Origin of the sequence: Paenibacillus sp. PL91 (assembly GCF_012935325.2) — a bacterium.
Lineage (GTDB): Bacteria > Bacillota > Bacilli > Paenibacillales > Paenibacillaceae > Pristimantibacillus.
Window position 1 is genome coordinate 173,015 of sequence record NZ_JABBYG020000006.1, and the last position, 57,671, is coordinate 230,685.

Below are 57,671 nucleotides of genomic sequence, written 5' to 3' on the forward strand. Positions count from 1 at the left end.
TTTTACTATGGAAATGCAAAGGGGAGCTAAGGCAAATCATGCTGAATATAAATCAACGCTTGCTGCAGATGGAACAGGAAGAGCAGGAGCTTCGCTTTGAGACCTTTACGAATGATACAGCATTGGAGTTAGGCTTGGAGATTGTGGAGGAGGCGCGTCGCAGCGGCAAGCGCATCACGGTTGATATTACCCGGTCAGGCCAGCGATTATTTCTGCATGCAATGGAAGGTACAACGGTGGAGAACGAGGACTGGATTCGCCGCAAAAATAATGCAGTAAAACATTTTGGCACAAGCTCTTGGCATGTGGCCTGCAGGCTTCGCAATGAAGGAACGACGATGGAGGAGAAGCATGGGCTACCTCTTGCCGATTATGTAGGAGCTGGAGGGGCGTTCCCGCTTATCGTTGAGGGTGAAGGGCAGATCGGCACGATTACCGTATCCGGCTTGCCGGACCAGGAGGATCATGATCTGCTTATTTCCGTGCTGCGCCGCTACTTATCGAAGTAACTAATGACGCATTTTAAAAGCCAAGTATTGATTTTAACTAATATAAGCGACATAAGTGGGCTTGGAAGGCGGGAATTGCAGTGGACGCTGCTGGCTTGAGAACATTTTGGAAATCGTATTTGACCGGTTTGCAATTGCATGTGGCCGTTGTGGAGTATACGAAGGTACCGCTCTCGTGGAATGACGACAATTACACGCCTGACGTGAATAAGCTTTATTATATTCAAGAGGGCGAGGGATACATAAAAATTGGGGATCGCATCTATTATCCGAAAGCTGGCGATCTATGTTTGCTGCCAGCGGATGTGACCCAATCCTATGGCACGATCAATACGAATACGTTCGGCAAATATTGGTGCCATTTTACGGCGAAGCTGGGCAATTTCAATCTTTTTCAAGTGCTTGAGCTGCCAGTCATACTGACGGTAACCGATCATCCGGCATTAAAAGATAAATTCGATCGTCTTAGGTATCATCATAAGAGCGAGGAGTGGACGGCTGACCTGCACGTGCAAGCGATCTTCCTCGAAATGATGGCGATGTTTCTGGAGCAGACCGATCGGGTTACGATTAACACGCCGACAACAAGCTCGTTTGAGAAGATGAACGTTGTGCTTTCCTATATCGAGGAGCATCTTTCCGAAAATATTTCGGTCGATACGCTGGCGCAGCTGGTTCATTTTCACCCCAATTATTTCATACGCATGTTCAAAAATACGACCGGGCTCTCGCCGATTCAATATGTGAACCGCAAGCGTATGGACAAGGCAAGGGAGCTGCTTAGCTTTACCTCTCTAAGCATCTCTGCCGTAGCTGAAGCGCTGGGGATGGATGCGACATACTTCTCGCGGCTCTTTAAGGAGTACACGGCGCTTTCGCCAAGCGAGTACAGAGAGCTTTTGCTCAAATAGAGCTTATCGGCCAGACCAATAAACAAAGAACCGCGGCAGAAATGCCATGGTTCTTTGTTTATTGCAGATCAAGGATAAAAGGCGTTCGCGCTCGTCGTAGTCGTACACCAGCGCGCGTTAAAGAGCGACTTGATTAGAATATCTTTTGCTTCCTCCGTGCCGATATAGCGGAGCGCTTCGAGCGCATGCGCCCGTACGTAGCGGTTCTCGTCATCGAGCGCTGCCTCCAAAGCGGGAACGGCAGCAGCAGCAGCGGGGCCAAGCTTTGCCAATGAAAGGCCAGCTGTAAAGCGAACCTGAGCATCCTCATCCGTTAGGCAAATGATTAAGCCTTCAACCGCTACAGCGCAGGTTGACTCGATCATCCCCAGTGCTTCAGCGACCGCGCTGCGTAATGCTGCGGAAGGGTGGGACAGCAAGCGAGCAAGCCTTGGAAGCGCAGAGTCCGCGAATTGACGCAGCTCGCCAAGCGCGAATGCAGCATGAATGATGGTTTCTTCGCGATCCTGATCCAGCGCGGCAATTAATCCGTCGACAGCGTCCGAGCCAGCCGCCGACAGTCCATAAGCAGATATGCGTGATATGTCCACACTCTCATGGTGGAGTCCAGCGAGCAAGGCAGCTACGCCTTTAGGGCCATACCTCGCCAGCTCATAAGCTGCGTTCAGCGCAGTTGGCTCGAACTTATTTTCTAAACCGCTTGTGAGCGCTGCAAGCCGTGCAGCATCCCCATCCCGAGAATTCGCTATGCTGCCGACGCTGCCCGACAGCCAGTTCCACGTTTCTTCCCATAACGTTTCATGGCTTGCAATGGGCAGCGCAAGATCGGAGGGCTCTTGCCACTCTGCTGCCTGATTGTTCCAAGAAGGCGCGGTTGGAGCTGCCGTGCGCATAAATTCGAACTTCAGCATATAGCGGGCGCTGCCTAACACATTTGGCGTTGAGCGATGCCAAATATCGTAATGAATGAGCGCGAAAGTGCCTGCTTCACCGTTAGCGTATGCTTCTCCTGCGGCCTCATCGGAGGCGAAGGTGCGCGATTCGTAGTTTTGCGTGCCGGGGAGAACGCTAGTGGGCCCAAGCTCAAGCGGCGTGTTTTGCGGAAAATACATAATCATCGCCCACCATGGGTGGTGGTTGCGCATCCGCGAGTAGCCCCAGTAGCTGTCCTTATGCCAGCCGCCGGCAACGGGCTGCGCGTTGTAATGGCCATGCCTATGGGCATGCAGCATATAGTTCGGCCCCAGCACGCTTGTTAATGCGCCCGTAATGACGGGGCTTTCGAATACCTGCTGAACTTCCCGGATTCGCGGCAGCAGGTTATTGCCAGGATTTCCTTCCTCGTTGTAAACCCTAGTAAGCTCCTCGGTCATCGCAAGGTGAAACGATTCAGGGAAGTCTGTTTTTAAGATCAGAAATCCTTCCGTAATAAACTTTCTCATTTGCTCATCCGTCAGCAACAGCGGTGATTGATTCATGTGATCGATATCCTCCTATGAAATGAATTTATACACCGATTATAGGAGATGCCGCGCAATTGCTACATACACGAAACTAAGTGAAGCTTGCATAAAACTAACTTCCTGCCTCAAGGCCGACAAAAAAAGCTTGAAATGAAACGCAGGTCAATTGGACATAAATGAGAGTGTATAGTCATGCAAGTGGAATATCGATATAATAGCCTTATTCAAGGTTTAGGAGGATACGGGTCATGGACTTGAACTACTATAATACCTTTATTACGGTGTCTTCAGACTGTCCGGTGGAGATCGGTACGGTGCCGCCTGACAAGAAGAGCGGGCGGACGAAGCCGAGCCTCGAATATGAGCTGGCAGCCAATCAGCCTTACAGATATACGCAGGAAGAGCTGTTGTACGAGGTGCATATTCGGCATAAGGGGCTTGCTGCAGAGGAGCCTGAAGCAAGAGGGGGCGAGCATTGGGATGAGTTTTTCTCGAAGCCGATGGCTTGCTTAAGGGCCTCTATGCTGCCGAAGAAATATGGCTGGGGCATCCATTTTAATGAAGCGGGCAAGCTGGCGCTCGTACCTAAGGAATCAGCTGAATACCATCAGTTTGCTGAAGGCGGACGCGACAATGTAAAGGTGCTGAAAGGGATGCGGAGCAGTAAAAAATAAAGCGGAACTGTAATTGCAGAATGATTGTTTACTGCTCCTATATGAAGTTCGATATCGTGACAAATAGAGTGCTTAAGCTGGCTGCATAAAGGGGTTACGTTGTACAAAGTGCAGCAGACATCTTCTTTCTGATGAGTGGCACTCGAGTAATTTCAACTTATAAGCATAGGGGACCACCTCACGCGTCAGTGAATCTCACTGTCACGTGATGTGGTCTTTTTTTTAGGCATGAATCACATTCGGTGCTGCAATTGCGCTTGCGATGAGGAAGCCAGCTAGCTGTGCAACAATTTGTGCAAACGTTGTCATTTGAGGTTGAAATGGTGCATAAACATGATGTAATGGGAAAAAAGTGAGAAAATAATTGACAGCGCTTTATTTTTAGGATTAATATGGAATTCAGCAAACGCTTTCATTTCTCGATTTTTGAAAATAAAGCTTCTGAATGAGGATTGAAGGTAAGATGCACATTTTTTATGCCTTTTATGCAAACGATTGCACAAAATCATGGCTGTTATTTTTGACTAGGCAGGAGGTGTCAATCAAGAAGCAAGCTGGCGTGGTGAGGCAACAAGTATTAGAGGCTTGAAAGCAACTTTAATGATAATTTGGGGAGGTTCATCCGAATGGGCTTTGCTTTAAAGCGAAAGAAAATGCTGTCCCTTATGCTAATTGCAGCGATGCTCTGGTCCATGGTCGGCGGTATACCGATCAATACGAGCGCTGCTGAGCCAGTACCAGTTTCAGTTCCGGTGGTGGTCGGACCCAATCTAGAACCTGTACCGGCGAACCATCTTCGCATTCACTATCAACGTGCCGATGGTCTTTATACGAATCTGGGGGTATGGGCGTGGGATCATGTTGCCGTGCCATCTACGAGCTGGCCGGTGGGTGCAACGGCTTTCCCGGATGATAAGCGGGACAGCTACGGCGCTTACGTCGACATCCCGCTTGCCGCAAATGCCAAAAAAGTGGGCTTCCTGATCGTCAATCGGTCCAATGAAGGGAAGGACGGCGGCGATAAAGCGGTAACTATAACGACTCCTGAAGTGAACGAGGTGTGGATACAGCAAGATTCCGATAAGGTTTCTTATTACGAGCCGGTAGAGCTTCCGGCCAATACGGTGCGTATTCACTACGTCAGAGCCGACAATAACCAAAGCGCATACGGATTGTGGCTATGGGATCAAGTAGCGTCGCCATCAACGAACTGGCCGGCGGGCGCATCCGCATTCACGGCAGAGAATGTCGATCGGTATGGGGGCTACGTAGATATTCCACTACAAGAGAACGCGCAAAAAATAAGCTTCCTAGTCGTGAACCGAACGTTGGGCGATGCCGATAAGGATGGCGGAGATCGCACCTTCAGCCTTCTTGATCGTTATAATCAGCTTTGGATCAGAGAAGCTGACAATCATGTGTACGTTTCTCCTTACTGGGAGCTGCCTACAGGGCTTGTATCCGCCGAAATACTGTCTGAGAGCAAGCTGCTTCTCGGGTTTACGATGACCGACGGTCTTGCTGCGGATGAATTGAAGCAAGCGATTACGATTAAGGATAAAGACGGCGCAGCTGTCGCGATTAATCAGGTGACTTTGCAGGCGGATAAGAAAAGCGTCCTCGTTTCAGCAGATATACAACTGGACAAATCTCCGCTTAGCATCACCTACCAAGGCAAAACGGTAACGGCTGCTGCAGGCTGGAGAATGCTTGACGAATTGTACAGCTACGAAGGAAATGACCTTGGTGCGAGCTATGACTCGGGCCATGTTATTTTGAAGCTGTGGGCGCCAAAAGCAAGCTCAGTCGTTGCCAACGTTTACGATAAAAGCGACTCCGCTCAGCTAGTCGGCAGCGTAGATTTGACGCAAGGCGACAAAGGCGTGTGGTCGGCTGCCATTGCGCCGGCTGATCTGGATGCCCAAGGCATAACCGATTTGAAAGGTTATTTCTATCAATATGAAGTAACGAATGACGGTGTAACAAAAAATGTCCTCGATCCGTACGCCAAATCGATGGCGCAGTTCAGAGTCAATACGAAAGGAGAAGCGGGGGAGGACGGCGATGCGGTCGGCAAGGCGGCAATTGTTGACCTCGTCGGGACTGACCCAGCGGCAGACTTTGATTTTGCCCAAATCGACGGCTATGAGAAGCGGGAGGATGCGATTATTTGGGAGGCGCATATTAGAGATTTTACGTCAGATCCTAGTATCGCAAATGACTTGCATGCAAGATGGGGCTCCTATAACGCATTCAAGGATAAGCTGGACTATATCAAATCGCTTGGCGTTACCCACATTCAGCTCCTTCCGGTCATGGCTTGGTACTATGGCGATGAGGCGAATATGGGCACCAGGGAAATGGGGTATTCGGCTATCAATAATGAGTACAACTGGGGTTATGATCCGCATAGCTACTTCTCGCCGGACGGCGCTTATTCCGAGAATGCAGCCGATCCCGAGCTTAGAGTCAAAGAATTAAAAGGTCTCATCGATGCGATTCATGATGCGGGCATGGGGGTCGTTCTCGATGTTGTGTATACCCACATGGCCAAAGCAAGCTTCCTTAACGATATCGTGCCTAACTACTACGCGTTCCAGGATGCGAACGGCAACAACATCGGCGGCTTCGGGAACAATCTGGCTACCTCTCACCTAATGGCGGAGAAACTAATGGTTGATTCCGTTAAGTATTGGTTCGATGAGTATAAAATCGACGGCATGCGCTGGGATATGATGGGCGATGCCACCTACGATGCGGTTCAACATGCTTATGATGCCGCAGCCAGCATTAACCCGAACGCCTTGTTCATCGGCGAGGGCTGGAAAACGTTCGGAGGAGCCGCATCCGATCCGTCATTAGCAGGCAAGGGGGCAGACCAAGCTTGGATGGACAAAACGGACAGCGTTGGCGTATTTTCTGATGAGATTCGCAACGAATTGAAATCAGGCTACGGCTCAGAGGGCGAGCCCAGATTTATAACGGGCGGTGCTAGAAGCATCGCAACGATTTTGGCTAATATCAAAGCGCAGCCGGGCAATACGCCTGCCGATGATCCAGGAGACATGGTGCAGTATATTGAAGCCCATGACAACCTGCCGCTCTATGACGTTATTGCGCAGTCCATCAAGAAGGACCCCGCGGTTGCGGCTAACGATCTGGAAATTCATAAGCGCGTGCGGCTGGGCAATCTGTTGATTTTGACGTCTCAAGGAACGGCGTTCCTGCACGCGGGGCAAGAATATGGCAGAACGAAGCAGTGGCTGGGAGAGGGCAAGCCGGAGCAAAAATATCATGAGCTTAAGGATGCACAGGATCAATCGTTTGGTTATTTTGTCCATGATTCCTATGATTCCTCTGACGCCATTAATAAGTTTGACTGGCAGAAGGCTGCGAGTGCCGAGCAATATCCGATCAACCATACGACCAAGGAATATACGGCAGGCTTGATCGAGCTTAGGAAGCATACGAATGCGTTCCGTCTGGGCGACAAGGCTTTAGTTGATTCCAACGTTACGCTTGTCGATGCCAAGGAGATGAAAGCAACCGATCTGGTTATCGGCTACAAGAACAAAGCAACGGACGGAACCGGCAATTATTACGTATTTATGAATGCGGACAGCTCGGCAAGAACGCTTACGCTTACGGAGGACTTAACCGCAGGCACGGTAGTTGTTGATAATGACGAGGCAGGAATCGAAGCCGTTTCCGACCCATCGGGCTTTGAGCTGACGGCGAGCACGATTAAGCTAGATCCTCTGACTGCGGTCATAATTAAAATGGATGCGGCAGCTGCTGTATTTACTGGCCTGGAGCTGGACAGCGCGAGCTATTCGCTGCAGGTCGGCACGAAGCACCAGACGGCGGTTTACGCGAAATACAGTGACGGCAGCAGAAAAAATGTAACGGGCCAAGCAGCGTATTCCTCTAATAAGCCAACGGTAGCTGCTGTAGCTTCAAGCGGTCAGGTAACCGCGATTGGTGCAGGAAATGCAGCGATCACGGTTACCTATAATGGCGCTTCCGCGAGCGCAACGGTTACGGTTACGACCGAATCGTTGAAGCGTTACGTGCAATTGAATTACATCCGGCCGGATAAAAACTATACGGACTGGAACTTGTGGATTTGGAACACTGGCGTAAAAAATGACCAAATCAACTTTGACAAAGTCGAAAACGGCATTGCATCCGTTATGCTCGAAATTGCTCAGGATGCAACAAGCGTAGGTTTTGTCCTTCGCAAAGGGACAGATTGGAACACCGCGAAGCAGGATATTCCGGATGACCGCGTCATTCCCATAGCGCCGGGCGCGGCATTCACGAAGGTGAACATTACGAGTATGGTGAGCCAGGTCGATATTTTGCCAAGCGTTAACGGACCTGTTCTGAAGGACGGCGGCATTAGCTTCCGATACCGGGATGATATCTTGTTCGCAAGTGGACATCTGGGCGATATAACAGACGTTAAAGTGAAGATAAACGACACAACGTATGATTTGGTGTATGATGCCGCGAAAGAGTGGTTTGCGTACACCCTTGCCAATGTAGAAGGCGGGATATACGAATATACCTTCCTTGTCACGAAGAAAGGTGAGGCAGAGGTTGAAATAACCGATCCCCATAACACGACAGATGGAAAATCGGTTATTGCGTATCGGAAGCCTGTCGTTACAATGACGTCATCCGTGCAGCCAGCCGCGATATCGTATAACGAAAATGCGGTTCTGACGATAAAGGCAAATGCTTCGGAAGAGGTAGCTTTTACAGAAGGCTATATGGATCTAACGGCGTTAGGCGGACCAGCAAAAGTTAATTTTGACACCAGCCTGCTTGCCCAAACGATTGCGGTAAAGGATACGGTAACAGCGGGCACAAAGGAAATACCGGTAACGCTCATTGATGAATTTGGCAATAAGCATACGCATACCGGTTCGGTAACGGTAAAAGCAAGAACGTCTGTGGGCAATCTCGACTTTGATTGGGATGAGGCACGTATTTATTTTGCGCTGACCGACCGCTTTGCAGATGGCGATGCGACAAATAATGCGGATGTGGATAAAGAGCATCTCGAAGCGTACCATGGCGGAGATTTCAGAGGGATGATCGACAAGCTGGGCTACTTGCAGGAGCTTGGCATCAATACGCTTTGGATTACCCCGATTGTCGACAATATTGATTTCAACAAAGGTGTCGACTTCAACAGCAAGCAATATGGCTATCACGGCTATTGGGCAAAAGATTTTACGAAGCTCGACGAGCATCTTGGCGACATGGATACGTTCAAGGAGCTTATCGACAAAGCCCATGACAAAGGCATCAAAATTATGGTCGATGTCGTGCTTAACCATACGGGCTATGGACTGAAGGCAGACGAGAATCGTCCTGGCATAACGCCGGAGGACAAAGCGCGCTTTGAGGGCATGCTGCGTACGAACGGCGTTCAAGCGAGCACGAACCCAATTGAGGGAGAACTCGATCATCTGCCAGATCTTAAGACAGAGGACCCCGCCGTGCGCGAGAAAATAATCGAATGGCAAGCCGGCTGGCTGGAGCGTGCCAAAACGGATCGCGGAGACATGATCGATTATTTCCGAGTAGACACGATTAAGCATGTGGAGAGCACGACATGGAAGGCGTTCAAAAATGCGCTGACCACTATCAATCCAGACTTCAAGCTGATCGGCGAATATTTTGGAGGCACGATTGACGGCGATGGCGGCATGCTTCGCAGCGGGCAAATGGATGGCTTGCTCGATTTCAGCTTTAATGACAGAGCAAAGGAATTTGCCAGCGGCAAAATTGAAGCAGTCGACGCTTATTTAGCTGATCGGGAAGCGAAGCTGGATAACGGCGCCACGATGGGGCAATTTCTAAGCAGCCATGACGAGAACGGATTCCTTTCTCATTTTGTCGATGGAGACAAAGGGAAGCTGAAAATCGCAGCGGCGCTTCAAATCACGGCAAAAGGGCAGCCTGTCATTTACTACGGCGAGGAGCTAGGCCGTTCGGGAGCAAATGCCATTGATATGGGTGCCGGGCTGTTCAGCGAAAATCGTACAGATATGCCGTGGGATCAACTGAACGCGGAGCAAGCGCTGCATGACCATTACGAGAAGCTGCTGAACATTCGGGCTAAGTTCTCGAAGGTCTACGCCAAGGGTGCGCGTACGACGCTTGCTGCCTCTGATTCGGCAGGGTACCTAGCTTTCAGCAAGCAATATAACGGCACAAATGTCGTAACGATCATTAATACCGCAGTGGAAAGCAAGTCCGTTACGCTAGCAGTTCCATTCGTGGCCGGTGCAGAGGTAAAAGACGAATATAGCGGCCAATTATACAAAGTAGCGGCAAATGGTCAATTGACCGTTGATGTGCCGGGCAGAAATGAAGGCGGAACGGTTATTTTGAGCGAGGTGTCAGTTGTGGTGCCGACACCGACACCGACTCCAACACCAACACCAACACCAACACCAACACCGGAGGAAACGCCGACACCAACGCCAACACCGGAGGAAACACCAACGGCGACACCATCGCCAACACCATCGCCAACGCCGGTGGAAACAACAGCACCAACCCCGGTTGCGACGCCAACTGTAACGTCGAGCACGCCGACAAACACGCCGCTGGCGGCTGACATTCAGGTCATTAACGATGACAGCTTGCGAGGCGGTAAGGACGGCAAAGCAACGGTACAACTTGCAGATGGGAAAAATACCGTTCTTCTGCCGCTAAATGCAGCCGCTGCGTTAGCAGGCAAAGCTTTGGAGCTGAAAGCTAGCGGCATTACGGTCATGGTACCTAACGATATACTAGCCTCGATGCAAGGTCTCGTACCGGCAGGCGAAGCGGGCAGCTCCCGTATCCAATTGGAAGCAAGAGCAGTGGCGACTGCTGAAGCTGACGCTTTGATTGACCGAATCGATGGCAATCAAGCAGATGTGAAAGCGGGCTCCTTGATTTATGAGTTCCACTTAAGCGTCCTTACCAAAGATGGCAAGAACGTAAGAGCTCCCAAGTTCGAGAAGCCAATCACACTCACGTTTAAGGTTAACGCAAGTGCAGATACAGACCTCGTCGGTGTTTATTATGTAAGTGACGATGGCAAGCTTGAATTTTTCGGAGGAGTGTTAAGCGGCGACACCATGACAGCGCAGGTAACCCATTTTAGCAAATACGCTGTTCTTGAGTACGATAAATCGTTCACAGACGTTCAAGCAAGCCACTGGGCATCGGCAGCGATTAAGTCACTGACTGCCAAGCATGTCGTAACGGGCATTAACGAGAAGCAGTTTGCGCCGCAAGCGAATGTAACCCGTGCAGAATTCGCGGCAATGCTCATTCGAGCACTTGGCTTAAAAGCGGAAGGCACAGCGAGCTTTGCAGATGTCGGGGCGGACAAATGGTATTCTGCGTATGTGGCGACAGCAAGCGAGCTTGGCATCGTGAATGGACGCAGCGGTCACGTTTTTGCTCCAAACGAAACGATCAGCCGTGAGGAAATGGCAGTTATGCTGATCCGAGCTTATATGCTGAAGAAAGGGGAAGCGTCGGCTTCGGCGGCGGCGGAATCAACATTCACTGATCGCAGCCAGATCAGCAAGTGGGCTACCGAATCCGTTGCTACCGCTAAAGAGCTAGGGCTAATACAAGGCAGAGCAAACGAAACCTTTGTACCGAAGGGGAAAATGACGCGTGCTGAAAGCGCGCAGGTAATCTACAACTTGCTAGGGAAATAACTATATGTAAGTAAATAGCAATCTATTGATTTTATATACAGAGCATTGTGGGGCGCTGCCTCCGGTGCTCTGTATTTCTTTTCTTCCCCGTTATAGCCAAGTTTTCGTTGTATTCTACATTCTGGTTATTAAGGATAACTCATTTTTGCGAAAAGAGTTACTTCGAGAAACATCGAGTTGTATGATATTGTGTCTGCTTTAATTGACAGAAGACCCGAATATGTATGGAAAAAGCCTCAAAACCCACGGTCAAAGCGGAGTTGGAGGCTTCTTATGGGAAAGGGCTATTCTTAAAATATGGTTATGCCTTTTTGTACATGGTTATAATGATTTTATCTTTTAGATATCTTTTAAATTTATAATTCATATAAGAATACTAGGAAAAAAGGGATTGACATAGCACCACATGCGATATAATATTCATGTAGTCGACCTGTCCATACATTACAGATAAGAATAGCGAGGGGTAATAACATGAAGAGAATAAGCACACTAACATTATTGATGGTACTTACCGTATTGCTGCTTGCAGCTTGCGGCGCCAAGAAAGATAATAACAATGAAGGCACTCAAGATCCAGCGGCAAGCCCAACTGAGGAGGCTTCCAATTTGCCTGGACAAGCGGCTTGGGATGCGATTAAAGCAAGCGGCAAGCTCCGCATCGGTACAGAGGGCACATACGCACCATTTACGTTTCATGATGAGTCAGGCAAGCTTACAGGCTTCGACGTTGAGATTGCAGAAGCGATTACGGAGCGACTTGGCTTAAAGGCTGAATTTATTGAGACTTCGTGGGATTCCATTATCGCTGGCCTTGATGCTGAGCGCTTTGATACTATTTTCAACCAAGTGGGCATTACGGATGAACGGAAAGAGAAATATGATTTCTCTGATGATTATATCGTTTCCAAAGCAGTTTTGATTGTTCCTGAAGATAATACGGACATTAAAACGTTCGCAGACCTTAAAGGCAAGAAAGCGGGACAATCGTTAACGAGCAACCTTGCTGAAATTGCCCGCGAGAATGGGGCAGAGATTGTGACGACGGATGGTTTCAACCAAGCGATCGATCTGCTTGCTTCGGGGCGTATCGATGCTACCGTAAATGATGGACTATCCTTCTTGGATTTAAAGAAACAAAAGCCTGACCTGCCGCTTAAAATTGTTGATGAAGCACCGGATGCAGCCAAGAACGCCGCTCTTTTCAGAAAAGGAAATGAAGCTTTGATTGAAGCGGTAAACGGCGCGCTTGCCGAGATCAAGAGCGATGGCACTTACCTTAAAATCTCCGAGAAATATTTTGGAGCTGACGTCTCTAAATAATGAATGCTGCCTTGCTGACTAACAGCCACAGGCGTAAAGGATGCTTATAATATGACTGATCGTCAAATAGAGATTCTTATAGATTCATTGCTGCCCCTGCTTAAAGCAGGGGTAGTTTTTACGATTCCGCTAGCATTAGTTTCCTTTATTTTAGGTCTTATATTAGCTGTTGCTACTGCACTTGCAAGACTGTCCACCATAAGAGTACTGCGGCTTGTCGCACGCTTCTATGTATGGATCATTCGCGGAACACCGCTGCTTGTCCAATTGTTTATTATCTTCTATGGTCTTCCTTATGTGGGAATTATATTAGATCCGTTTATTGCTTCTGTCATCGGCTTCACGCTCAGTGTAGGCGCCTACGGCTCCGAGATTGTACGTGCGGCGATTCAGTCGATCCAGAAAGGCCAATGGGAAGCCGCATATTCTTTAGGTATGACAAGGTGGCAGGCGCTTCGGCGGGTCATTTTACCGCAGGCTGCTCGCGTGTCGATTCCACCGCTTGGCAGCTCGTTCATAAGCCTGGTAAAGGATACGTCTCTTGCAGCTACCATTACTTATGTGGAGATGTTCCGTGTAGCGCAACAAATTAACGCAGCTAAGTACGAGCCTCTTCTGATTTATTGCGCGGCTGGGGCCATCTATCTGTTGTTCTGCTCTGTACTGTCATGGCTGCAGAATGTTACCGAGAAACGATTGGCACGGTATTCCGCAAGCTAAGGGAGAGAATATAGATGATTGAAATACGCAATTTGCATAAATCCTTCGGAACATTGGAAGTGCTGAAGGGAATTGATTTGACGTTGGAGAGGGGCAAAGTGCTCGCGATAATAGGACCCTCCGGTTCCGGCAAGACGACGCTGCTTCGCTGCTTCAATCTTCTAGAAGTGCCTGATCGAGGCATATTAACGGTCGGCAAGCAGAAGTTGGATTTTGAGACGGGGAAGAAAATTCGAGAGAATGAAGTAGTAGCCCTGCGTAAGCAAACGGGTATGGTGTTCCAGTCGTTTAACCTTTTTCCACACAAAACAGCTATTGAGAATATTATGGAAGCGCAAGTGACGGTGCAGAAGAAGAGCAAGTCAGACTCTCGGCAACGCGCCGCAGAGCTGCTGGCTAAGGTCGGCTTGGCCGACAAGGCTGAATTTTATCCGCATCAATTGTCAGGCGGACAACAACAGCGGATTGCCATAGCCAGAGCCATGGCTGTTGATCCGGAGGTGCTGTTGTTCGATGAGCCGACATCAGCGCTGGATCCTGAATTGGTTGGCGAGGTGCTCAAGGTTATTAAGCAGCTTGCTGCGGACGGAATGACGATGATCATCGTCACCCACGAGATGAAGTTCGCAGCTGATGTGGCCGATCGTGTCATTCTCATGGATGGCGGAGTTATTATTGAAGAAGGGCCGCCGGAGAACGTTTTAGAAAATCCTCAGAGCGCACGTGCCATTCAATTTTTGAATCGATTGGCCAGCTATGAAATTTAGTTGAAAAACATACGAAGAGGGGATGCTGCCCAGGCTGGCAGCATCCCCTTTATATTTATATCTTGAACCTGCCGATCAAAGCATGCCATTCTTGCGCCATCATGCTGAGCGATTCAGCGGACGACGTTACTTCTTCCATCGAGGCCAGCTGTTCTTCGGAGGCAGATGCTACGTTTTGCGGAGAGCAAGTGAAGAAGCCTCCAACTCCACGATGTACGTGGAGCTGGAGGCTTCTTATCATCCGCATTTCAATGCGGGGTGAGCCATATTCTTTGGGACTGTCTCATACGCTACTCTTCTTTGCCATGGCGGATGAAAAGCCACACGCCGAACAAAATTAATGCGCCGGCCGCTAGCTGATAGCCTGTTAACGCTTCTTTCAAAAGCGCCCACGCGAGAAGGGAAGCAATAACAGGCTCGCCAAGCACGGACATTGAAACTGCGGCAGCGCTCATATGCTTGAGCAGCCAGTTGAACAGATAGTGGCCAAATAGCGTCGGAACGATCGCCAGCAGCAGGAATATGCCCCATTCCTTCGGGCTGTAGCCAGTAAAGGAGTTGCCCCGTACGATATTGTAGAAGGCGAGTGCCGTTGCTGCCAGCGCGAATACCCAAAAGTTATAGGCAAATGCACTCATATCCTTCCGCAGTTGCTTGCCGATCAGCATATGAACGGCTACTGCCGCCGCGCCGAGCAAGGACAGAACATCGCCGAGCAACGCTTCTCTCGAGAGGGAAAGGTCGCCTGATCCGATGACGACGGAACCGATGAGCGCGATGCCCATGCCCCACAGCATCATGCGATTTGCCTTCGTGCGGAACAGCCAATAAGAGCCAAGCATGACCATGACCGGCTCCAGCGTCAAAATCACCGTAGAGCTAGCGACCGTCGTTAGCCGCAGCGACGCCATCCAAAGCAAAAAATGCAGCGCCAGCATAATGCCCGAGGCTGCTAACAGCCGCCACTGCCTTGCACTAAGATGAAATAATTCCGACCGATATTTCCAGACGAGCGGGAGCATAATAAGATTGGTTAAATATAGTCTGTACATGGCGATAACGGCTACGTCGGCATCAGACCAACGAACGAATATGGAAGAGAACGAGATGGCGATAATACCGACGATGTAAAGCAACTCATAAGTAGCAAATGATTTGGTGCCGCGATTCATAGTTGTAGATTCTCCCATACTTAAAAACCCCCTAACGTCCCATTCACAGCAGCATGCTGCTGTTGGTGTTGACGGGCAGGGGCTTATTTAATATTATTTGATCGCTTTAACGCATGGGAGAAGCTATCCAGCTTGTCCTGCTGAAGGCTTCGCTGCCTTCTCCAGCTCAGCGTCGAAATACTGCTGAAGCTCCGCTACTTTCCTTACATCCTCGAAGGAGGCTTTTCCGGCAAGATAACGTTCAGCGAAAACTTCCCATTGCGGCACGATTTTTTGCGCGTTCATCGATCGAATCGCATTTTTGACCATTCTGCGTTCCTTCGCGTTCGTGTACATATCCTTGAATTGCTGCTTGAGATCGAAATCCAGCTCGCCAAAAATTTTACGGAACACCTCAGCTGTCATACGTGCGTCGTCCAGTGCCCGGTGCGCCGAGCCTTCCGCTGTTATTTCGAGATCGATGAGAGCGGCTTCGACGCTGACATCATTCGTAACGTTCTTATAGCGAATATAGCCCTTGAGCAGGTCGAAATATTCGGCGGCCATCCAGAAGCCGTCATCGAGCTTATGCATCCGCGTATCGAACACAATTCGCTTTAAATCCTCGCCGCCCCATGTGAACAGCAGGAAGCTGTCGCTTTTTTTCAGCCAAGCAGTGAAATCGCCGATCACCTTCGGAAAACGGCTTGCGATATCGATGTCTTCCTGCGGAATTCCGGTTTTCTTCTTAATAAAGCTATTCAGCTTGGAAAAATAAATCGGTCTTATTAAAGCAGAAAATTCATCCGTCTGCTCAAGCGAGCTATTTAAACGAACCGCACCGATCTCAATCACTTCCATGGGCAATTCGCTTGCAAACTTGCGTCCATTAAATTCAATATCGAGTATAATATAGTCCAAAATCTTAACCTCCGATAGATAGCCTGTGTTCTCCATTCTATCAGAAAAAGTTATCCAGATGGGAACTACAATATGGTAGAACGCTTTTGCGCGTTTATTTTCTTAATTTTATGACATAAAAGATGACCGTTGCTAGCAAAATAACGAATGAGATAGGAATGCGCCGCCAAATGCCAATCCCAGAGGTGATTCCCAAAGCTTCTACATTTATAGGATTTAGTTCCCATAAAAAAGCCTTCAGCAACAGCCCGTAAGGCAAATGCTGAAGGCATGTTTCTGATCTAAGAGCGCTTTGTACGGCGGGAATTCAGCCAAAGCGGAATGCGGAACACTAAATTGATCAGTAACACGACAAACACGAGCACCGCTGCTGCTTTTTGGGCAATTTCCTGCGCATCGCCGACGATGGCTTCCGATTGCACATACCAGAGGTGAACGGCGAGCGTAGCGCCTGGCGAGAAGAGGCTGAAATCCCACATTTCGCCGGATGTCGTTACGCCTGCGGTCAGAATGATAACGGCACTTTCGCCAAATGCGCGGCCAGCAACAAGGCAGATGCCCGTTATGATGCCGTTAAGTGCGGCTGGGATAAGCGCGCGGGTTATCGTTTGGAGATGGGTGCCGCCGAGCGCGAACGATGCGCTCTTCAGCTCCTTCGGCACCGAACGGATCGATTCCTCGGTTACGCGGGTTAAAACAGGCAGATTAAGAAAGGCAAGGCTGACAGCACCGCCGAGAATGGTCAAGCCGATCTCGAAATATTCAACGAACAAGGCGATACCGAACAAGCCGAATATGATGGAAGGAACCGAAGCGAGGCCTTCTACGCAAATGCGCACGAAGCCGATCAGCTTGTTGTCAGGCGCGAATTCCGCCAAATAGATGCCTGCCGCCATTCCGAGCGGAATCGAAATAAGCAAAGAAATGAACAGGATATAGAAGGAATTCAGCAAGGTAGGGCCTATGCCGCCGCCCTCGTCAATTTCGCTTGGCAAGCCAAAGAGGAAGTCCCAAGTTAGCTTCGGGAGCCCATCTTGCAAAATAAGATAGAGAAGCCCGAATATAAACGCGATGATTAGTAGGCCAAGTGACCATACGATGCCTGTGAATAAACGGTCTTTTAACCGATTAAGTCCTTTTTTGCCGCTAAAGGGATTCGTTAAAGGGTTCATGTCTATGGCTTGCTTCATGCTTGCGTCCCCTTTCTTTGAAGCCAACGAATGGCAACGATCATAAGCAATGAAATAACGAGGAGCAAGAAGCCCATTAAATAAAGAGCGTAGTTCCAAGTCGAGTCAAACGGTACATTCGAAATTTGCATAACGATGTTGCTCGTTAGGACGGAGGTCGGTTTGAGCAGGCTGTCGGCCAGCTGCGGCGTATTGCCGATAACCATTACGACCGCCATCGTCTCGCCGACTGCGCGGGCCATGCCGAGAATGACTGCATACATAATACCGCTTTTGGCAGAAGGAATCAGAACTCTCCATACCGTTTGGAACCGAGTAGCGCCAAGCGCATAGGAAGCGTCGCTGAACTTGGCAGGGACCGCGCTAATCGCGTCATCGCTAATACGGCTTACGGTAGGCAAAACCATAATTGTAAGCACTAGCGCTGCTGCGAGCAGTCCGTCGCCCATGCCGCTGCCGGTCACCGTCCGAATTAAAGGAATTAGCACGGTCAAGCCCAGGTAGCCGTATACGACAGAAGGGATGCCGACGAGCAAGTCTAGGACCGGACGCAGCATGTTTTTCAGCCAAGGCGGTACGAATACGGACAAAAACACAGCGATGATTAGCGAGATCGGCACACAGATGAGGAGCGTCAGCGCAGTTAAAGCAAAGGTGCCGAAGATGAAGATAAGCGCGCCATATTGCTCGTTCTCTGGATTCCATTCTGTGGAGAAGAAGAAGTCTGCAAACGATATTTGACCGAAAGTCAGCACGCCGGTTCGGAACATAAGCAGCAGTATCAAAAAGAGAATAAGACATACAAAGCTTGCAGCAGCGATGCAAAGGTAACGAAAGAGACGGTTCGTAAAAAACAGGCGGGATCTGCGGTCAAATGGCTTACTGCTGCCAGCTAAAATCGCCTTGCCAAGCTCTGCTTTGATACGCGGCTGCGTGCCGGCATGAGTGGATTCCAACATAATAATAGGCTCCTCCAAGCGAAATCGGCGGTCGCCGGCCTATGGGCAGCTTCGCTCGTTTCGCGGTTAAATATTAACGGGACTAAAAAGTAATTACTATTGAAGGAAAGAACGGCCGGCTTAGGCGCTTATTTGCGCAAGCCGGCCGCTCCTTTATTCCAATCTATTTAATTGCCGAGATCGGAATGAATTTAAGCTTCTTCAGCGAACCGTTTTGGAACTTCGTGCTTTGTACGTATTTGATGAATTCTTTAGTCGCGCCAGTTGGCTCGCCTTTAGTCATGTAGTAGCCATAGCCCCAAACCTTGTACTTGCCGTTAATAACGTTAGCTTCAGTTGGTTCAACATCGTTGATAGTTACGGCTGTCATTTTGTCTGTTACGTAAGCAAGGTCCATATATCCAATCGCATTTGGTGTCGTTTCGATCGTGGACTTCATGTCGCCGCTAGTTTTTACTTCTTTGTAGTTGTCGCCTTTAGTCATGAAATCAGTACCGTCTAGCGCTTTATCTTGGAAGTTAACGCGAGTTCCGGATCCGAAAGTACGGTTTACGACGATGATTTGAGCGTCCTTGCCGCCAACTTCTTTCCAGTTTTTGATTTTGCCGGAGAAGATGCCTTGCAGATCTTTTGTCGTTAGTTTTGTTGCTGTTACGTTTTTGTTTACTACTGCTGCAAAAGGAATAACTGCAACTTTATGAGCGACTTGGCCTTCGAATTTTTTGAAGCCAGGCACATCCTTCGAAGCGTCCCAGTCTACAGCGCCGATGTTGGCAATGCCTTTGCGTACAGCTTGCGGTCCTGTGATCGAGCCGGCAGCGGATGCGGAAATTTTAACTTTTGGATTAAGCTTCTTGAATTCATTAGCCGCTTGAAGCGTCAATGGAAGAAGAGCGGAAGAACCGTTAATGACGATTTTACCGCTTAGTTTGCTTGCTGCTGTAGCAGTAGGGGTGGATGCTGGAACTGAGCTGAAGCCAACTACGGCGATAAGCGCCGCGATTGTTAATTGTTTAAACCATTTCATTAGGAATAACCTCCATTAATTAGTTTGTGATGTTTTTCCAATTGCCTTGTGCTGATACAGCGAGTTGACCATCAATAAGAGCTGCGATATCGGAGCTGCCCGAAACGATCAATTCCGATGCGCTGTCTGAAACGGACTGTACGAGTTTGCTAGTGCCAGTTGCGTTGTCGATCTCGTAAATCGCATTTGTGCTGATACCGTCAGCCGTAAGCAGATACAGCTTGCTTCCGCCTTGAACCAGTTCATATACGTCTTTGTCAGCGAACGAAGGCGTGCTTGCATGGCCTGTATTATCGATCGTAACCAGCTGACCAACGCTTGCTTCGTCTGCACTTACGCTTACGTAGCTAACTTTGGAGCCGTCTGCCGATAGCTCAAGGAATACTTTATCAGCCGTATCTTTGGTCAACTGAACAGCTTTATTGTTAGCAGTTGCCGTGTTATAGAAGTAGATCTGCGGCTCTGTGCCTGTTGCATCGATTGCTACATCATCAAGCTCAACATCCTTGCTGCTGTCAGCAGTAACTTTCGGTTGTTTAAAGACGTAATATGCAAATTGCTTGCCATCTGCGGATACGGTCAAGTTCGCTTTGTAATCAACTTTATCTTCAAGCACTTTGGATACTTTGCCGTCAGCTACAGTAAGCTTCGCGATAACAGAGCTTTTGTCGCCTTGAAGGAAGAAGAGGGACATGCCGTCGCTTGACCAAGTCAGCTCATTTTTGATCGAGCTGTCCGTGCTTACTTGATTCGCTTGTTTCGAGACCAGATCGATGGTGAATACAGCACCGCTTGGATCGGAGTAAGCTGCGCTTTTGCCATCAGGAGAAAGGACAAGCGCAGAAGCGCCTTCGGATTTGAGCAATAGCTCATATTTGCCAGTAGCTGCATCAACTAGGTAATCCTCGCGGCCTTCGCCTGTGGAATTCGATACGATAAGCTGGGAGGAGCTAACCCATACCGCTTGCTCTGCTCCTGCAAGAAGGTTAACCGTGCTGATCATGTTGTCTTCGTAGGTGCCGCCAAGCGCTTGAACGAATGCAGCAGGTTCGATAAAGGTAGAGTAAGCTACTTCTTTAGCTGGATGCTGAAGAGGAGTTGCTGCACCGTTAACCGTGATCGTTTTGGAAGCAGCTTTCAGCTTCAGCGTGGTTTCGCCAAGCTTCACAACAACCGTATGGTCGCTGTTAATGTGCAGCGTAGCACCAACCGCATTGACGATGTCGCGAACCGAAGCCAGTGTAACGCCGCCGTCTACAACCGTGCGAATGGAAACCGGATTTGCATTAACCATAAAGTTCGATTGGCTGATTTGTGCTGCTTGGATGCTTGCCGCCGTTTGTGCGAAAATCGGAGTAACTGCTGTTGCGCTAATTGCTGCTGCGATCATCGAAACTACCATTGCTTTTTTCATTTGCATGGAATAGGGTCACCTTTCTCAAATGGGGTTTTTTATTGTAAACCGAATTTCCGACGGCCTTGGTCGGTATGTATAATTGGCTTGATCCCTCCCAGGCGGCGTTAGTTCGTTACATTCCATATGTTGGGTTTCTAGTTCTACCTGATCATATCAGCGATTTATCATCCCATTATTTAGAAATTGTATGGAATTTGTAAATGATAGTAGGAATAGAGTACTAGAGTGGGACTTGTTTCTATGAAAGTAGATATTTCCCCCTTAATAAGAAAAAAGTGCACCATTGCCTCATTTGCACGAGGTTTATAATGGGAGGGACTGCAAATCTATTTGCCAATTGGAGGATTAATCGATGAACATATCAATCGGAGGCTATTCATTCAATAACACGTATTTGGAGGGGAAGATGGATGTATTCGGTTATTTGGAAACAGTCAAATACCGCTATCGCATGGATGTCGTCGATTTGTGGAATGGTTTTTTTATAGACAGGGGCAGCAAGCCAGTAATGAAGCTGGCCGATGAAAATTATATTCGGAAAATTCGCGAGGCGCTTGATGAGAAGGAAATGCGCGTTGTTAATTTTGCAATAGACGGAGCCCATTTATGGGACCCGGATGAAGAAATGCGCCAGCATCTATACGATAATGCGCTGCTGCATTTGCGGGCGTCTGTGATTTTAGGGGCAGAGACGGTTCGGATTGATACGGGCGGAAGTTATCAAGACTGGGAGGAAATGGGCGAGGCTCAGTTTGAATATACAGTAAAGCGTTACCAGCAATTTGCCGCTTATGCGGCAGACCACGGCTTTCTAATCGGACCAGAGAATCATATGGGTGCATCGCTTGATCCAAATGAACTGAAGCGGCTTGCAGAAGCAGTCGACCATCCATCCTTCGGCTTTCTCGTTCATTTAGGTCGTTGGAAGGAGAATCAAGCGGAAGGGGATAGGATCGTTTCGCCTTGGGCCTACCATACTCATTTCGATGAAAAGACGGTCGATGGCAGCCATGCCATTGAGACGATTCATATGCTGCAGGAATCAGGCTATAAGGGCTATTGGGGAGTCGAATATAACGCGCCGGGCAACCAGTATGTAGAGACGGAGCTGCTTATTTCCAAAGTGAAAAAGCTGCTAGTAGATGCAGGCCAACAACTCGGCAAAGGGGCTCAGCAAGATGAATAATATTCGAATTGGCATTATCGGAGTCGGACAGATCGGCAAGATGCATATCGAAAAGTACAAAAACATACCTGGCGCTGAGCTTGTGGCCGTGTGTGATGTGAATGAACTGGAGGCTAGGCGGGTTGCGGAGCAAAGCGGCATTCCACATGTCTATTCGGACTTTAGGGAGCTGCTGAAGCGAGAGGATTTGGACGCGGTTGACGTATGCTTGCACAACAATTTTCATGCGCCGGTCACGATAGCTGCGCTACAGGCAGGATTGCATGTTTATTGCGAGAAGCCTATAGCGGGAACCTATTTCGATGGGAAAGCGATGCTTGAAGCAGCCAAAACTTATGGAAAGCAATTGCACGTACAGCTCTTTACGTTATATGGTAAAGATACAAAGGCGGCGAAAACGTTAATTGACGGAGGCATGCTTGGAAAGCTCTACCATGCGCGCTCAACAGGCTTCCGCAGAAGGAATCGCCCGTTCGTCGACGGCTATGGCACGCCTTATTTTACTCGCAAGGAGACGGCGGCCGGAGGCGCTTTGCTCGATATGGGCGTGTATCATATTGCACAGCTGCTCTATTTGTTAGGAAATCCGCAGGTCGAGAGAATCTCAGGCAAGCTGTATCAGGAAATGGATATGCTGCAGGAGAGAAGGGGGCAGAGCGGATTCGACGTCGAGGAGCTGGCTGCGGGCTTTATTCGGTTTGCAGGCGGCTTGACGCTTGATATCGTTGAAGCGTGGGCCGTGCATATGGGCGGCTTTGAGGGCAGCAGCATCGCCGGCTCCAAGGGAGGCGTACGCTTGCCGAATGAGCAGACAGGAGCCGGCGCGCAGCCGTTTAGCTTTCATAGCACCGTATGCGATATGGATATGGACAGCACGCTGGATTTGGATATGATGGATTTGCGCAGGCACCGGCTGTACGAGAATGAGGATGCTTATAACTCCTCGCAGCATCACTGGGTAGCGGCGCTTCAAGGCAGAGTGCCGCTCCTGCCAACAGCGGAAGTTGCGCTGAATACTATGCTAATTAGCGAAGGCATCTACATGTCGGAGGAGCTAGGACGGGAAGTCAGCGCGGAGGAAGTGATAACGCGCTCGCGAACGTCCGCCGCTCAGCTATAACAATAGTAGCGGATAGCTAGCCGTCTGACAGCGGGATGAAGGACAAGGATATGAACCAGAAGCGATCGTTCCATTTCATTAAGGCGTTTAATTTCTTTGTATACGGCGCGATTGCCGTCTACAGCACTTTCTTTGCGATTTATTTGCAATCGATCGGAATGTCTACGATGGAGATCGGTACATTAATGGCTGGCGGGCCGGTTGTCTCTATTATCGCGAATCCGTTGTGGGGCTTTTTGAGCGATCGGCTTCGCAACATTAGACGTTCTCTGATCATTATGCTCATGGGCAGCATGCTCATCATGCAGCTCGTATTTTTGTTTGAATCCTATACGATTATTTATACGAGCATGCTGTTCTTTTTCTTTTTTCAGATGCCGCTATTCTCGCAAACCAACAGCTTGATTTTAAACAGCATTGAGGGAACCGGGCTAAATTTCGGCGCTTTCCGCTTATTCGGCTCGCTAGGCTGGGCGCTGATGGCGGTCTCGGCTGGACCAGTTATCGGACAAATCGGCATCGAGCGCCTGTGGATCATTTATACGGTAATGATGCTTATCTCGCTTGGGTTTGCCTTCACGCTGCCTAAGGGTGAGGTAAAAGGAGCTGCGCCTGCGGGCAAGGTCAATTATCGCTCCATGTTCGTTAATCGAACCTTCCTATTGTTCCTAATCATCGGGCTTGTCATCTCCATCCCAAATTCGATGAATACGACTTTCATTTCGCTTTATATTAAAGAAATGGGAGGAGAAGCCTCATTGATCGGCTGGTCTGCTTTTTGGTCATCGATCTTTGAAATTCCGATATTTTTGCTGCTTGATCGTTATTTGAAAAAAAATGCGAAAACGATGGTGCTGTGCCTGATCGTCATCAGTACCCTGTTCGCGCTGCGTTGGTTTCTTATGTCGCATGCGGACAGCGCCGAACAAATTATTTATATTCAAGTGCTCCACTGCTTAACGTTCGGCGGCTATTATTATATCGGCACGCAGCTTACCGTGCTGCTGGTGCCGGCTGAATTCAGAGCCTCGGGCCAAGCCGTCTATGCGCTGACATGGGGAGGTTTATCTGGCATCGCAGCAGGCCTTGTCGGAGGCTGGGTGTTCGAGCAATCCGGCCCTCAAACGATGTACCAACTAGGCTGCGTACTGGCAGCGGTCGGAATTGTCGGCTTCACACTGCTGTATGTAAAGCTGCGAAGATCGGTCAAGACGAATAAGGATATGAGCCTTAGTGCATGAAGCATGCAACCTTTTTCAACATAGGGTCGTTCATGTAAGTGAACAGACAAACACCAACCAAACAGAAGAGGTGAACGACCATGAAAAAACGTTGGAGCACTGCCATTGCGGCGGTCGCTGTCTTGCTTTCTGCATCAATTTCAACACAGGCCTTCGCGGCTGGACCTTTTAGCGATATCGCGAATATTGGCAGCAAAGCAAAGATTGAAGCTCTGCAGCAGCAGGGCATTGTAAAAGGGGTGAGCGATACGGCATTTCATCCAGAGGACAATCTGACTGCTGCGCAGGGCATTTCATTAATCGTGAGAGCGACGCAAATCAGCCTCGCGGCCATTAGCTTTCCAAGCGCGCCAACTGCTGACGGGTTCTATACAAAAATAAAAAATGACGCTTGGTATACCGAGGATTTCGTCATTGCTCACTATAATGGTCTGGATATCCCGGCGGATATTGATCCGCAGGCACCGCTTACTAAGGAGCAGTTCACGCATTATCTCGTGCAAGCCATCGAGCTAACGGGCCAATATCCGACAGTCAAAATGTTCATTCCGATTCAAGACGAGCAGGAGATCACGATTGCTTACCAAGGTACGATCCAGCGTGCGCTTCTGTACAAGATCGTTTCTTTGGATGAAGAAGGAAACTTTGATCCATCGCATACGCTGACGCGTGCTGAAGCGGCAGCAACCTTGTACGATGCGGTAAGCTTTATTGAAGCGCATAAGGATAATGTTGCTCAAGAGCCGGAAACAAACGGTTAATGTTTCAATGGCAAAAATAAAAAGCAGCGGATTGGACCTTGTAAGAGCGCCCAATTAGCTGCTTTTTAATTATTATTTATATCCATTTATTGTCCGAGCATCGCGATAATTCCAAGCGGAGTAATGAGAATTAAATGTGTAACCTTTATTTATATCATATATGCAATAAATAAATCAACAAAAAAATACAAAAAAACCTTGAATTATATTCCAGGCTGTAGTATCTTCAGTATAGTAAAGTTTAAGGGAGGTGAACGGGAATGGAGAAGATGGCAATGCAAATGATGATGAATATGTGCATGGATGAAATGATGTGCAAGATGAAATCCATGAAGATGATGATGGACATGATGATGGAAATGAACATGATGGACAGCATGGATATGAACATGATGATGATGAAAATGCAAGAGTGCGATGAAATGTCTACGATGATGATGAAAATGATGCGCGATATGGAGCAAGTATCGATGTAATTCTATCCATCTATGAATCTGGCCATTCATAGACTTTGGTAATGATGCTTCATCGGCAGAGCGGATCGCTGCATGCCATCGTTTATAGCTTTACCCTACATAGCTAAGCAGAGCAGATACCTGCATGCAGGCTTTTTTTTATTTGTAGTCCTTTTGTTATTCAACCTCGATCCCTTACTCTAAAGCGCGTAGTGGGCTTTCAGCTTGCTTGCGATCATCACGCGTTGCTGCTTAAACTCCCAAACCTTTTCTCTTAGCTGCTGTTGCTGCTGCTCCGAATGTTGTGCGCTGCGGAGCTGTTCATATATTTCAAGCATTTTACGATTAATGTTATCGAACCGAAGCCATAAATCGACGCGAATGCCATGCTCGATTTCAAGACGAATGTGGTTATCTTTATTATGAAGATTTTGAAGAATTTGCTGCTGCCAATCGGCATCTCCGATTTTCACGGCAAAGTTATATAGATCTAAATAATCATCAATCCATTTTGCTGCTATTTGTTTCTCGGAATACGTCATGCTGGTCAGCTCCAATCTCCGTAATGTTCATATACCTAGTATTATACTCGGAATTAACGGGAATGCAAGGGGTTGTTAAAAAGATTATTAAAAGATCAGACATACGGTTAGAAACTAGGTATGATAAGGTTTATGCTTGTGGTAGCTGACATTGAAAGGAAGGGCGGAATTAAACCCAACCTAAATGATTGGAATTAATCCCGCCACAGCGAGTCGGGTTTGAAATTCAGCAGGAGCCTTGGCTCTTAAGCGCGGCAAAAACAGCAAAGCCATGATACTTGTAAATGCAGTCAGAGTCGGCAAATCCAGCTTCGCGAAGCCATTCAAGCTGATCCTGAACGGTAGCGTTGATATCCACTTTCCGGCGCTCGATAGAGGCTTCAATCGCCTCACTCGATAGGCCGCTTTGCCTAATGGCTGCTTGCCACTGTGTCATGTAATAGTCATCCCAATGCGGTGTCGTGCCAGCCGCTTGATCGGCGTTAACGAAGCTGCCACCGTCCACTAACAGCTCATGAATGCTGCGCAGCAGCGCTCGTTTGGCTGGGTGTGTCAGGTGGTGAATGGACAGCGAAGAGATGACAGCGTCGTATTTTACTGTATACGGGTAGCTAGTATAATCGGCCGCAATATAGCTGACCAGTGGGTCATCACCGAAGCGCGTGCGCGCTTCTTTCAGCATTTCCTCGCTTAGATCGATTAAAGTTAGTGATGCGTTCGGGTATTTGCTGCGTATGAACGAGGAAAATAGCCCGGTTCCTGCTCCTAAGTCCAATATGCGGGGGGCGTCGCCCGCGCAGCTAAGCCAATCGGTTGCGACGCCGTAAAAATCATCAAAGCAGGGTATAAGCTGGCGGCGCTGACGGTCATATTGGGGGGCGACCGCATCAAAATGCTGTTTAACAATATCGCGCATGGAATTGCCTCCTCAAAGTGGATGGTTGAATGCAAGCTGCTGTTTTTCCGTGTTAGGTTAAGTTGTATATTATAGTCGCTTTATTCATAAGTGAAATATATAGAATGAATATACTTTATAGGTTTAAACTATTAAAATAAGGAGGACGGGCAACAAAAAACTGGGTATTGCGCTTCCTGTTCTTTGGTGTTATCATTGGTAAAAAATTTACGATTATCGATGATTTCATACAACAAGCTAAATAGCTTTTACATTCAATGACGAGAAAGAGTACGTTACGGGTCTGATCGAACAGAGAGTTGGGGCAGCTGAAAACCAACGTTCGGGCGCTAGCGGAAAGCCATCTCCGAGAAGCAGGCTGAACGAGAGTAAGCTCTGCCGCATTTCCAGCGTTAACGGGAACATGCATTGATTGATGCATGAGCAGAGTGTTGCGCTTTAAGCGCGAAACTAGGGTGGTAACACGGGTGGAGACTCGTCCCTTTACAGGGATGGGTCTCTTTTTTTGTTTTCTTAATAACCTTTAGGAGGAATATAGGTATGAAAACATGGTCGATGAACGAGATGATTTCCCCGGTAGTACAGCAAATTCCGCCTTCGGGCATCCGCAAGTTTTTTAGCATGGCAGAAGGAAATAAGGATATTATTTCGCTTGGCGTCGGGGAGCCTGACTTCGTAACGCCGGAGAATGTTAGGGCGGCTTGCGTCCGTGCGCTTGAGCTCGGCAAAACCTCCTATACGCCGAACGCAGGACTTCTTGAGCTAAGAGAAGAGATCGCAAGCTATTTGCACAATAGCTTTCAAGTGAAATACGAGCCATCAAATGAAGTGCTCGTTACGGTCGGCGGTAGCGAGGCGATCGATCTTGCGCTGCGGGCTTTAATTGGGCCTGGCGATGAAATCATTGTGCCCGTTCCGAGCTATATTGCCTACTCCCCGATTGCTCAGCTAAATGGCGGGAAAACCATCGAGGTCGAAACGTTCGCGAAGGATGATTTTAAGCTGAAGGCAGAAGCGCTGCAATCCGTGCTTACGCCGCGTTCGAAGGTGCTCATCATTAACTACCCTAACAATCCGACCGGCGGAATAATGACCCTTCAAGACTGGCTGCCGATCATCAAAATTGTGGAGGAAAATAACCTTATCGTCATTTCGGATGAGATCTACGCGGAGCTCACCTATGATGAGAAGCATATAAGCTTTGCTGCTCTGCCGGGAATGAGGGAGAGAACGCTGCTGATAAGCGGCTTCTCCAAAGCTTTTGCGATGACGGGCTGGAGAATCGGCTATGCGTGCGGCCATCGGGATCTGATCGCTGCCATGCTGAAAATTCACCAATACACCGTTATGTGCGCGCCTATCATTGGCCAGATCGCGGCGATTGAATCATTGCGGAACGGTTTAGAGGCGAAGGACATGATGATGGAATCCTATGCACAGCGTAGACGGATGTTCGTGAAGGGCCTTAGGGAAATCGGTCTGCCCTGCCATGAGCCGCGTGGTGCGTTTTATGCGTTTCCGTCGATTGCGCACACGGGTCTTAGTTCCGATGATTTTGCGCAAAAGCTGTTGTTCGATGCTGGAGTGGCTACTGTTCCCGGCCATGTGTTTGGTCTTGGGGGAGAAGGGTTCATTCGCTGCTCCTACGCATCCTCCGTATCCAGACTTACGGAAGCAATCGATCGAATCGATCGCTGCCTGAAGGCTTCCAGCCTGCTGCGGAAATGAAGAAAGGAGCCTGTGCAGGCTCCCTAGTCGTTAAAGTAATAATTATTCGCTTGGAAAATAAATGTGGATCGAGGTGCCCTCTCCCATAGCAGAGCACACCTCAATTCGGCCTTTATGCGCTTCTACGATCATTTTGGCGATGCTCATGCCGAGGCCGGAGCCGTCGCTTGATTCTTCAGTATTGGTGCCGCGGTAATACCTCTCGAACAGGTTGCGTATGGTCTCCTCATCCATGCCTCTTCCGTCGTCGCAGACGCGGATGAATGCTTCATCATTCAACATGCCGCTTGAAACCGTCACTGTGATGCCGGGCTCATTGTGCTTCACCGCGTTGGACAACAGATTATCCATGAGCCGCTGCAGCCATTTTTCATTTCCGTATATGACAATAGGGAGTTCATCTCCCTCGTAGTGGAAATCGACATCCGTGAGGGTGACGTCGTTCACATATTTTAGGATGGATCTTCTGACGAGCTCGCCGAGCTCGATTTCGTTCTTTTCCATGGGCATGGCTCCGCCGTGCTTTAGCTGATAAATATGCGAAAAGTCAGTTATCAGCTCCAGCATATAGTCGCTTTTTTCACGAATCATTTTGCCCATATCCTGAAGCTCCTCAGCGCTCCAGCTCGCAGGCGTGCTCTCCAAAATATAGCCGTAGCCTTGAATGGTGGAGAGAGGTGTACGCAGGTCATGGGAGATGCCGGCCATCCATTCCTCTCTTGTCTTCTCCAGCTGCAGCCGATCTTTCTCCGTTTGCGCCAGCCGTTCAGCCATTAGGTAGAAGGATTCGATAACCTCCCGATAGAGGCGGTAGCGGATGCGCAGCTTGCCGCTGCGGTGGAATACCTTTCGGCGGTCCTTGGGCGTAAGCACCTCTCCATAAAGTCCGCTGCCCATGCGCTCGAACCAGCCAGAGAACAGGATGAGCGGTTGACCGTAACGGTGGCCATGCCAAATGGAGATCGCGAGCGACAGCAGAAGAATCGAGCCTCCCACCAAAATGAAGACGCGTATGATCTCTTTAAAAACGGGCTGCTTGATGAACGTTCCTGGCTCGTTTGGCGTATGCATGATCCAAGTCATCCCGCTAGCAGACGGCTGATATACGGAAATATTGGTGTCGTAATAACCGGGGCTTTGCTGCATGGACAGCACTTCCAAAGGCTCATAAATATTGAAGGCAGAGGATTTATCGCCAATCGTCTGGACGCTGTTGCCTGCTTGATCGACGATCAGCAAATAGCTGTCTGTTTCAAGCAGCTTAGCTAGCAGGACTTCTCTATACTGCTCGTTTACGAGGCCATTTTGCTGATAAGCCGTATACCAAGCTGTTAGCTTCTCTAGCTGCGGGTTCTTGTAGCCGAGCAGATAGAATAGCGGAGTATCATAGGTTTGGTCGAGCTCGCTGTCGACAATATAGGCTCCGTATTTTCCGGTTTGCTGAATCGATAATAGCTGCGTAACCGAATAAGATGCGGGCTGATCGTCAGGCACATTGATGGCAAAAATGGCATTGCCCTTGGGGCCAACGACCTGCAGCCACATGTCGCGCTCTTTAATGAGCTTCGTCCAATGCGCAGGAAGCTTAATCTCGTCATTCTCATAGTAGCTTCCCGTTATGATCGAACTGAGCGCACCGGTATGGAAGTTGCGTTTGAGATCGTCATTCATTAGTTTGCTGATAAGGATAAGGAACAGCACCATCATCGCTATGAAGATAAGGATGGAATAGATAATGAGCTGGTAGGTAAAATGAAAAGCCATTCGGCGCTGGACCTTCATAGGCTTACTGGCTCCTTGGCTAATTTATAGCCTAGCCCGCGAACGGTAAGGAGATGCGTCGGCATGCTGGGATCGTATTCGATCCTCTCCCTTATTCTTCGGATATGAACCATGACCGTATTGTCATCACCCATTCCGTCAATGCCCCATACGGCTTCATAGAGTTGTCCCTTGGAGAAGACGATGCCTGGATTTTTGCAAAAATGCAGCAGCAGCTGAAAAACCTGGGCAGGGCAGGGGACAGATTTTTGATCCACCAATAGCTCGCCGGCTGCCTCATTCAGCTGGAAGCGGCCAAAGCTGTATACTTGCTGAGCGGTTAAAGCCGTTATTGATGGAGGGACATGGCTTGAGGCACCGTCCATTTCACCGATTCGGCGGAGCCGCGCTTTGATACGGGCAGCAATTTCCAAAGGATTAAACGGCTTCGTGACATAATCATCGCCGCCAAGCGCGAATCCGGTTAAAATATCCAGGTCCGATGCTTTGGCGGTCAAAAATATAATATGCGGTTTGCCGAGCTGCCTGATTTTGGAGCACAGCTCAAATCCGCTGCCGTCTGGCAGCATGACATCCAGCAGAACGATGTCTGCGCCGTATCGAGCAATCGTATCGAGTGCCTCTTGGCACGTTCCTGCTGTATAAATATGCTGGAAGCCTTCCTTCTGAAGGACAAGCTGCAGCATTTTGACAATAGACGGCTCATCGTCAACGATAACAATTTTATTCATATTCATCACCCGTTAATATGCTAGCATACAAACCTTAACAGAAGTTGAACGGTGTAGGAAAAAGTTAAGCTGATGTTATAGTTCCGTTTGCCGACTGTTCAAGAAAAGTCATTATGATTGTGGAAGAGGTGATGGAGATGGTTAACCAAATAGAAACAGGAAGCCGGATTCGTATTATTGATGCGATTCGAGGTTTTTGCTTGCTCGGCATATTGATTGCCAATATGATTATTTTTCAATACGGCATTTACGGTAGGGAAGTTATGCGGAATTTCAATCCTTCCAAGCTGGATGATGTGGCGCATCAATGGCTGCTTATTTTAGTGGAAGGCAGTTTTATGCCGATCTTTATGTTCTTGTTCGGGTACAGCTTGTTTAAGCTGAGGGAGAGCTTGGTATCAAAGGGGCTTAAACCGGGAAAACCGTTGGTGCGCCGCTTTCTTATGCTGATGGTGCTTGGCCTGCTGCACACCTTATTGCTGTGGGAGGGCGATATTTTGCTCGCCTACGGGGTAACTGGCTTTTGCTTATTGCTATTTGTAAAAAGGAAGCCAAAGACGCTTATCATTTGGGGCGTCATCTTAAGCGTGCTTCTAGCAGGCATTAGCTACGGGTTAATGGACGACACGCCCGAAGAGAAGGAAAGAATGACGCAGTATGTGGAGCAATCGATTACGGTATATAGCGAGGGAACCTATTTGGAAGTAGTGGATTTTCGAATGAATGAAGATCCGCTGGGTTTGCCATTGGGCGCTATAATTGTCATTATTTTATCAATGCCGTTGATCATGCTTCCGATGTTTTTGTTCGGCATAGCGGCTGCCAGCAAGAAGTGGTTTCATAACCCGAAGCGGGAAAGGCGCCGATATATTTGGGCAACCGCCATCCTGCTGCCGCTTGGCCTGCTGCTTAAGAGCTTAGCCGTGCTGCTGTCGGAAGGGGCTTGGAATGATGTATTGACTACGCTTGGGGCAGAATTGCTGGCGCTTGGATATATATTTGGGCTGGCGCTCGTGTTGTCCTTCTTATCGAAGCGCTCGATTTTCATTTCGGCATTCGAGGCGGTGGGGCGGATGTCTATGACGAACTATTTGATGCAGACGGTTATTTGTACCACTTTATTTTACGGCTATGGCTTTGGGTGGTTCGGTCAAATCGGAGTGTTAAATGGCTTGCTGCTTGCGATTCTCATCTATGCCCTTCAAGCGGTCGCGTCCAGCTATATATTGCGAGTGTTCAAAAATGGCCCGCTAGAGCGGCTGCTGCGGATGTGGACGTATTGGTCGTTTAGCGGTAAATCACGGACTTCGCGGAAAGCAACAGATCAGGTGGATGTAAATGTGGTTGCGTAGGGTGTTATTAATGGAGTAAATGGTTAATGGTAAGCAAAATATTACAGCCAAAGCTAAAGGAGCGACTTATGCAGTCGGCTCCTTTTTTGTTGAAAAGCGTGTTATGGGTTGGCAAATTGGCGGATTGGCACTGAAAGGCTGCATTGCCTACTCAGAGCTAACAAATTGAATGTCGATCGTTTTGGTGGAGGCGGTTGCGAACGCAAGCAGCTTAGCGCCTTCCGCTTGCAGCGCCTCTCGATCCGCAGAGCTCAGCGGCTCAAAAGGCTGGATGATCAAAGTAGCTGACTGGCGGTTTTGTTCTATTTTCCACGTGCCGCTTACGAATCCGTCTATAAGAAAGGTAGCTCGAATGATGCCGTTTATCGTAAACACAAGCGCTTTGTGCTTCTCGCTAATAATTCGGCTTCGGTCAAAGTAAGAGAGCAGCATGTTGTCGAATTCGGATAGAAATCGCGGCGGTGAGACTGTGTCGGAAGGGGGCAAGGGAGCGCCCGGCAGGTCGAAGAGCTCATTGCCTTGCTCATCTGAGAAGGTACGGAGTCGCGGACGCATATTCTCGACTGTCTCACGAAGCTTGCCCAGACCTGACCATATTTGCATGTCTTTAACGGAAGAAGGGCCAAAGGCGGCTAAGTAGCGCAGCAGCATATCTTCTAATGAGGGCGAAGCAGCCAAAGACTTGCCAAGCCAAGCTTCCGCAGAGGTATGCTTCGCTTGGCCGCTAGACCACCATATTCCGCGTGGCGGCACTTGAATAAGCGGGACAAATGTCCGAATCACATTGCTGAGGGTCGCTGGATCAATGTTCGGCCATGTCTCTCCGAGCAGCTTGCCTAGCTCGGTTGGGGTGCGCGGCTGCTCCTCCACAAGCGCGCGTCCTGCTGCGCTAACCGCTTTCAAGTCTACGCCGTGGAGTTCTTTGCCGTAAGAACTGAGGAGACCTTTCTCAATTGCCGGTTGAATCAAGGGACGCAGGGCCAGACAATCGCGTGCGCTGACCAAATGGATCGTTGAGCGCATAAGGGCGATACGAACCACTTGCCGATCCTTTATAAGCGCAGAAAGCTGCTCCTGCCGAAAGTCCTCAAGCCGTGTCCATAGGGCAAAATAGGGCGGATTAGGCGCTTGCGCTTGGATCGCAACTAATTTTTCGATTGCTTCCAGCACGGAAAGGCACGAGCGACGCAGCAGCATTTGCCTCTCCAGCAGAGCGCGATTAAGCTCGCGTTTACTTAAAATGGGCGCTGTTGCAGTATTTGAAGCGGTATTTGAATCGGTATTTGAAGTAGTATTTGAAGCAGTCTGTGCATGCTGAGACTTAGCTGTAGCCATGCTGCAATCTCCCCCTCAATCATCCATTCTCATCATTATTAACTTAATAATAATGGATCAACCCTGACAGCATTATGTCAGTGTTGAATGTTCATGAGGAAATATATGAATGAATTTTTTCCTCTGTCCGCTGATACAGGGATACACTTGCGCTGCATTAGCGAAGTGGCGCATAGCTTTTCCAATGATCCTCCAACCAGCTCATAGAATCGTATGTCTCTTCCGTTAATAATTGGCCTAAGCAGTTTTTTTGTTACAAGCGAATGAAGTCTGATTCGTGAGGTGCGGAAATTCAATTGTAAATGGTTTTGGACATCTTTTGGGCGTATTTTGCGTCCTAGTGACCAAGCTAGTTGGAGTACTTCCCGGTCTTTATGGCTCAGTTGATGATCAGAGTCGCTGCGAATGAGGTGAGGAGCCAGTGCTACTTGAAGCAGCATGCGGCAGATTTCAGGACGCCGCTGTACATCATCAAACGTGAAGTGGAGCATTCGCCAGCCCATGCCAGTTGAAAAGTTATCTCGATTCACAGCGTAGCTATGCTTTTCTCTATCCATATCTTTGATATGGCTTTGAAAACCGTCGCACTTCAAGCCAAAGCGGCCAAACTCCGGAAGGAAGGCGAAGTCGAGAAGTTGAGATTTGCGGTTCCAATCATAGATTTCATATTCTGGATGCAGATTACGGAATGTGCCAAAGAGCGGCCACCATACGTTTTGCAGCAGCAGCTTTTCGGCGAAACCATGCCCCCTTACTAACCGACCCTTGCGTTCCCCAGAGCGATGCAACTCATGATATTCGAGAAACTCGCGATAGCTATGTTCAAATTCATTCATCCCAACCATCCTCCTTCAGAAAATAAAAAAACGCCCTAAAGCCACGTGGGTGGCACTAGGACGTCGTTCTTCGTCTGCTTAAAGTATATAACATTCAACCTTGGGGGGACCAAGTCAAATGTTGCGAACTGTTGCACAACAAGCTTCCAGCTAAAGCTCCGCACTCCGCACTGAAGCTAGCGGGCACCTTCCCGCCTATCAAAGCAAAAAAAGCGTAAACCGTGTGAGACCATCATTATTCCTTAATGTTTCCAGCCTGCTTCAACCGCTTTGCGATTGCCTTGAACTCCTCGGCGGAAATGCCGGGTGCAAATTCCTCTTCGACCGCAGGCGCTTCTGGAATCGGAAAGCCTTTTGGCGAGCCTTGGATCACTTCGAGCGGAAGGTCATCCTCAGGATGCGTTCCTTTCCAGATCTGATCGATCGCGGTAAAGTCACTGTCACTCCATGTGTATAGCTTCGTATGCACGCCTTTTTCTTCGTATTTCCTTGCCTCGTTGAACGATTTGTTGCTGAGGGATGGAATAGGCACTAGCTTGGTGACATTTACGCCTGTTGCGATCTCCAAAGCTTTGGCATAAGCAACCACGTGAACGCCGCCCCGAACGAGGAGGAATCCAACGACTGCGCGCGCTGCCGGATGATCCGTCATTTCGTATACTTTCATTTTGTGCGTCCTTGCTCCGCATTCGAGGAAGAAATTATGAAGCAAGTCTTCCACTAGATTGCCGCTGTTAAACACATTGGCACCTGTCCATGGATTGCCCATGGAGTCGAACGGCATGGCGCCTTGAGCGCCGGCAAGAAAGTGATAAGACAAACGCGCGTCTTTAGCAGAACCGAGCGGAGTGTCATCGGGCTCTTTATAGTCTGTTGAACCTCTCAAGCATTTGTTGATCGCATGGGAAACGAGCTCGACGTGTCCTAGCTCCTCCGCCGTTATGCTCATCACCAAATCGTAGAAAGGTTTAAGCTTCTCCTTGGAACGGAAATTAAAAGATTGATACAGGTAATTGTTTAACGTTGACATTTCTCCGAACTTTCCGCCAAGCAGCTCCTGTACGGCAGCCGCGGCATTTGCATCCGGCTTCTCGACATCCGGGATCTCGATCATGATTTCATCCATGCGTTTAAACATTAATTTCTCAACCTCCTAAGTATGAACTAGCCTTACCTTAGTAGATTTAAACTTGACTAGAGACGGTTAAACAGCATTCGATAAAAAGCAGAGTGCTGCACAGGGAATCTGGCGGAAAATGTAAAGGGTTGCAACCAAAAACGCCGTAGCCGTTCCATTCCGACGCCTGTTTATGTTATTTTTATAGGAATAATACCCATTCATATAGAAGAGGAAGTGAAGCATATGACTACGCAATCGAAAGAGTGGATCTTGCACTCGGTTATTTTCAGCTTGAAGCATGAGCAGGGCTCAGAAGCTGAGCGTCAGTTTTTGGAGGATGGACAGCGTATTCTTACATCTATTCCAACCGTATCGAACTTTCAAGTCTATAAGCAGGTAAGTGGAAAAAATGAATATCGCCACGGCTTCGCGATGGAGTTTGCGAATCAAGCGGATTACGAAGCGTATAACGAGCATCCGCTTCACGTGCAATTTGTTAACGAGCGCTGGGTGACGGAAGTTGAAAAGTTTCTAGAAATCGACTATCAAAAATAGAATTACGATTGATGATTTGGTCGAAACGACATATAATGAGCGTAATAGAGTGCACATTTTCGAACAAATATGAACGAAATGGGAAGAGGGACTAACAGATGAAAAAGCTTAAAGTGCTGCAGCAGCTAACGGAAGCGGGCGTTGTGGCGGTATTGCGCGCAGACTCGCCAGAAGAAGTAGTGGAAATGTCGCGCCGCGCGATCAAGGGCGGTATTAAAGCGATTGAAATTACGATGACGGTACCTTTTGCGCTTCGTGCAATCGAGCAATTATCGAAGGAATATTCAAGCGACGTATCTCCTGAAGCGGACAACTTCGCGATTATCGGCGTTGGCACCGTGCTTGACCCGGAGACAGCGCGCGCTGCCATACTAGCAGGGGCTGAATACGTCGTATCGCCTGCACTTAACCCGGATACAATCAAGCTGTGCAACAGATATTCGATTCCGATTTTGCCAGGCACGATGACCATTCACGAAATTCAAACCGCGCTTGAGCTCGGTGTAGATATCGTAAAGCTATTCCCAGGCAATCTGTACTCGCCAAGTGTAATTCCTTCTATAAAAGGCCCGCTGCCGCAGGCTAACGTGATGCCGACTGGCGGCGTCTCGCTCGACAACTTGAAGGATTGGATCAAAGCAGGCGCAGTTGCAGTCGGCATTGGCTCCGATTTGACAAAGGATGCAGTAAAAACCGGAGACTTCTCGCTCATTGAGAAAAAAGCAGCCGCCTACATCGCCGCGTACCGCGAAGCGAAAGGACTGTAATCGGAAACCCCTGATGGAGAGTAAACGCCTCTATCGGGGGTTTTTCATCACCTTTCTACCATTTTATTCCACGATAAAACCTTAGGAGGATATTTATCCCATGCTTTCTATTGACCAAATTCGAATTCGTGATCCGTACATACTCGTAAGTGAACAAGAGCAATGCTATTACCTCTACGGAACAACCGACCACAACGTGTGGTCAGGCCCGGGAACCGGCTTCGATACGTACAAAAGCACCGATCTAGAGCAATGGGACGGTCCATATCCGGCTTTCCGTCCTGCGCCGGGCTTTTGGGCGGATCATCATTTTTGGGCGCCTGAGGTTTATTTTCACAATAACAGCTATTATATGTTCGCTTCCTTTAAGTCGGAGGATAAGCGCCGCGCAACGCAAATTTTAAAAGCAGACAGCCCGATTGGTCCGTTTGAGCCGATTAGCAGCAAGCCAGTCACGCCGCCCGATTGGGAGTGTCTGGACGGTACGCTGCACATTGACGAGAATGGCGCGCTTTGGATGGTATTTTGCCAGGAGTGGGTGCAGGTGAAGGATGGGAAAATGTGTGCGATTCCTCTAACAGAGGATCTGAGCGAAGCAGCAGGAGAGCCGATTACGCTATTCGCAGCCTCGGAAGCGCCTTGGACGGTTGCGGGTGGAGAAGACAAGAACGTATTTGTAACAGACGGCCCTTTCCTATTCCGAAATAAAGCAGGCGAGCTGTTGATGTTATGGTCAAGCGGCTCGAAGAATGGCTATGCGATCGGCATTGCACGTTCGGAATCAGGCAGTATTAAGGGACCATGGAAGCAGGATGACGAGACGCTGTTTCCAGAGGACGGCGGACATGGCATGCTGTTCCGCTCACTGGATGGCAAGCTGATGCTGGCCATGCATACGCCGAATAATCAGCCCGACGAGCGGGCGGTATTTATTGAGGTAGAAGAGAATGGCTGCACGCTGCAGAGAAAATAAGAAGCGCGGCATTTTCGGGAAAACGTACGCAGCAGTTATTTCTTAGCTCGAATAATGTTCGAATTCCTGTCAATTGTTTGCGATCTTCCAATCGTTTTGGGCATGATTGCTTGATTCTCAGCTAGATTAGCGTTATAACAGAAACAGGGTCATGAAGTGACAAACCAAATGGTTAAAGGAGTCGTTCAATTAATGGATTACCGGATTGAGAAGGACACGATGGGTGAAATTCAGGTTCCTGCGGACAAGCTTTGGGGAGCGCAAACACAACGAAGCCTGCAAAACTTTAAAATTAGCGGAGAGCGCATGCCGATTGAGGTCGTCTACGCGATGGCTTACATCAAAAAGGCTGCCGCTCAGGCGAATGAGAAGCTCGGTGTGTTGGATGCAGCAAAATCGGCTATTATAGGTGAAGCGGTAGACGAAATCGTAGCAGGCAAATGGGATGACCATTTCCCGCTCGTTGTATGGCAAACAGGCAGCGGCACGCAAACGAACATGAACGTGAATGAGGTTATCGCAAACCGTGCGAACGGGCTTTTGGCTGAACGCGGCAGCGATGTGCGCATTCATCCGAATGATGACGTTAATCGCTCGCAAAGCTCGAACGATACATTCCCTGCCGCTATGCATATCGCAGGCGTTATCGCGCTGGAGAACCGCTTGCTTCCATCGCTTGATTTGCTTAATGGCACGCTTCGCGCGAAAGCGGAGAAGTTTAACGATATCGTAAAAATCGGCCGTACGCATCTTCAGGATGCTACGCCAATTACGCTTGGCCAAGAAATCAGCGGCTGGTATTCGATGCTGGACAGAACGCGCGCTATGCTTGTACAAAGCGTAGATACGATGCGCGATCTAGCGCTTGGCGGCACGGCTGTTGGAACAGGCCTTAACGCGCACCCTGATTTTGCGGTGGCGGTTGCGGCAGAAGTAACGGCTCTTACAGGCAAAACGTTCGTGACAGCGGAAAACAAATTCCACTCGCTCACAAGCCACGATCAAATCGTATACACGCATGGCGCTGTAAAAGCGCTCGCTGCTGATTTGATGAAAATCGCCAATGATGTAAGATGGCTCGCAAGCGGCCCCCGCTGCGGCATCGGCGAAATCTCGATTCCTGAGAACGAGCCGGGCAGCTCTATCATGCCAGGTAAAGTAAACCCAACACAAAGCGAAGCTTTGACGATGGCCGTATGTCAAGTTATCGGAAACGATACAGCTATTTCGATGGCGGCAAGCCAAGGCAACTTCGAGCTGAACGTGTTCAAGCCTGTCATTATTTATAACTTCTTGCAATCGGTAGCTTTGCTGGCTGATGGCATGGTTTCGTTTAACGACAACTGCGCGATTGGCATTGAGCCGAACGAAGCGGCAATCAAGCGCAATCTTGATCAATCGCTCATGCTCGTTACCGCGCTTAACCCGCACATCGGCTACGAGAATGCAGCTGCCATTGCGAAGAACGCACACAAAAAAGGACTTACGCTCAAGGAATCGGCTATCGCAAGCGGCTTGCTCACTTCCGAGCAGTTCGATGAGTTTGTTCGTCCAGAGAATATGATCGGAAAACGTTAATACAAGCAAAGGGCCGGCGCCCGTCACGTGATGACGAAGCGCTGGCCCTTTTGCTATGTGGCGAGGTTTATTTCAAATAGCTGTCTATGATTGCTTTAATTTGCTGGACTGTCCGCTCAAGCGATAGGTTCTCTATCACATGCTCACAAGATTTGCGATAGGTGACCTCTTCCGTGTAATGGCGCAGGTAGCTGTCGATCACCTCGTATGGCGTGCCTTTGCTCTCGAGCCGCTCGGATACTGTGTTCTTATCGACGTAGAGGAAGATGCGAATGGCGCGGTCACCATACTGCTTGCGAATCGTATCCGAGCCATCGCGATTTAAAATGAGATAGACGCTATTGCCGGCTTGGTGAGCCATATCCAGATAGCGCTTGCCGATTCCGTAGCGGTATTGGTCGATTTTGACCGATTCGGTGAATAGGCCTTCCGCTTGCATCTGATCGAATTGCTCTTTGCTTACGTAGCGATAGTCCATATCGGGACGCTCTTTGTCACGCGGCGGCCGATCTGTGCAGGAGGGGATATGCGCGATGCCGGTTCCTTGCAGGGCTTTGTGCGCCGCGGTCTTGCGGCCGGAACCACTGGTGCCGGTAAATATAAATAAATAAGGTTTACCCATGCGGAATCACTCCTTCCTCGTACTCGTTATATCGGCCTATGGGAGCATCTTTATGATTGCTAATTCATGCAGGCGATAAAGGGTCTTCCCAGGCCGCCTCCAAGTGAAGATAGAGCCTTTTTGTGGTATGATACGAGAGGCTGCAATTGCAGCTATACTATTCGAAAAAGTAGGTTTGCCTTATGCATTTATTGTCTGTTGAACATATAACGAAGAGCTATGGCGAGAAGCTGTTGTTCGAAAATGTCACGTTTGGCGTAGAGGATGGCGATAAAGTCGGCATCATCGGCGTGAACGGTACTGGGAAATCAACCTTTCTCAAAGTAATCGCGGGCCTTGATACAGCGGATTCGGGCACCGTGTCAATTGGCAACCGGGTTACGGTAAGAATGCTGGCGCAGGACCCTGTGTTCGCTCCTAATGAAACGACGCTGGAGCACGTGCTTGGCGGAGATTCGCCGCAGCTAAGAGCCGTTCAGGCGTATGCGGCTGCGATGGAAGCGATCGAGCTGAAGCCGAGTGATGAAGCGCTGCAGGAGAAGCTGATCAAGGCGAATCAGCTTATGGATGAGCTGGATGCCTGGCAGCTGGAGAGCGACGCGAAGATGGCGCTGTCCAAGCTTGGCATCTATGATTTTGAAGCGAAGGTGGAGACGCTCTCGGGCGGTCAGCGCAAGCGTGTCGCCATGGCGGCTGCGCTATTGCTTCCGTCGGATGTGCTCATTCTGGACGAGCCTACGAACCATATCGATAACGATTCGGTGGCGTGGCTGGAAGGCATGCTGCAAAAGCGCAGAGGCGCGCTTCTCATGATTACGCATGATCGCTATTTCCTCGATCGTGTCAGCAACCGGGTCATTGAACTGGATAAAGGACAGGCCCACTTTTACCAAGCGAACTACAGCCGCTTTCTAGAGCTGAAGCTTGACCGTGAGGAACGCGAAGCGGCAACGGAGTCGAAGCGGCAAAACCTGCTGCGCAATGAGCTGGCTTGGATTAGACGAGGCGCTAAGGCGAGAACGACCAAGCAGAAGGCGCGTATCGATCGGTTCGAGGCTCTCAAAGCGGATGCGCCTAAGCAAGCGGGCGGCAAGATGGACGTATCCGTTGCTTCAACAAGGCTGGGACGGAAAATCGTTGAAATCGAAGACGTTACGAAACGCTTCGGCGACCGTACGCTCATTCGTGACTTTAGCTATATTGCCGTTCCTGAGGATCGTGTCGGAATCGTTGGGCGCAACGGAAGCGGGAAGTCTACGTTGATGAAGCTCATTACCGGCCAGTTAACGCCGGATGAAGGGACGGTCGAGCTTGGCGCAACCGTTAAGCTGGGCTGGTTCTCGCAGGAGCATGAGGAAATGGATCAATCGCTGCGCGTGATTGAATATATTCGCGAGGGCGCAGAGCAGGTAAAAACAGGGGACGGCACAACGATATCGGCTGCTCAAATGCTGGAGCGTTTCTTGTTCTCGCCAACGATGCAGTGGACACCGATCTCCAAGCTGTCCGGCGGCGAGAAGCGCCGCTTGCAGCTGCTGCGCGTATTAATGAATGCGCCGAATGTGCTGCTGCTGGATGAGCCGACGAATGATTTGGATATTTCGACCTTGACCGTGCTGGAGGATTATTTGGATGATTTCCCGGGAGTCGTGTTTGTCGTCTCCCATGATCGTTACTTCCTAGACCGTACGGTGGACAAGATTATTGCATTCGAAGGCGATGGCGTTATTGCTCACCACACTGGCAATTACTCGGATTATCAGGCGTTTGTCGAGAAGCATGGCCATGTTGCGCCAGCGACTGCCGCTTCTCCAAAACAGGCAGCAGCTGTTGATTCCAGCAGTAAGGCAGCGCCTGCGGCGAAGTCGACAGGCGGCAAAGAGCGTGCGCTCAAAATGTCCTACAAGGAGCAAAGGGACTTTGAGCAAATTGACGGCTGGATTGAGGAAGCGGAAACGTCACTGGCTGATGTTGCTGTCCGTATGGAAGAAGCAAGCAGCGATTCCGGGCGATTGCAGGAGCTAATGGCGGAGCAGCAGCAGCTGGAAGAAAAGCTGGAGCAGTTGATGGACCGCTGGGCAGAGCTTAACGAATTGGCTGAGCAGATTGCTTCTCAGAAGTAAAATTACAGGCTGGAGTAAAGAAAAAGTATGCTGCAGCATATGCGCTTGAAATTATATTAACAGCATTAATATTGGAGAGAGGCGGTATGATTCATGAGCAAAAGCGATATTCGCAACATTTATTGCATTGGTCGTAATTATAGACTTCACGCATTGGAGCTGGGCAATGAGGTGCCTGAGGAGCCGCTCGTATTCACGAAGCCGTCTCATGCCGTCGTTCCGATGGCGGGTAACGTTGTCGAGCTGCCTGGAAATGTGGGCGAGGTGCATTTTGAGCTGGAAATCGTGCTAAGAATCGGCCGAGCTTACGAGCCGGGCATCGATACCGAGCTTTGTATTGATGGTATGGCGCTTGGGCTCGATCTAACGCTGCGCGACGTACAATCCAAGCTGAAAGCGAAGGGACAGCCGTGGCTTGCTGCCAAAGGCTTCAAAGGCTCGGCTCCGCTTGGCGAATGGCTGGCGTATCCGGGTGCAGCAGCACTTGCTGAGAACGAATTTGTTCTGCTTCGCAACGGGGAAGAAGCGCAGCGCGGAAAAGCAAGCGATATGCTGTTTAGCGTCTCCGAGCTGATCAAGTACGTAGGCGAGAACTACGGGCTTGGCGCCGGCGACATCCTGTACACGGGAACGCCAGCGGGCGTAGCTGCTTTGCATGAGGGCGACCAGTTGCAAGCATTATGGGCGGGTACGTCTGTAGGCAGCTGTAGTGTGACGCTTGTTTAAAATTCAGGCTGTTAATGAGTTAGATGATTAAGTTAAATATCGAACGGACAGTTCTTCCTGCTAGGAAGAACTGTTTTTGTTATGCAGCATTTTGGAGACTATAGGAAAGCAAACGAGGATGCCCCAGGAGCGATTTTGCTCCTGAGACACCCTCGTCTTATGCTGTAGCCGCTTATTTACCGTTAAATGCGCTCAGCATCCACACATGCTTCTCAAGCGTTGTATGAATGGCTAGAAGCATATCGGCCGTCGTTTCGTCATCAGCCTTTTGAGCAGCTTCCATGCCTTCCTTCAGCTCGCCGATAATCGTCGTGAAATCCTTAATTAATTGATCGACCATTTGCGTAGCATCCTCTTTATTGGAAGCTTCTTCAATGCTTGAGGTTTTCAAATAATCCTTCATGGTTGCGATTGGCGTGCCTTTCACCGCTAGCAGACGCTCCGCAATCTCATCTACGTGAAGTGCGGCCTCTTCATAAAGCTCTTGGAACTTCGCATGCAACGTAAAAAACTGGGAGCCCTTCACATACCAGTGGTAATTATGAAGCTTGATGTAAAGCACGCTCCAGTTGGCGATTTGGCGGTTCAAATGTTGTTGTACGGTTGTGTTTGTTTTAGTTGTTGTTGTCATGATAATCATCCTTTCTGATGGTAGTCTGCGCTATTTGCAGTCTGCGAATACGAAAATGGTAATGTTGATTGTAGGTGGTGTTAGTGATTTAGACTAACTCCTTGTTTATAATTATTACAAACTAGAAGAGGTTTGTCAATATTAATACACCGATTTCTTAGAAATGAAACAGGATGATGATTATTTCTTAAATGATGGAGGCTATATGCTGAAACAATTCGGATGTACTCGTATAGATTCGTACGGCCTTAGCTTAAATGGGGGAGGAGTTAGCTAATACAGGAATGGCCAAGGTGACATCAATTCTAATGCATCTCCTTGCTGCCGTTCCTTATTGCAGCTGCTAATGCAGGAGTCTCTCACCAATCAGCATGCCCAAACTAACAGAAACCTCTCATCCCGCCGGACTTTTCAATTTTAAGCTAATTCTGCTGCATTTCTGCGGTGCGGCTCCTCATTTAGGTAGTCATGTTAGGTTTCTGTAGTAGTTTCTGCAATGGAACGATGTAATGCCGTGACTTAACAAAAGAAAGCCGACGGTCAAAATCTACCGTCGGCTTTCTTTTGTTATTATACTCGCGCAGCCTCTGCTGCCTTAATCTCCGCTTCCGCAAGCATGAAGATCGTTAAGATAAACATTGCATGCGACCAGGTAAGAGGGACTACCCATGCCGTTTCACCGGTGTTTTTGTCCACCTGCTCGGGGAGCAAGCCTGTTTCTGTGCGGTGATCGATCGCCCACTTCAGCAATTGCTTCGCTTCGTCGATGCTTCCGGTTTCAATGCGATAGTGAGCAAGCCATAAAGTAGTGAGAATCCATGGATTGCCTCCGATATAGATGTCATCCTCATAGCGCTTGATCCCGCCTACGCCAGGCACGGTCAATGCGGCTTCTACTGCATCAGCGGTACGACGCATACGGTCATGGTCTGCTGGAACGGCGCCGAAAGGAACCGCAATGCCGAGCAAGCTGACATCAATGACTGGATCGTGGTTTAGGGTATGCTTTTGGTAGCCTTTGATGCTATCCGATACAAAACCCGTAGCACCCGAAGCAATCGCTTGCTCATATTTGCCAGCTTGAACGGTAAGATTTACGCCGCGGTAAAACCGTCCGCCTTCTTCATTCCAGCACAGCTCATTAATCGATGCCGAAATCCGCTCTGCCGCGGCCTTCCACTCGGCTGCAAGCTTAAGGCTGCCTGCTAGCTCCGCAAAGCTGGCAGCTGCCGTCAAACCGCCATATACAGCGGCAGAGGAGTACGTATGAGATGCTTCACGTTCTTCCCACAGGTCGATGCTCGGTTTAGGCAATCCGCTCTCCGCGTCTAGGAAGCCCATCAGGAAGGAAGCGCCTTTCTCCACGGCAGGCCATACCTGCTTGGCAAAAGAATGATCCTTCTGCTCCAAATGATGCTGCCACATTCCCCAGATGATCGACGAGCCTTCATCAATTTGAAGTCCCCAGGATGGAGCGAGGCTGCCATCATGATAATGTCGCTGCTGCCATGAGCCGTCAGGCGATTGCGCAGTAAGCGTCCAAGCATAGAAGCTGTCGGATAGCGCGCCAAGACCTGCTTTATCAAGCGCGGTCGTAATGAATGCGGCATCTCGGCCCCAACAATACGAATAGCCCCCGCAGCGCACAAAATTTTCATCGAATTCCGGAGCTGCAATGATGCTGCCGGTTTCCTCATCGGACATGAGCTTAAACATAAGCAAGGAACGGTCATATAAATCAGAAATTTCGGCGTCAGGAATAGGACAAGGTGCAGCCTCAGCCAAAAATTCATTCCAGTAAGCCGACGTTTCGGCGATCCATTCCGAGCTTGGCTTGCTTTTTGCAGTCCGCATTTGTTGCAGCACGCTTTCTTCGTCATGACCAGCTGTTATATAGACGGGAATGGAAACAGATGCACCAGCCGCTAACTCATCGATGCGCCATTTTAAAGCGCCGTCTGGCCTCATATCAATGTTTTTGCCATTTAACTCGCCTTGCCCAGCTAACTCCCAAGCAAGTCCAGATTGGTATCCTGTGCACACGTTTGCACTTGAAAGCGCAAAATAGTACTTATGGCGAAAGTGAACCAACGAGTCGTTAGCGGCATTAAACATCGTCGTATTGTATAGCTGATTCTCGCTGACTAGGAAGGAAGAATGAACGATAAATGAGAAGGAAGCAGGCTGATCGCTGCTGTTCGTGAATGTATATTCACGAACGATAATATCTTGGCCAGGAACAGCAAAATGGACGCTTCCTACTTGAATGGGCTGCTGCTCGGAACGAGCGCTAACGTCAAAAATGTTGGTTTTGTCCACATATTTAGCCTCATGCTTCCAGCCATCCGACTCTTCATCAAACCAAGATACGGGGGATTGATCCCGCTGAATGCCGGTGCGAATAGCATCCACATGCTGCGGCAAATCAATGTTTGGCCACCACAGGCGGTACATTTTGCCTGTGCGGCCAAGCGATGCGAGAAACTTGGAATTGCCGATAATGGCATCCACTAAAAACGGTTTTTTATTTGACATGCTGTCAACTCCTTTTGGATACGGTTTGAATAGAAGATTCGCGAACGATCAGCCTGTGCGGAATGATCATGCGGTTCTGGTGCACGCTTTCCTCTTGAATGAATCGGATTAACATTTGAGAAGCGGTGTAGCCAAGCTGGTAAGTTCCAATATCGATAGAGCTGATTGGAGGCGTTGCAAGCTCGGATAGGGCGATGTTATTGAAGCTTACAATGCTGAGATCATCGGGAACCTTGTAGCCCAGCTCTGTTAAGCCTCGCAATACGCCGAAGCCGACAACATCGTCAATAACGACAAGGCCGCTAGGCCGCTCGGGCAAACTCATCATAAATGACATCGCGCGATAGCCGCTTTGCTGCAAAAACTCGCCTTCCACGATCCATTCCGATTTAACGGTCAGACCTGCCTCTTGCATCGCTCTGCGATATCCTTGCATCCGGTCATGCGCAACGGTCAATGAAGGAGGACCGCTGACGAAGCCGATTCTTTCATGGCCTTGTAAAATTAAGTGCTGAGTAGCATCATAGGCTGCTTGTTCGTTGTTATTGTCGACAGATAGGATGTTAGGACGATCCTCCGTACGGCCAATTAAAACAGTAGGAAAGTTATGTTTGTTCAATAGATCGATTAAGGGGTCATTAACCCTGGAGGATAGCAAAATCACGCCGTCAACTCTGCGTCCGAACACAAGGCGGGAAATCGTTTCGGTCTCATCGCTTGGAGAGGTGGCAGCAGTAAGCAGCATATCGTAGCCTGCACGCGTGGATTGAGTTAGTATTCCGCGAAGCAGCTCTCCGAAGAAAAAATCCTGGAAAAGCTCTTCTGCAGGACGAGGCAGCATAATGGCTAATGTCTGGGTGGTCTTGGATACTAGGCTCTTCGCCATTACATTCGGATGATAGCCCATATCCTCCATTATTCTTTTTACCTTTTGGGTAGTTGCCTTACTTATACGAGGGTGGTTCGAAACGACCCTGGATACAGTAGAGGGCGATACACCGGCTGCTTTTGCAATATCTTTAATGGTTACCATATATATTTGAGCCCCCATCGCGCAATCATTTGTGCATGTGCTAATATGCTTCATCCTAATGCAACTGTTGTCTAAAAGTAAATATATATCTTAGGAAAGCGATATACAAATGATAAAAAACTGAAACAAATAGAGAAAATAGGCGAAAATGAAAGCTAACGTATTATTTATATGGAAAATTGAACTGTGCAAACGTTTTAACAAACTGTATGCACTGTTGTATGATGAAACCACGATTAGAACGCTTACAAGACAATTTTATAGTCTTAAAAAAGGGTGAAACGGTTAATTAGCCGATTTCACAGCATTTTCTAGCGGTTCTTGTACAAACGTTTGCGCGGATGATGCTCTATGCTTTTTATTGGCGTGGCGTATCTCATTGTTTCGCCTATTGTTTGTATGAAGCTGGCATTTTATGAAAATGGGCTAAAGGAATTGTTTGGAAGGCGCTAGTTCAAAAAAAGGCATGAAGCACATTATGGAGGGGGATTACCTAGCATGAAAAAGTGGTTTGTAATGTCATTAATCGTAGCTTTGTTTATTGTTTCCGCATGCGGCGGATCGAACAAGGGCGGCAACGCAGAAAGTGCTGGAAATGCAACGAATGCTCCAGCGAACAATACAGCGGGCAACACGAATGAAGGTGCTGCTGCAGCTGAAGAGATCGTTCCTGAAGAGGGCGCAACGCTTCTAGTATGGGAAAGTAAAGAAGAGCGTCCATTCGTTGAAGCAATCGCGAAGGAATTCACGGAAAAATACGGCATTGAAATTAAATTCGAGGAAATCGGCGCAGGCGATCAAGTTAACAAGCTGGTAACAGACGGACCTGCCGGTTTGGGCGCAGACGTTGTATTGTTCCCGCATGATAACCTTGGTAAAGCTGTAACGGCTGGTTTGATTTTGCCAAATGATTACTACGAAGAGCAATCCAAAAGCGCGAACTCAGAAATCGCTGTAAATGCGGTAACGTATGACGGCGTACTATACGGCTACCCGCGTTCGGTTGAGACATATGCGCTATTTTATAACAAAGCTCTAATCAAAGAAGCTCCAAAAACGTTCGATGAGGTTGTAGCGTTCTCCAAAACGTTCAACGATACGAAAAACAACAAATACGGCTTGATGTGGGATGTAGGTAACTTCTACTTCAGCTACCCGTTCATCTCCACTGGCGGCTATGTATATGGCGATAACGGTCAAAACAAAGAAGATATCGGCCTTAACACAGAAGGCGCAATCGCTGGCCTGAAATACTACGGTTCCCTGAAAGACAGCATCTTGCCTTTGAACTCCGGTGATATCAACTACGATATCAAAAAAGGCTTGTTCATTGGCGGTACGCTGGCAATGGATATTAACGGTCCTTGGACGATTGGCGATTACAGAAACGCAGGAATTGATTTCGGCGTAGCTCCATTGCCAAGCATTAACGGCCAACCGGCTTCTTCCTTCTCTGGCATTAAAGCTTGGTATGTTAACTCATTCTCGAAATTCCCGAACGCAGCTCGTCTATTCTCCTACTATGCTTCGACTAAAGAAGCGCAGTTGAAAAACTTTGAGCTGACAGGCGCGATTCCTGCGAACATTGAAGCAGCAGCAGATTCTACTGTACAAGGCAACGAAGTTGTTAAGGGCTTCCTGGAGCAGTTTAACCAATCGACGCCAATGCCATCCATTCCTGAGATGGGCAACGTTTGGAGCCCGATCGGCGCAGCTTTCGCTGACGTATGGAACTCCGGCAAAGACGCAAAAGAAGCGCTCGACAATGCCGTTCAACAAATTAAAGACGCTAACAATGGCGCAGCAACAGCAAAATAATAGCATTTAATCGGGCTTGCCCGCCGAATCCATTCGGCGGGTAAACCGATGTCTATAAGCCGTAACTTTCCGTACAGATACAGCAGGATGTTTTTTTATATGAAAGGAAGGGAGCCAGGCGGGATGAATCGTCATCGCAGCACCGCGGCTATATTGTCGTTACTCGTAATGGGTCTTGGCCAATTGTATAACCGCCAAATAATAAAAGGTTTAATTATGCTCGCTGTCGAAGCGGCAGCGCTTATGTATTTTATCCCGAATTTAGGGAGAGCTATCTGGGGCATTGTAACACTCGGGGACAAAACGCAAGGTCTTGAGAAAATAGGCAAAATCAGTGTTCGGGTAGAAGGAGATCACTCGATCTTTCTATTAATAAGCGGATTAATTACGTTAATTTTATTCATACTTTTTGTCATTATCTATGTTATGAATATCCGCGATGCATATCGGAACGGCAAGCAAAGAGATGAAGGAGTCATGCCTGCAAGCTTCAGCCAAACGCTGGCACATTTGACGGATCGTAATTTTCCGCACTTGATGCTTACGCTGCCGGCGCTGGGCGTTTTGTTTCTAACCATCATGCCGATTATCTTCATGGTCATGCTTGCGTTCACCAACTATGCGTCGCCTGATCATATTCCGCCAGCAAAGCTGGTTGACTGGGTAGGCTTTCAAACATTTGCTAACCTGCTGACGCTCAAGACATGGAGCCATACCTTCGTGGGCGTATTTACGTGGACGATTGTATGGGCGATTATCGCAACGGTAACGACCTATTTCGGCGGTTTGCTCGTTGCTTTGCTTATTGAACAGAAGGGGATTCGTTTTAAAAAGCTTTGGCGGACGCTGTTCATCATTCCGTACGCGATTCCGCAGCTTATTTCTTTGCTCGTTATGAAAAACTTGTTCAACGGACAATTTGGTCCGATCAACCAATACCTAGGCTACTTCGGAATGGGCAAGCTGCCTTGGCTCACTGATCCCTTTTGGGCGAAGGTCACGGTTATTATCGTTAATATGTGGATTGGTATTCCGGTATCGATGGTTCTAATTCTCGGCGTATTGACTGCTATTCCTAAAGACTTGTATGAAGCGGCTGATGTAGACGGCGCGACTGGCATCCAGAAATTCCGTATCATTACGCTGCCGTTTGTTTTGTTCTCTACCGCTCCGATTCTCATTACACAATTTGCAGGCAATATGAATAACTTTAACGTTATTTTCTTGCTGACGAACGGTGATCCGGTAAAAGGGGATTATCAGTACGCGGGCAGCACCGATTTGCTCGTAACCTGGCTGTATAAGCTTACGCTGAACAATAGCCAATTCAATATGGCATCTGCGATCGGCATCATAATCTTTATCATCGTGGCGTCGTTCTCCATTTACAACTATCGCCGCTCGCGGTCATTTAAAGAGGAGGATATGATTCAATGAAAATGGGCCGCAAAACCGCAAATGTTGTGCGTCTGACGCTTAGCTATATCATTCTGATCGGTATAGCGATCTGTGCCGTCTATCCTGCTCTTTGGGTGCTGCTTTCCTCGCTTCGGCCGGGTACGGCTCTATTTAGCGAAAGTCTCATTCCGGATACGTTCACTTTGGTTCACTATAAAGAGTTGTTCACGAGCCCAAGCTTCCGTTATGGGGTTTGGTATATGAACACTTTAAAAATTGCGACGCTGACGATGATCTTCTCTACGATCCTAGTCACGCTCAGCATGTACGCATTGTCGCGCTTCCGCTTCCGCGGGCGCAAAATGACGCTGACGATTATGCTTGTACTCGGCATGTTCCCGGGCTTCATGAGCATGATCGCAATCTTCATCTTCTTGCTGCAGCTTAACCTGCTCGATACGCATGCGGCGCTCATTATCGTATATTCAGCGGGCTCAGTGCTTGGAGGCTTCGTTGTCAAAGGGTTCTACGATACCATTCCGCGGAGCCTCGATGAAGCGGCTCGGATCGACGGCGCGTCCCATCTTCAAGTATTTGTGAAAATTATGCTTCCACTGTCGCGTCCAATGCTGACCTATGTGGCGCTGACTTCGTTCGCTGGCTCATGGGTGGACTTTATCTTTGCGAGACTGGTGCTTCGCAGCAAAGACAACTGGACGCTCGCTGTCGGCATGTGGGACCTCGTTAATTCCTACCAGAACAGTAACTTTACGCTGTTCGCTGCGGGCGCGGTTTTGATTGCGATTCCGATCACGCTGTTGTTCGTCTTCCTCCAGCGCTTCCTTGTACAAGGGCTGATGTCCGGCGCTTCGAAAGGATAAGAGTATGAAACATAAACGTTTGCGTTTTGCGGCAGCGATTTTGCTAGGTTCGATTTTACTTGCCGTGCTCGCTTCTTGCTCTTCAGATGAAGGAAGCAATAGCGGGAAACCGGCTGCTGAGCCATTGGAAGAAACGGCAGAGCAAAGCGCAGGCGAGGAGGCAGTCGCTGCTGCTTATACAGTAGATGAACAGCCTGGCGGCGTGTATTATGAAATATTCGTCCGTTCCTTCTATGATACGAATGGCGACGGAATTGGCGATTTGAATGGCGTAACCGCCAAGCTTGATTATTTGAAGGAGCTTGGCGTTAGCGGCATTTGGCTTATGCCGATCAACGCCTCACCTAGCTACCACGGCTATGATACAACCGATTACTACGCGGTTAATCCGGAGTACGGTACGCTGGATGACTTGAAGAAGCTACTAGATGAAGCGCATAAACGCGGCATCAAAGTCATTATGGATCTTGTCGTGAATCATACGAGCAAGGAGCATCCTTGGTTTAAGGAAGCGCTCGCGGATGAGAAAAGCGCTTACCGCAGCTGGTATACCTTTGCGAAGCCGGGTGAACAGGCAAGAGCGGACGGCGCGGTAGGAGGCGACCCATGGCACAGCTATGGCAGCCTTAACTATTTGGGCGTCTTCTGGGAAGGCATGCCTGACCTTAATTTTGATGAGCCGAAGGTTCGCGAGGAAATGATCAAAATCGGCCAATATTGGCTTGAGCAGGGATTAGACGGCTTCCGCCTTGATGCTGCCAAGCATATCTATGGCGATTTTGCTTCAACGGCAAGCACGCCGGAGATACAAGCGAAAAATAAGGTTTGGTGGCAGGAGTTTCGCAAAGGCATGAGTAAAGTGAAGCCGGATGCTTATTTGATCGGTGAGGTATGGGATTCGCTGACCGTTATTGCTCCATACTTCGATCAAGCGCTGAATTCGGCTTTCCACTTTGATCTTGCTGGCCGATTGCTTAGTGCGGCAAGCTCGGAGCAGGATGCCGATCTTGCTTTCTCGTTAGGCCGTGCATACGGCGTATATGAGAAGTCTTCAGGCGGCACATTCGTTGATGCGCCTTTCCTTAGCAACCATGATCAAAATCGTGCTATGACTGTACTCGGCGGCAATGTCGATCATGCGAAGATGGCTGCTGCTATGCTGCTTACGCTTCCGGGCACGCCATATCTTTATTATGGCGAGGAGCTTGGCATGAAAGGCGCTAAGCCGGATGAGTATATTCGCGAGCCTATGCTGTGGTACAGCGCAGCAAGCGGAGGCGAAGGGCAGACGACATGGGAGAAATCGCGTTTTAATGCGGATGAGGCTTCGGTATCCGTCGAAGCGCAGTCGGCTGATAAGCAGTCGATGCTGAATCATTATCGCGAGCTTATCAAGTGGCGGAACGAGGAGCCGGCTTTGCGCGATGGGGGGATTGCGGCGTTTAAGCTGGAGCCTGCTAACCAGAAGCTGAGTGCTTATGTCCGCGTTCTCGCTAGCGAACGGGTACTCGTCGTGCACAATTTATCGGGCGAGGCGCAAACGGCAGATTTGCAGCCGTCGAAAACGTTTGGCGAGTTCAAGGAGTTAGCCCGTGCGACTAATAGCGGTGCGAAGCTGGAAGGCAGCAAGCTGACGCTGCCGGCGTATAGCACGGTTATTTTGAAATAAAACGAATGGAGGGAATCGCACATCGGGTGCGGTTCCCTCTTTTTTATCCGCTGCATGTAGGTTCCTTCCTATCCTTATTTATTTTCCAGCTTTCCGGCTCGTCGGCTGTTCATTAAAGGGATAACGATTAGTTGAATTCGCGTATGGACTTCATTCGAATGTAGGCGAAGAGCCCCATAATAAGCATCGCTGCTCCGCTAATAGCTATAATGACGGCTGGGCCGTAAATATCGGATAAGGTAGAGAATGCAGCTAAACCTACAGGGGGTGCAACGCTTGTTAAAGCGCCTATTAGCCCAAATACTCTGCCTTGCATTGAAGGATCAATCGCTACTCGCAGCCCGATGAAGATGATCGTCGTACTGAATGAGAAGAGGAAGCCGACAAGAAGAATAACCGGCAGCGCAGCAGTTGCCGAGGGCAGCAGTGAAATAACGATGAATAGTGGCCCCATCAGGATCATACTCCCTATGATCCAATTTCCTCTTCTTTTCAAACGTGCATCAAGCTTCATGATCAAAATAGAGCCTAAGACATAACCGAGCGGAATACAGGCCTCCATTAGCCCGAATACAAAGGGTTTTGCTTGCCACACCTGAACCGCCATGACTTGAATGAGCATGAAGGTAGATAGAAAGAAGAACATAACGAGCGGCAGCAAAATAATGACAGCCTTAGCGAAAGGATCATGCCAAACAAAGCGGAAGCCAGCTGTGAGATCTTCTTTAAATGAGGTTTGCGGCTTTGCCTCATCCTTGACCGCTTTATAAGGGAACTTACCCGCTGATAAGAGAAGAATGCCCGACAGCAGGAAGGTTGCGGCATCGATTGCAATCGCAAAAGCCCCGCCAAATGCGGCTACAGCAATGCCCCCAAGCGCGAATCCGGATATTCGAATGATATTATCGGAAATGCTGATCGCGCCTACAGCCTTAGACAGCTGCTCTTTGCCTACAATTTCGATGAGCGAGGCTTGGAAGGCAGGCGTTCGAAACACACCAGCAAACGCCACAAGCCCGGTTAAAATGACGACATAAATAAAAGGCACGTTCGGCAAATAAATAAGGACGGCGATGGCGGCTACAAGGATGAAACGAACGATATCCGTTGCCCACATCAAGGTGCGTCGATCGGTGCGATCCGCAATCGTACCCGCGAATGAGCCAAAAAGCATGCTGATGACAAGGTGGGTGATGAGCACAGCCGACATCAGCTTGGCGCTGCCAGTTGATTGCAGCACCCACAGGTTTAATGCGATGCTGTGGAACGTATTGCCAAGCAGCGATAAGCTATAGCTGGAGAAGACGAGCATAAACGAGCGGTTGCGCCAAATGGACGTTGTACCGGCATTTTGCTGTTGGGCAGGGGAAACGTTGGAATCAGCTTTTTTGGCTAGTTCGAGCAAGGTTATTCCTCCTTTATACTGATGCAAAGTGATAGCTAGACGGCTGCAGCATAACCGCGTAAGCACGCAATGCACGGTTTTCAATATTACTGCTTAATCGTTTAAGTTGTCGAAGAAAAAGGCAGAGATTACTCTGCGTTAGGGTTATTGCTAGCTTCACATTCCACGATTGAACTTGCTTTAACTTCGATATATTTATGCTCAAGTCCATTCATGGGATTGTCTAGAAGCGTCATCATCAACTGAAAGGCTTCTACAGGCTTTCGATGATTAAACTGAATCCGAGTTACTGCTGCTGGAAGGATGTCAGGGCAATCTGTCGTACATATGACAGTCAGCTTCGCCGGATTAACATACTTGGCTGTTAGCATCCCGATGAACTCATTGAGCACAATCCCTTCTTTTTCCGCATGCTGTTCAAGAAAGCGTTTAAGCTGCTCTTCATTTTCGACCATATGAATCATACTTGGAGCAATGCCGCTGCTGTCCATAATAGACTGGGTAAGCTCGACATTGTTGAAGCTGTCCATAATGAGATAGCTTGGATTGATAGGTAAGGGAGTTCTAGCCTGTGCAAAAGCATCTTTATAATCAAAATTCACTTTATAAAACAAGGCATCATCAATGATACTGTCAATGACGATAAGCGGCACGCCTTCTGAAAAATGACTGGATATCAGATGGAAATTTTCGCTTATTACGTCTACTACAAATATACCGTCTAAATTTCGCTCGGATATCACATCAAGCTTTGGATTCAAGGCTTCAAGGCTGGACAAGACGACATGGTAGCCTCGATCCGTAAGCAGGCGCTCAAGCCGATTAATAAATGAGGCATAACGAAGCTGTTTCCAGATGCCCTCATCGTTTGAACGGTTGATGAGAATGCCAATTAGCCCGGACTTTTGCTTTACTAACGACCGTGCAGCTAGGTTAGGGACGTAGTTCAATTGTTTTGCAGCATCCAGCACCCTGCATTTCGTCTCATCGGGGATCGTCTGGTTTGTAACGTTGTTGAGCACATAGCTTACTGTAGCGACGGAAACCTGGGCGGCTTTTGCAATATCCTTTAACGTAGCTTTTTTGATGGGAATGCAGCTCCTTGATAGGGTAGTTACTTATAACTTAATCGTTTAAGTTATTATGGCATGAACGATATGCGATTGTCTAGTGGCAGCTGCAAGTAAGTCGAAAAACGTAAACTGACACCTAACTAAACCATAAAGAATAAATTAGTACAGCACGCTTTCATGAAATGAGGGATTCATATCGCATATAACCGTGATTACCATGGCAAAGGCGTAAAGAGCGGAAAAACAAGAGATAATGACAGTGACGATAATCTTCCCGATCTCATACAGTTTATTGGACAGTTGCTTGTTACGGCTGGGGATATTGTCACAGCGGCTGGGCAAGCTCTAGCACTGGAGCAAGACCAGAAGGCACAAATTCAGTCGCAAAAGGATCAACAGGATAAACAGCGCGATCAGCAGCAAGTGCAATTACAGCTTGAGCAGATGCAGAAACAAATCAATCAATTACAAAAGCAAATTAAAAATAAATGATCATAATACTTATGGGAATCAAAAGATAAAATGAGATTGGTTGCTTTGGGTGTTAGTGGAAGGAGGAACGGTAGCTGTAAGCACGCATGTGTGCTTACAGCGTGAAATAGGCAGCAAATCGAAGAAAAAAGGCAGCCCATCGAGGGACTGCCTCTTTTTCTGTTTAGATTGGTTAGAACAACCGTTACTCTGCGGACTGCTCCATTATTACAAAGCCATACGCTGGCAGTTTAAGCTGCAACGTGCCATCGGCATTGCTTGCAATCGCAGTGCCTTCTGAAAATTCGCTGATGCCGCTCGATAGCAGTACTGACCATGCAGATACGTTATCAATCGAGTGGACAGCAGTAGCGTTTGAATCTTTAGCATGAACAGCGTTTGTATCTAATTCCTCAACAGCCTCAGCTGTGACTGTGTTTACCTCGGCTTTCAAAGCTTCAGTGGGAGCGTTGTTAATCTCTGCTGCAGCAACAACATCTGCAACCTCACTGCTTGCGAAGCCTGTGAACGCTACAGCATGCGGAGCAGCAGCACCTTGCCCAATTGATGCAGCCTCAATCGCGAAGCTAAGATCGGCTGCTTCACCCCGTGCATTCAGCGCAACAAGCAGGCGCTGGTTGCCATCGCGGCGTTCATACACTAAGGTGCCGTCTTCTGCTCCGACATGCACGAAGCGGATGTCGGCGCTGCGAAGCGCGCTGTAGCGGTGGCGAAGACCGATCGCAGACTTATAGAAGCGAAGCAGCTCGGTATTTTGCTCGGCCTCGTCCCACACCATACATTTGCGGCAGCCAGGATCGCCCGCGCCATTTATTCCTACCTCATCTCCGTAGTAAATACATGGGGTTCCCGGGTAGGTCAGCTGGAACAACGAGGAGAGCTTCATCGCTTCCGTGTTGTCGCCGCAGATTGTGAGCAGCCTTGGCGTGTCGTGGCTATCGAGCAAATTGAAGGCCGATTCCGTCACCTGCTGCGGGTAGGCTGCAAGCTGCGTGCCGATGGCATTGGCGAAGGAAGTCGCGTCGATCGTCTGGTAGGCGAAGAAATCGAGCACGGCGTTCGTGAACGGATAGTTCATGACCGCATCGAATTGATCGCCCTGCAGCCACATCATTGAATCATGCCAAATTTCGCCCAAAATGTACGCATCCGGGTTGACGTCTTTCACCGTCTTGCGGAATTCACGCCAAAACTGATGGTCAACCTCATTAGCAACGTCAAGACGCCAGCCGTCGATGCCGATCTCCTCGATCCAGTAACGCGCAACCTCGAATAAGTATTGCTTCACTTCCGGATGCTCGGTGTTCAGCTTCGGCATAAGCGGCTCAAAGGCGAAGGTCTCGTAAGTAGGGACGCCATCAACGACCTGCAGCGGCCACTCCCGAACATAGAACCAGTCCGCATACTTCGACAGCTGGCCGTTCTTTTGCGCATCGACAAATGGCGGGAACGTTTTGCCGGAATGATTGAATACGGCATCAAGCAGGACGCGAATGCCGCGAGCATGGCAAGCATC

The 57,671-nt window shown here is 48.8% G+C and carries 47 protein-coding genes and 1 other annotated feature (1 of these 48 cut by a window edge); of the genes, 26 read left to right on the forward strand and 21 right to left on the reverse strand.

Going from position 1 to position 57,671, the window contains the following annotated elements:
* Window positions 1-38: 38 nt before the first annotated feature.
* Together HI950_RS16070 and HI950_RS16075 are read left to right on the forward strand one after the other, a co-directional pair.
* Window positions 39-509, forward strand: a complete 471-nt coding sequence (locus HI950_RS16070) for a heme-degrading domain-containing protein (RefSeq protein ID WP_169085844.1) — start codon at window positions 39-41, stop codon at window positions 507-509.
* 95 nt (window positions 510-604) lie between these two features.
* The gene (locus HI950_RS16075; protein ID WP_169085846.1) at window positions 605-1,420 is read left to right on the forward strand and encodes an AraC family transcriptional regulator; all 816 of its coding nucleotides are present in this window, start codon (window positions 605-607) and stop codon (window positions 1,418-1,420) included.
* A 68-nt stretch (window positions 1,421-1,488) separates the two neighbouring features.
* Here HI950_RS16075 and HI950_RS16080 read toward each other — a convergent pair whose 3' ends face one another.
* Window positions 1,489-2,898: a HEAT repeat domain-containing protein gene (locus HI950_RS16080; RefSeq protein ID WP_169085848.1), complete on the reverse strand. Its 1,410-nt coding sequence runs from the start codon at window positions 2,896-2,898 to the stop codon at window positions 1,489-1,491.
* A 233-nt stretch (window positions 2,899-3,131) separates the two neighbouring features.
* On the opposite strand from HI950_RS16080, the gene HI950_RS16085 reads away from it, so the two are divergent.
* The 6 genes from HI950_RS16085 to HI950_RS37025 all read left to right on the forward strand — a co-directional run bounded on the left by HI950_RS16085 (window position 3,132) and on the right by HI950_RS37025 (window position 14,368).
* Window positions 3,132-3,557 (forward strand): DUF6157 family protein, encoded by a 426-nt coding sequence (locus HI950_RS16085; RefSeq protein WP_169085850.1) that lies wholly within the window; start codon window positions 3,132-3,134, stop codon window positions 3,555-3,557.
* Between the two features lie 626 nt (window positions 3,558-4,183).
* A complete protein-coding gene (locus tag HI950_RS16090) occupies window positions 4,184-11,296 on the forward strand; it encodes a pullulanase (protein WP_169085852.1) in 7,113 nt (2,370 codons plus the stop codon).
* 474 nt (window positions 11,297-11,770) lie between these two features.
* Window positions 11,771-12,619: an amino acid ABC transporter substrate-binding protein gene (locus HI950_RS16095; protein ID WP_169085854.1), complete on the forward strand. Its 849-nt coding sequence runs from the start codon at window positions 11,771-11,773 to the stop codon at window positions 12,617-12,619.
* A 51-nt stretch (window positions 12,620-12,670) separates the two neighbouring features.
* Window positions 12,671-13,339 (forward strand): amino acid ABC transporter permease, encoded by a 669-nt coding sequence (locus tag HI950_RS16100; RefSeq protein WP_169085856.1) that lies wholly within the window; start codon window positions 12,671-12,673, stop codon window positions 13,337-13,339.
* A gap of 14 nt (window positions 13,340-13,353) precedes the next feature.
* Window positions 13,354-14,106, forward strand: coding sequence for an amino acid ABC transporter ATP-binding protein (locus tag HI950_RS16105; protein WP_169085858.1), 753 nt, complete (start codon window positions 13,354-13,356; stop codon window positions 14,104-14,106).
* A gap of 22 nt (window positions 14,107-14,128) precedes the next feature.
* Window positions 14,129-14,368, forward strand: coding sequence for a hypothetical protein (locus HI950_RS37025; RefSeq protein WP_169085860.1), 240 nt, complete (start codon window positions 14,129-14,131; stop codon window positions 14,366-14,368).
* 28 nt (window positions 14,369-14,396) lie between these two features.
* Here the strand turns inward: HI950_RS37025 and HI950_RS16115 are convergent, their stop codons facing one another.
* The 6 genes from HI950_RS16115 to HI950_RS16140 form a co-directional block, all read right to left on the reverse strand.
* Entirely contained in the window at window positions 14,397-15,278 is an 882-nt protein-coding gene (locus HI950_RS16115) for a DMT family transporter (protein WP_169086110.1), read from the reverse strand.
* 123 nt (window positions 15,279-15,401) lie between these two features.
* The gene (locus HI950_RS16120) at window positions 15,402-16,178 is read right to left on the reverse strand and encodes a 3'-5' exonuclease (protein ID WP_169085862.1); all 777 of its coding nucleotides are present in this window, start codon (window positions 16,176-16,178) and stop codon (window positions 15,402-15,404) included.
* Between the two features lie 281 nt (window positions 16,179-16,459).
* A complete protein-coding gene (pstA, locus tag HI950_RS16125) occupies window positions 16,460-17,350 on the reverse strand; it encodes a phosphate ABC transporter permease PstA (RefSeq protein WP_169086112.1) in 891 nt (296 codons plus the stop codon).
* A gap of 14 nt (window positions 17,351-17,364) precedes the next feature.
* Complete coding sequence (gene pstC, locus HI950_RS16130; RefSeq protein ID WP_169085863.1) at window positions 17,365-18,327, reverse strand: phosphate ABC transporter permease subunit PstC; 963 nt, start codon at window positions 18,325-18,327, stop codon at window positions 17,365-17,367.
* Window positions 18,328-18,490: 163 nt separating this feature from the next.
* A complete protein-coding gene (locus HI950_RS16135) occupies window positions 18,491-19,354 on the reverse strand; it encodes a phosphate ABC transporter substrate-binding protein (RefSeq protein ID WP_169085876.1) in 864 nt (287 codons plus the stop codon).
* A gap of 19 nt (window positions 19,355-19,373) precedes the next feature.
* A complete protein-coding gene (locus tag HI950_RS16140; RefSeq protein ID WP_169085890.1) occupies window positions 19,374-20,774 on the reverse strand; it encodes a stalk domain-containing protein in 1,401 nt (466 codons plus the stop codon).
* 349 nt (window positions 20,775-21,123) lie between these two features.
* On the opposite strand from HI950_RS16140, the gene HI950_RS16145 reads away from it, so the two are divergent.
* The 5 genes from HI950_RS16145 (at window position 21,124) to HI950_RS16165 (ending at window position 25,555) form a co-directional block, all read left to right on the forward strand.
* Window positions 21,124-21,957 carry a sugar phosphate isomerase/epimerase family protein gene (locus HI950_RS16145; RefSeq protein WP_169085892.1) on the forward strand — a complete coding sequence of 278 codons (834 nt, stop codon included), beginning with the start codon at window positions 21,124-21,126 and terminating at the stop codon, window positions 21,955-21,957.
* On the forward strand, window positions 21,950-23,077 hold the full coding sequence (locus HI950_RS16150; RefSeq protein WP_169085894.1) for a Gfo/Idh/MocA family protein: 1,128 nt from the start codon (window positions 21,950-21,952) through the stop codon (window positions 23,075-23,077). The genes HI950_RS16145 and HI950_RS16150 overlap by 8 nt, the downstream gene beginning before the upstream one ends.
* Window positions 23,078-23,127: 50 nt before the next feature.
* Window positions 23,128-24,318, forward strand: coding sequence for an MFS transporter (locus HI950_RS16155; RefSeq protein ID WP_223285315.1), 1,191 nt, complete (start codon window positions 23,128-23,130; stop codon window positions 24,316-24,318).
* An 80-nt stretch (window positions 24,319-24,398) separates the two neighbouring features.
* Complete coding sequence (locus HI950_RS16160; protein ID WP_169085898.1) at window positions 24,399-25,079, forward strand: S-layer homology domain-containing protein; 681 nt, start codon at window positions 24,399-24,401, stop codon at window positions 25,077-25,079.
* A gap of 260 nt (window positions 25,080-25,339) precedes the next feature.
* Window positions 25,340-25,555, forward strand: coding sequence for a hypothetical protein (locus HI950_RS16165; RefSeq protein WP_053372772.1), 216 nt, complete (start codon window positions 25,340-25,342; stop codon window positions 25,553-25,555).
* A gap of 179 nt (window positions 25,556-25,734) precedes the next feature.
* Here the strand turns inward: HI950_RS16165 and HI950_RS16170 are convergent, their stop codons facing one another.
* Together HI950_RS16170 and HI950_RS16175 are read right to left on the reverse strand one after the other, a co-directional pair.
* On the reverse strand, window positions 25,735-26,076 hold the full coding sequence (locus tag HI950_RS16170) for a hypothetical protein (protein ID WP_169085900.1): 342 nt from the start codon (window positions 26,074-26,076) through the stop codon (window positions 25,735-25,737).
* A gap of 226 nt (window positions 26,077-26,302) precedes the next feature.
* On the reverse strand, window positions 26,303-26,992 hold the full coding sequence (locus HI950_RS16175; RefSeq protein ID WP_169085902.1) for a class I SAM-dependent methyltransferase: 690 nt from the start codon (window positions 26,990-26,992) through the stop codon (window positions 26,303-26,305).
* A 248-nt stretch (window positions 26,993-27,240) separates the two neighbouring features.
* Window positions 27,241-27,478: a binding site (T-box leader), on the forward strand.
* Window positions 27,479-27,532: 54 nt separating this feature from the next.
* Between HI950_RS16175 and HI950_RS16180 the strand changes: the two genes are divergently transcribed.
* On the forward strand, window positions 27,533-28,720 hold the full coding sequence (locus tag HI950_RS16180; RefSeq protein ID WP_317618385.1) for an aminotransferase class I/II-fold pyridoxal phosphate-dependent enzyme: 1,188 nt from the start codon (window positions 27,533-27,535) through the stop codon (window positions 28,718-28,720).
* A 42-nt stretch (window positions 28,721-28,762) separates the two neighbouring features.
* Here the strand turns inward: HI950_RS16180 and HI950_RS16185 are convergent, their stop codons facing one another.
* Together HI950_RS16185 and HI950_RS16190 are read right to left on the reverse strand one after the other, a co-directional pair.
* Complete coding sequence (locus tag HI950_RS16185) at window positions 28,763-30,502, reverse strand: sensor histidine kinase (protein ID WP_169085904.1); 1,740 nt, start codon at window positions 30,500-30,502, stop codon at window positions 28,763-28,765.
* Window positions 30,499-31,239, reverse strand: a complete 741-nt coding sequence (locus HI950_RS16190; protein WP_169085906.1) for a response regulator transcription factor — start codon at window positions 31,237-31,239, stop codon at window positions 30,499-30,501. Before HI950_RS16190 ends, HI950_RS16185 begins: the two co-directional genes overlap by 4 nt.
* 131 nt (window positions 31,240-31,370) lie before the next feature.
* Here HI950_RS16190 and HI950_RS16195 point away from each other — a divergent pair, with 131 nt between their 5' ends.
* A complete protein-coding gene (locus HI950_RS16195) occupies window positions 31,371-32,585 on the forward strand; it encodes a DUF418 domain-containing protein (protein WP_169085908.1) in 1,215 nt (404 codons plus the stop codon).
* A gap of 147 nt (window positions 32,586-32,732) precedes the next feature.
* Here the strand turns inward: HI950_RS16195 and HI950_RS16200 are convergent, their stop codons facing one another.
* The 3 genes from HI950_RS16200 to HI950_RS16210 form a co-directional block, all read right to left on the reverse strand.
* On the reverse strand, window positions 32,733-33,920 hold the full coding sequence (locus tag HI950_RS16200; protein ID WP_169085910.1) for a winged helix DNA-binding domain-containing protein: 1,188 nt from the start codon (window positions 33,918-33,920) through the stop codon (window positions 32,733-32,735).
* A 77-nt stretch (window positions 33,921-33,997) separates the two neighbouring features.
* Window positions 33,998-34,756, reverse strand: coding sequence for a hypothetical protein (locus tag HI950_RS16205; RefSeq protein ID WP_223285316.1), 759 nt, complete (start codon window positions 34,754-34,756; stop codon window positions 33,998-34,000).
* 235 nt (window positions 34,757-34,991) lie between these two features.
* Complete coding sequence (locus HI950_RS16210; protein ID WP_169085912.1) at window positions 34,992-35,894, reverse strand: manganese catalase family protein; 903 nt, start codon at window positions 35,892-35,894, stop codon at window positions 34,992-34,994.
* Between the two features lie 225 nt (window positions 35,895-36,119).
* Between HI950_RS16210 and HI950_RS16215 the strand changes: the two genes are divergently transcribed.
* From HI950_RS16215 to fumC, 4 genes are all read left to right on the forward strand, one after another.
* Window positions 36,120-36,431, forward strand: a complete 312-nt coding sequence (locus HI950_RS16215) for a Dabb family protein (RefSeq protein WP_169085915.1) — start codon at window positions 36,120-36,122, stop codon at window positions 36,429-36,431.
* Window positions 36,432-36,529: 98 nt separating this feature from the next.
* Window positions 36,530-37,198, forward strand: a complete 669-nt coding sequence (locus HI950_RS16220) for a bifunctional 2-keto-4-hydroxyglutarate aldolase/2-keto-3-deoxy-6-phosphogluconate aldolase (protein ID WP_169085917.1) — start codon at window positions 36,530-36,532, stop codon at window positions 37,196-37,198.
* Between the two features lie 100 nt (window positions 37,199-37,298).
* Complete coding sequence (locus HI950_RS16225) at window positions 37,299-38,171, forward strand: glycoside hydrolase family 43 protein (protein WP_169085919.1); 873 nt, start codon at window positions 37,299-37,301, stop codon at window positions 38,169-38,171.
* 192 nt (window positions 38,172-38,363) lie between these two features.
* A complete protein-coding gene (fumC, locus tag HI950_RS16230) occupies window positions 38,364-39,749 on the forward strand; it encodes a class II fumarate hydratase (protein ID WP_169086116.1) in 1,386 nt (461 codons plus the stop codon).
* A 67-nt stretch (window positions 39,750-39,816) separates the two neighbouring features.
* On the opposite strand, the gene HI950_RS16235 is transcribed toward fumC, so the two are convergent.
* Window positions 39,817-40,371, reverse strand: coding sequence for a guanylate kinase (locus HI950_RS16235; protein ID WP_169085921.1), 555 nt, complete (start codon window positions 40,369-40,371; stop codon window positions 39,817-39,819).
* A gap of 182 nt (window positions 40,372-40,553) precedes the next feature.
* Here HI950_RS16235 and HI950_RS16240 point away from each other — a divergent pair, with 182 nt between their 5' ends.
* Both HI950_RS16240 and HI950_RS16245 read left to right on the forward strand, forming a co-directional pair.
* A complete protein-coding gene (locus tag HI950_RS16240) occupies window positions 40,554-42,494 on the forward strand; it encodes an ABC-F family ATP-binding cassette domain-containing protein (RefSeq protein WP_169085923.1) in 1,941 nt (646 codons plus the stop codon).
* 93 nt (window positions 42,495-42,587) lie between these two features.
* Entirely contained in the window at window positions 42,588-43,220 is a 633-nt protein-coding gene (locus tag HI950_RS16245) for a fumarylacetoacetate hydrolase family protein (RefSeq protein ID WP_169085925.1), read from the forward strand.
* A 172-nt stretch (window positions 43,221-43,392) separates the two neighbouring features.
* On the opposite strand, the gene HI950_RS16250 is transcribed toward HI950_RS16245, so the two are convergent.
* From HI950_RS16250 to HI950_RS16260, 3 genes are all read right to left on the reverse strand, one after another.
* The gene (locus HI950_RS16250; RefSeq protein ID WP_169085927.1) at window positions 43,393-43,851 is read right to left on the reverse strand and encodes a Dps family protein; all 459 of its coding nucleotides are present in this window, start codon (window positions 43,849-43,851) and stop codon (window positions 43,393-43,395) included.
* 570 nt (window positions 43,852-44,421) lie between these two features.
* Window positions 44,422-46,386 carry a glycoside hydrolase family 15 protein gene (locus HI950_RS16255; RefSeq protein WP_169085929.1) on the reverse strand — a complete coding sequence of 655 codons (1,965 nt, stop codon included), beginning with the start codon at window positions 46,384-46,386 and terminating at the stop codon, window positions 44,422-44,424.
* A 4-nt stretch (window positions 46,387-46,390) separates the two neighbouring features.
* Entirely contained in the window at window positions 46,391-47,419 is a 1,029-nt protein-coding gene (locus tag HI950_RS16260; protein ID WP_169085931.1) for a LacI family DNA-binding transcriptional regulator, read from the reverse strand.
* Between the two features lie 498 nt (window positions 47,420-47,917).
* On the opposite strand from HI950_RS16260, the gene HI950_RS16265 reads away from it, so the two are divergent.
* The 4 genes from HI950_RS16265 (at window position 47,918) to HI950_RS16280 (ending at window position 53,185) form a co-directional block, all read left to right on the forward strand.
* Window positions 47,918-49,237 (forward strand): sugar ABC transporter substrate-binding protein, encoded by a 1,320-nt coding sequence (locus HI950_RS16265; protein ID WP_169085933.1) that lies wholly within the window; start codon window positions 47,918-47,920, stop codon window positions 49,235-49,237.
* A gap of 123 nt (window positions 49,238-49,360) precedes the next feature.
* Window positions 49,361-50,674, forward strand: a complete 1,314-nt coding sequence (locus HI950_RS16270; RefSeq protein WP_169086118.1) for a carbohydrate ABC transporter permease — start codon at window positions 49,361-49,363, stop codon at window positions 50,672-50,674.
* Window positions 50,675-50,676: 2 nt separating this feature from the next.
* Complete coding sequence (locus tag HI950_RS16275) at window positions 50,677-51,516, forward strand: sugar ABC transporter permease (RefSeq protein ID WP_169086120.1); 840 nt, start codon at window positions 50,677-50,679, stop codon at window positions 51,514-51,516.
* Window positions 51,517-51,520: 4 nt separating this feature from the next.
* Window positions 51,521-53,185 (forward strand): alpha-amylase family glycosyl hydrolase, encoded by a 1,665-nt coding sequence (locus tag HI950_RS16280; protein WP_169085935.1) that lies wholly within the window; start codon window positions 51,521-51,523, stop codon window positions 53,183-53,185.
* 127 nt (window positions 53,186-53,312) lie between these two features.
* Here the strand turns inward: HI950_RS16280 and HI950_RS16285 are convergent, their stop codons facing one another.
* On the reverse strand, window positions 53,313-54,590 hold the full coding sequence (locus tag HI950_RS16285) for an MFS transporter (protein ID WP_223285317.1): 1,278 nt from the start codon (window positions 54,588-54,590) through the stop codon (window positions 53,313-53,315).
* 128 nt (window positions 54,591-54,718) lie between these two features.
* Window positions 54,719-55,684 carry a LacI family DNA-binding transcriptional regulator gene (locus HI950_RS16290; RefSeq protein ID WP_169086124.1) on the reverse strand — a complete coding sequence of 322 codons (966 nt, stop codon included), beginning with the start codon at window positions 55,682-55,684 and terminating at the stop codon, window positions 54,719-54,721.
* 279 nt (window positions 55,685-55,963) lie between these two features.
* Between HI950_RS16290 and HI950_RS16295 the strand changes: the two genes are divergently transcribed.
* Complete coding sequence (locus HI950_RS16295) at window positions 55,964-56,155, forward strand: hypothetical protein (protein ID WP_169085937.1); 192 nt, start codon at window positions 55,964-55,966, stop codon at window positions 56,153-56,155.
* Between the two features lie 184 nt (window positions 56,156-56,339).
* Here HI950_RS16295 and HI950_RS16300 read toward each other — a convergent pair whose 3' ends face one another.
* Window positions 56,340-57,671 carry the 3' portion of a glycoside hydrolase family 13 protein gene (locus HI950_RS16300; protein ID WP_169086126.1) on the reverse strand. 672 nt of this gene lie beyond the right edge of the window, so the window shows 1,332 of its 2,004 coding nt (coding positions 673-2,004); the start codon falls outside the window, past its right edge; it ends in the stop codon at window positions 56,340-56,342.

What these genes read in the sequence shown, in the direction of transcription:
- HI950_RS16115 (WP_169086110.1), bottom strand. Translation starts at nt 15,278, where the DNA reads ATGAATCGCGGCACCAAATCATTTGCTACTTATGAGTTGCTTTACATC.
- HI950_RS16175 (WP_169085902.1), bottom strand. Translation starts at nt 26,992, where the DNA reads ATGCGCGATATTGTTAAACAGCATTTTGATGCGGTCGCCCCCCAATAT.
- HI950_RS16265 (WP_169085933.1), top strand. Translation starts at nt 47,918, where the DNA reads ATGAAAAAGTGGTTTGTAATGTCATTAATCGTAGCTTTGTTTATTGTT.
- HI950_RS16145 (WP_169085892.1), top strand. Translation starts at nt 21,124, where the DNA reads ATGAACATATCAATCGGAGGCTATTCATTCAATAACACGTATTTGGAG.
- HI950_RS16080 (WP_169085848.1), bottom strand. Translation starts at nt 2,898, where the DNA reads ATGAATCAATCACCGCTGTTGCTGACGGATGAGCAAATGAGAAAGTTT.
- pstA (WP_169086112.1), bottom strand. Translation starts at nt 17,350, where the DNA reads ATGAACCCTTTAACGAATCCCTTTAGCGGCAAAAAAGGACTTAATCGG.
- HI950_RS16100 (WP_169085856.1), top strand. Translation starts at nt 12,671, where the DNA reads ATGACTGATCGTCAAATAGAGATTCTTATAGATTCATTGCTGCCCCTG.
- HI950_RS16270 (WP_169086118.1), top strand. Translation starts at nt 49,361, where the DNA reads ATGAATCGTCATCGCAGCACCGCGGCTATATTGTCGTTACTCGTAATG.
- HI950_RS16240 (WP_169085923.1), top strand. Translation starts at nt 40,554, where the DNA reads ATGCATTTATTGTCTGTTGAACATATAACGAAGAGCTATGGCGAGAAG.
- fumC (WP_169086116.1), top strand. Translation starts at nt 38,364, where the DNA reads ATGGATTACCGGATTGAGAAGGACACGATGGGTGAAATTCAGGTTCCT.
- HI950_RS16165 (WP_053372772.1), top strand. Translation starts at nt 25,340, where the DNA reads ATGGAGAAGATGGCAATGCAAATGATGATGAATATGTGCATGGATGAA.
- HI950_RS16150 (WP_169085894.1), top strand. Translation starts at nt 21,950, where the DNA reads ATGAATAATATTCGAATTGGCATTATCGGAGTCGGACAGATCGGCAAG.
- HI950_RS37025 (WP_169085860.1), top strand. Translation starts at nt 14,129, where the DNA reads ATGCTGCCCAGGCTGGCAGCATCCCCTTTATATTTATATCTTGAACCT.
- HI950_RS16225 (WP_169085919.1), top strand. Translation starts at nt 37,299, where the DNA reads ATGCTTTCTATTGACCAAATTCGAATTCGTGATCCGTACATACTCGTA.
- HI950_RS16220 (WP_169085917.1), top strand. Translation starts at nt 36,530, where the DNA reads ATGAAAAAGCTTAAAGTGCTGCAGCAGCTAACGGAAGCGGGCGTTGTG.
- HI950_RS16160 (WP_169085898.1), top strand. Translation starts at nt 24,399, where the DNA reads ATGAAAAAACGTTGGAGCACTGCCATTGCGGCGGTCGCTGTCTTGCTT.
- HI950_RS16140 (WP_169085890.1), bottom strand. Translation starts at nt 20,774, where the DNA reads ATGCAAATGAAAAAAGCAATGGTAGTTTCGATGATCGCAGCAGCAATT.
- HI950_RS16205 (WP_223285316.1), bottom strand. Translation starts at nt 34,756, where the DNA reads ATGAATGAATTTGAACATAGCTATCGCGAGTTTCTCGAATATCATGAG.
- pstC (WP_169085863.1), bottom strand. Translation starts at nt 18,327, where the DNA reads ATGTTGGAATCCACTCATGCCGGCACGCAGCCGCGTATCAAAGCAGAG.
- HI950_RS16195 (WP_169085908.1), top strand. Translation starts at nt 31,371, where the DNA reads ATGGTTAACCAAATAGAAACAGGAAGCCGGATTCGTATTATTGATGCG.
- HI950_RS16280 (WP_169085935.1), top strand. Translation starts at nt 51,521, where the DNA reads ATGAAACATAAACGTTTGCGTTTTGCGGCAGCGATTTTGCTAGGTTCG.
- HI950_RS16095 (WP_169085854.1), top strand. Translation starts at nt 11,771, where the DNA reads ATGAAGAGAATAAGCACACTAACATTATTGATGGTACTTACCGTATTG.
- HI950_RS16215 (WP_169085915.1), top strand. Translation starts at nt 36,120, where the DNA reads ATGACTACGCAATCGAAAGAGTGGATCTTGCACTCGGTTATTTTCAGC.
- HI950_RS16155 (WP_223285315.1), top strand. Translation starts at nt 23,128, where the DNA reads ATGAACCAGAAGCGATCGTTCCATTTCATTAAGGCGTTTAATTTCTTT.
- HI950_RS16070 (WP_169085844.1), top strand. Translation starts at nt 39, where the DNA reads ATGCTGAATATAAATCAACGCTTGCTGCAGATGGAACAGGAAGAGCAG.
- HI950_RS16170 (WP_169085900.1), bottom strand. Translation starts at nt 26,076, where the DNA reads ATGACGTATTCCGAGAAACAAATAGCAGCAAAATGGATTGATGATTAT.
- HI950_RS16190 (WP_169085906.1), bottom strand. Translation starts at nt 31,239, where the DNA reads ATGAATATGAATAAAATTGTTATCGTTGACGATGAGCCGTCTATTGTC.
- HI950_RS16255 (WP_169085929.1), bottom strand. Translation starts at nt 46,386, where the DNA reads ATGTCAAATAAAAAACCGTTTTTAGTGGATGCCATTATCGGCAATTCC.
- HI950_RS16185 (WP_169085904.1), bottom strand. Translation starts at nt 30,502, where the DNA reads ATGAAGGTCCAGCGCCGAATGGCTTTTCATTTTACCTACCAGCTCATT.
- HI950_RS16260 (WP_169085931.1), bottom strand. Translation starts at nt 47,419, where the DNA reads ATGGTAACCATTAAAGATATTGCAAAAGCAGCCGGTGTATCGCCCTCT.
- HI950_RS16085 (WP_169085850.1), top strand. Translation starts at nt 3,132, where the DNA reads ATGGACTTGAACTACTATAATACCTTTATTACGGTGTCTTCAGACTGT.
- HI950_RS16200 (WP_169085910.1), bottom strand. Translation starts at nt 33,920, where the DNA reads ATGGCTACAGCTAAGTCTCAGCATGCACAGACTGCTTCAAATACTACT.
- HI950_RS16235 (WP_169085921.1), bottom strand. Translation starts at nt 40,371, where the DNA reads ATGGGTAAACCTTATTTATTTATATTTACCGGCACCAGTGGTTCCGGC.
- HI950_RS16105 (WP_169085858.1), top strand. Translation starts at nt 13,354, where the DNA reads ATGATTGAAATACGCAATTTGCATAAATCCTTCGGAACATTGGAAGTG.
- HI950_RS16210 (WP_169085912.1), bottom strand. Translation starts at nt 35,894, where the DNA reads ATGTTTAAACGCATGGATGAAATCATGATCGAGATCCCGGATGTCGAG.
- HI950_RS16250 (WP_169085927.1), bottom strand. Translation starts at nt 43,851, where the DNA reads ATGACAACAACAACTAAAACAAACACAACCGTACAACAACATTTGAAC.
- HI950_RS16180 (WP_317618385.1), top strand. Translation starts at nt 27,533, where the DNA reads ATGAAAACATGGTCGATGAACGAGATGATTTCCCCGGTAGTACAGCAA.
- HI950_RS16245 (WP_169085925.1), top strand. Translation starts at nt 42,588, where the DNA reads ATGAGCAAAAGCGATATTCGCAACATTTATTGCATTGGTCGTAATTAT.
- HI950_RS16135 (WP_169085876.1), bottom strand. Translation starts at nt 19,354, where the DNA reads ATGAAATGGTTTAAACAATTAACAATCGCGGCGCTTATCGCCGTAGTT.
- HI950_RS16090 (WP_169085852.1), top strand. Translation starts at nt 4,184, where the DNA reads ATGGGCTTTGCTTTAAAGCGAAAGAAAATGCTGTCCCTTATGCTAATT.
- HI950_RS16275 (WP_169086120.1), top strand. Translation starts at nt 50,677, where the DNA reads ATGGGCCGCAAAACCGCAAATGTTGTGCGTCTGACGCTTAGCTATATC.